53 protein-coding genes and 4 pseudogenes are annotated in these 53,283 nt (G+C 70.2%); 29 read left to right on the top strand and 28 right to left on the bottom strand.

Annotated elements, in window-relative coordinates; translation table 11 throughout:
* Positions 1–114: 114 nt before the first annotated feature.
* The 8 genes from ACIBTS_RS22180 to ACIBTS_RS22145 form a co-directional block, all read right to left on the bottom strand.
* Positions 115–315 carry a hypothetical protein gene (locus ACIBTS_RS22180; RefSeq protein ID WP_399321493.1) on the bottom strand — a complete coding sequence of 67 codons (201 nt, stop codon included), beginning with the start codon at positions 313–315 and terminating at the stop codon, positions 115–117.
* 227 nt (positions 316–542) lie between these two features.
* Positions 543–1,520 (bottom strand): glycosyl hydrolase, encoded by a 978-nt coding sequence (locus ACIBTS_RS22175; protein ID WP_399321491.1) that lies wholly within the window; start codon positions 1,518–1,520, stop codon positions 543–545.
* Positions 1,521–1,572: 52 nt separating this feature from the next.
* The gene (locus ACIBTS_RS22170; RefSeq protein ID WP_399321490.1) at positions 1,573–2,574 is read right to left on the bottom strand and encodes a LacI family DNA-binding transcriptional regulator; all 1,002 of its coding nucleotides are present in this window, start codon (positions 2,572–2,574) and stop codon (positions 1,573–1,575) included.
* Positions 2,568–5,015, bottom strand: coding sequence for an alpha-L-arabinofuranosidase C-terminal domain-containing protein (locus ACIBTS_RS22165; RefSeq protein WP_399321488.1), 2,448 nt, complete (start codon positions 5,013–5,015; stop codon positions 2,568–2,570). Before ACIBTS_RS22165 ends, ACIBTS_RS22170 begins: the two co-directional genes overlap by 7 nt.
* 81 nt (positions 5,016–5,096) lie before the next feature.
* The gene (locus ACIBTS_RS22160; RefSeq protein WP_399321486.1) at positions 5,097–5,840 is read right to left on the bottom strand and encodes a hypothetical protein; all 744 of its coding nucleotides are present in this window, start codon (positions 5,838–5,840) and stop codon (positions 5,097–5,099) included.
* Between the two features lie 118 nt (positions 5,841–5,958).
* Positions 5,959–8,784, bottom strand: coding sequence for a glycoside hydrolase family 2 TIM barrel-domain containing protein (locus ACIBTS_RS22155; protein WP_399321484.1), 2,826 nt, complete (start codon positions 8,782–8,784; stop codon positions 5,959–5,961).
* Positions 8,785–8,938: 154 nt separating this feature from the next.
* On the bottom strand, positions 8,939–10,477 hold the full coding sequence (locus ACIBTS_RS22150) for a glycosyl hydrolase family 28 protein (protein WP_399321482.1): 1,539 nt from the start codon (positions 10,475–10,477) through the stop codon (positions 8,939–8,941).
* A 110-nt stretch (positions 10,478–10,587) separates the two neighbouring features.
* The gene (locus tag ACIBTS_RS22145) at positions 10,588–12,105 is read right to left on the bottom strand and encodes an alpha-N-arabinofuranosidase (RefSeq protein WP_399321481.1); all 1,518 of its coding nucleotides are present in this window, start codon (positions 12,103–12,105) and stop codon (positions 10,588–10,590) included.
* A gap of 545 nt (positions 12,106–12,650) precedes the next feature.
* Here ACIBTS_RS22145 and ACIBTS_RS22140 point away from each other — a divergent pair.
* The 7 genes from ACIBTS_RS22140 (at position 12,651) to ACIBTS_RS22110 (ending at position 20,400) form a co-directional block, all read left to right on the top strand.
* Positions 12,651–14,003, top strand: coding sequence for an extracellular solute-binding protein (locus tag ACIBTS_RS22140; protein WP_399321479.1), 1,353 nt, complete (start codon positions 12,651–12,653; stop codon positions 14,001–14,003).
* Entirely contained in the window at positions 14,000–15,028 is a 1,029-nt protein-coding gene (locus ACIBTS_RS22135; RefSeq protein ID WP_399321478.1) for a carbohydrate ABC transporter permease, read from the top strand. The genes ACIBTS_RS22140 and ACIBTS_RS22135 overlap by 4 nt, the downstream gene beginning before the upstream one ends.
* Positions 15,028–15,849 carry a carbohydrate ABC transporter permease gene (locus ACIBTS_RS22130; protein ID WP_399321477.1) on the top strand — a complete coding sequence of 274 codons (822 nt, stop codon included), beginning with the start codon at positions 15,028–15,030 and terminating at the stop codon, positions 15,847–15,849. The genes ACIBTS_RS22135 and ACIBTS_RS22130 overlap by 1 nt, the downstream gene beginning before the upstream one ends.
* A gap of 28 nt (positions 15,850–15,877) precedes the next feature.
* Positions 15,878–17,884: a beta-galactosidase gene (locus ACIBTS_RS22125; protein ID WP_399321475.1), complete on the top strand. Its 2,007-nt coding sequence runs from the start codon at positions 15,878–15,880 to the stop codon at positions 17,882–17,884.
* 248 nt (positions 17,885–18,132) lie between these two features.
* The gene (locus ACIBTS_RS22120) at positions 18,133–18,357 is read left to right on the top strand and encodes a universal stress protein (protein ID WP_399321473.1); all 225 of its coding nucleotides are present in this window, start codon (positions 18,133–18,135) and stop codon (positions 18,355–18,357) included.
* A gap of 123 nt (positions 18,358–18,480) precedes the next feature.
* Positions 18,481–18,918, top strand: a complete 438-nt coding sequence (locus ACIBTS_RS22115) for an archease (protein ID WP_399321472.1) — start codon at positions 18,481–18,483, stop codon at positions 18,916–18,918.
* Positions 18,919–18,972: 54 nt separating this feature from the next.
* Complete coding sequence (locus ACIBTS_RS22110; protein ID WP_399321470.1) at positions 18,973–20,400, top strand: RtcB family protein; 1,428 nt, start codon at positions 18,973–18,975, stop codon at positions 20,398–20,400.
* On the opposite strand, the gene ACIBTS_RS22105 is transcribed toward ACIBTS_RS22110, so the two are convergent.
* From ACIBTS_RS22105 to ACIBTS_RS22095, 3 genes are all read right to left on the bottom strand, one after another.
* A complete protein-coding gene (locus tag ACIBTS_RS22105) occupies positions 20,390–20,536 on the bottom strand; it encodes a hypothetical protein (protein WP_399321469.1) in 147 nt (48 codons plus the stop codon). The genes ACIBTS_RS22110 and ACIBTS_RS22105 overlap by 11 nt on opposite strands.
* Before the next feature lie 123 nt (positions 20,537–20,659).
* The gene (locus tag ACIBTS_RS22100) at positions 20,660–20,788 is read right to left on the bottom strand and encodes a hypothetical protein (protein WP_399321467.1); all 129 of its coding nucleotides are present in this window, start codon (positions 20,786–20,788) and stop codon (positions 20,660–20,662) included.
* A 31-nt stretch (positions 20,789–20,819) separates the two neighbouring features.
* Complete coding sequence (locus tag ACIBTS_RS22095) at positions 20,820–21,299, bottom strand: Hsp20/alpha crystallin family protein (RefSeq protein WP_399321465.1); 480 nt, start codon at positions 21,297–21,299, stop codon at positions 20,820–20,822.
* Between the two features lie 305 nt (positions 21,300–21,604).
* Between ACIBTS_RS22095 and ACIBTS_RS22090 the strand changes: the two are divergent.
* Positions 21,605–22,241, top strand: a pseudogene (locus ACIBTS_RS22090) (ATP-binding cassette domain-containing protein); the annotation flags it as partial.
* 156 nt (positions 22,242–22,397) lie between these two features.
* Here ACIBTS_RS22090 and pyrH read toward each other — a convergent pair.
* The gene (pyrH, locus tag ACIBTS_RS22085; protein WP_399321463.1) at positions 22,398–23,117 is read right to left on the bottom strand and encodes a UMP kinase; all 720 of its coding nucleotides are present in this window, start codon (positions 23,115–23,117) and stop codon (positions 22,398–22,400) included.
* 423 nt (positions 23,118–23,540) lie between these two features.
* Between pyrH and ACIBTS_RS22080 the strand changes: the two genes are divergently transcribed.
* On the top strand, positions 23,541–23,972 hold the full coding sequence (locus tag ACIBTS_RS22080) for a DUF2267 domain-containing protein (protein WP_399321462.1): 432 nt from the start codon (positions 23,541–23,543) through the stop codon (positions 23,970–23,972).
* A 73-nt stretch (positions 23,973–24,045) separates the two neighbouring features.
* Positions 24,046–24,234 carry a hypothetical protein gene (locus ACIBTS_RS22075; RefSeq protein WP_399321460.1) on the top strand — a complete coding sequence of 63 codons (189 nt, stop codon included), beginning with the start codon at positions 24,046–24,048 and terminating at the stop codon, positions 24,232–24,234.
* Positions 24,235–24,295: 61 nt separating this feature from the next.
* Here the strand turns inward: ACIBTS_RS22075 and ACIBTS_RS22070 are convergent, their stop codons facing one another.
* Positions 24,296–24,967 (bottom strand): ribose-phosphate pyrophosphokinase-like domain-containing protein, encoded by a 672-nt coding sequence (locus ACIBTS_RS22070; RefSeq protein WP_399321458.1) that lies wholly within the window; start codon positions 24,965–24,967, stop codon positions 24,296–24,298.
* A 279-nt stretch (positions 24,968–25,246) separates the two neighbouring features.
* On the opposite strand from ACIBTS_RS22070, the gene ACIBTS_RS22065 reads away from it, so the two are divergent.
* From ACIBTS_RS22065 to ACIBTS_RS22055, 3 genes are all read left to right on the top strand, one after another.
* The gene (locus ACIBTS_RS22065; RefSeq protein WP_399321457.1) at positions 25,247–25,471 is read left to right on the top strand and encodes a hypothetical protein; all 225 of its coding nucleotides are present in this window, start codon (positions 25,247–25,249) and stop codon (positions 25,469–25,471) included.
* A 64-nt stretch (positions 25,472–25,535) separates the two neighbouring features.
* A complete protein-coding gene (locus ACIBTS_RS22060) occupies positions 25,536–25,745 on the top strand; it encodes a hypothetical protein (protein WP_399321456.1) in 210 nt (69 codons plus the stop codon).
* Between the two features lie 104 nt (positions 25,746–25,849).
* Positions 25,850–26,734 (top strand): universal stress protein, encoded by an 885-nt coding sequence (locus tag ACIBTS_RS22055; RefSeq protein ID WP_399321454.1) that lies wholly within the window; start codon positions 25,850–25,852, stop codon positions 26,732–26,734.
* A gap of 8 nt (positions 26,735–26,742) precedes the next feature.
* Here ACIBTS_RS22055 and ACIBTS_RS22050 read toward each other — a convergent pair whose 3' ends face one another.
* Complete coding sequence (locus ACIBTS_RS22050) at positions 26,743–27,309, bottom strand: DnaJ C-terminal domain-containing protein (protein WP_399321452.1); 567 nt, start codon at positions 27,307–27,309, stop codon at positions 26,743–26,745.
* Between the two features lie 100 nt (positions 27,310–27,409).
* Here ACIBTS_RS22050 and ACIBTS_RS22045 point away from each other — a divergent pair.
* A pseudogene (locus ACIBTS_RS22045) lies at positions 27,410–27,558 on the top strand (phosphoribosyltransferase); the annotation flags it as partial.
* Positions 27,559–28,124: 566 nt separating this feature from the next.
* Here the strand turns inward: ACIBTS_RS22045 and ACIBTS_RS22040 are convergent.
* The 7 genes from ACIBTS_RS22040 to ACIBTS_RS22010 form a co-directional block, all read right to left on the bottom strand.
* Entirely contained in the window at positions 28,125–28,415 is a 291-nt protein-coding gene (locus tag ACIBTS_RS22040) for an RNA 3'-terminal phosphate cyclase (protein ID WP_399321450.1), read from the bottom strand.
* Between the two features lie 167 nt (positions 28,416–28,582).
* Positions 28,583–29,590: a sigma-70 family RNA polymerase sigma factor gene (locus ACIBTS_RS22035; protein WP_399321448.1), complete on the bottom strand. Its 1,008-nt coding sequence runs from the start codon at positions 29,588–29,590 to the stop codon at positions 28,583–28,585.
* Positions 29,577–30,905, bottom strand: coding sequence for a phosphoribosyltransferase family protein (locus tag ACIBTS_RS22030; protein WP_399321447.1), 1,329 nt, complete (start codon positions 30,903–30,905; stop codon positions 29,577–29,579). The genes ACIBTS_RS22035 and ACIBTS_RS22030 overlap by 14 nt, the downstream gene beginning before the upstream one ends.
* Positions 30,906–31,163: 258 nt before the next feature.
* Positions 31,164–32,057, bottom strand: coding sequence for a universal stress protein (locus ACIBTS_RS22025; protein ID WP_399321446.1), 894 nt, complete (start codon positions 32,055–32,057; stop codon positions 31,164–31,166).
* 537 nt (positions 32,058–32,594) lie between these two features.
* On the bottom strand, positions 32,595–33,206 hold the full coding sequence (locus ACIBTS_RS22020; RefSeq protein WP_399321444.1) for a protein-L-isoaspartate(D-aspartate) O-methyltransferase: 612 nt from the start codon (positions 33,204–33,206) through the stop codon (positions 32,595–32,597).
* 171 nt (positions 33,207–33,377) lie between these two features.
* Positions 33,378–34,520: a site-2 protease family protein gene (locus tag ACIBTS_RS22015; RefSeq protein WP_399321443.1), complete on the bottom strand. Its 1,143-nt coding sequence runs from the start codon at positions 34,518–34,520 to the stop codon at positions 33,378–33,380.
* 291 nt (positions 34,521–34,811) lie between these two features.
* The gene (locus ACIBTS_RS22010) at positions 34,812–35,633 is read right to left on the bottom strand and encodes a universal stress protein (protein WP_399321441.1); all 822 of its coding nucleotides are present in this window, start codon (positions 35,631–35,633) and stop codon (positions 34,812–34,814) included.
* 279 nt (positions 35,634–35,912) lie between these two features.
* On the opposite strand from ACIBTS_RS22010, the gene polX reads away from it, so the two are divergent.
* The 6 genes from polX (at position 35,913) to ACIBTS_RS21980 (ending at position 40,497) form a co-directional block, all read left to right on the top strand.
* Positions 35,913–37,640 carry a DNA polymerase/3'-5' exonuclease PolX gene (gene polX / locus ACIBTS_RS22005; protein ID WP_399321439.1) on the top strand — a complete coding sequence of 576 codons (1,728 nt, stop codon included), beginning with the start codon at positions 35,913–35,915 and terminating at the stop codon, positions 37,638–37,640.
* A 405-nt stretch (positions 37,641–38,045) separates the two neighbouring features.
* Positions 38,046–38,309, top strand: coding sequence for an SHOCT domain-containing protein (locus ACIBTS_RS22000; RefSeq protein ID WP_399321438.1), 264 nt, complete (start codon positions 38,046–38,048; stop codon positions 38,307–38,309).
* A 43-nt stretch (positions 38,310–38,352) separates the two neighbouring features.
* Positions 38,353–38,607, top strand: coding sequence for a hypothetical protein (locus ACIBTS_RS21995; RefSeq protein WP_399321436.1), 255 nt, complete (start codon positions 38,353–38,355; stop codon positions 38,605–38,607).
* Between the two features lie 31 nt (positions 38,608–38,638).
* Positions 38,639–38,920, top strand: coding sequence for a hypothetical protein (locus tag ACIBTS_RS21990; protein WP_399321434.1), 282 nt, complete (start codon positions 38,639–38,641; stop codon positions 38,918–38,920).
* Entirely contained in the window at positions 38,913–39,644 is a 732-nt protein-coding gene (locus tag ACIBTS_RS21985; RefSeq protein ID WP_399321433.1) for a methyltransferase family protein, read from the top strand. The genes ACIBTS_RS21990 and ACIBTS_RS21985 overlap by 8 nt, the downstream gene beginning before the upstream one ends.
* A gap of 556 nt (positions 39,645–40,200) precedes the next feature.
* On the top strand, positions 40,201–40,497 hold the full coding sequence (locus tag ACIBTS_RS21980; RefSeq protein WP_399321431.1) for a hypothetical protein: 297 nt from the start codon (positions 40,201–40,203) through the stop codon (positions 40,495–40,497).
* A 51-nt stretch (positions 40,498–40,548) separates the two neighbouring features.
* Here ACIBTS_RS21980 and ACIBTS_RS21975 read toward each other — a convergent pair whose 3' ends face one another.
* Positions 40,549–41,652 (bottom strand): hypothetical protein, encoded by a 1,104-nt coding sequence (locus ACIBTS_RS21975; protein WP_399321430.1) that lies wholly within the window; start codon positions 41,650–41,652, stop codon positions 40,549–40,551.
* Between the two features lie 267 nt (positions 41,653–41,919).
* Here ACIBTS_RS21975 and ACIBTS_RS21970 point away from each other — a divergent pair, with 267 nt between their 5' ends.
* The 4 genes from ACIBTS_RS21970 (at position 41,920) to ACIBTS_RS21955 (ending at position 45,077) form a co-directional block, all read left to right on the top strand.
* Positions 41,920–42,147: a DUF1918 domain-containing protein gene (locus tag ACIBTS_RS21970; protein ID WP_399321428.1), complete on the top strand. Its 228-nt coding sequence runs from the start codon at positions 41,920–41,922 to the stop codon at positions 42,145–42,147.
* A gap of 581 nt (positions 42,148–42,728) precedes the next feature.
* Complete coding sequence (locus ACIBTS_RS21965) at positions 42,729–43,394, top strand: CBS domain-containing protein (RefSeq protein WP_399321426.1); 666 nt, start codon at positions 42,729–42,731, stop codon at positions 43,392–43,394.
* Between the two features lie 14 nt (positions 43,395–43,408).
* Entirely contained in the window at positions 43,409–44,182 is a 774-nt protein-coding gene (locus ACIBTS_RS21960) for an HAD-IC family P-type ATPase (RefSeq protein WP_399321424.1), read from the top strand.
* Between the two features lie 34 nt (positions 44,183–44,216).
* The gene (locus ACIBTS_RS21955) at positions 44,217–45,077 is read left to right on the top strand and encodes a CBS domain-containing protein (RefSeq protein WP_399321423.1); all 861 of its coding nucleotides are present in this window, start codon (positions 44,217–44,219) and stop codon (positions 45,075–45,077) included.
* 18 nt (positions 45,078–45,095) lie between these two features.
* On the opposite strand, the gene ACIBTS_RS21950 is transcribed toward ACIBTS_RS21955, so the two are convergent.
* The 6 genes and pseudogenes from ACIBTS_RS21950 to ACIBTS_RS21925 form a co-directional block, all read right to left on the bottom strand.
* Entirely contained in the window at positions 45,096–45,341 is a 246-nt protein-coding gene (locus ACIBTS_RS21950) for an acyl carrier protein (protein WP_399321421.1), read from the bottom strand.
* A gap of 2 nt (positions 45,342–45,343) precedes the next feature.
* Positions 45,344–46,330, bottom strand: coding sequence for a 2-oxo acid dehydrogenase subunit E2 (locus tag ACIBTS_RS21945; protein WP_399321718.1), 987 nt, complete (start codon positions 46,328–46,330; stop codon positions 45,344–45,346).
* Between the two features lie 165 nt (positions 46,331–46,495).
* Positions 46,496–47,322: pseudogene (locus ACIBTS_RS21940) on the bottom strand (alcohol dehydrogenase catalytic domain-containing protein); the annotation flags it as partial.
* Between the two features lie 169 nt (positions 47,323–47,491).
* Entirely contained in the window at positions 47,492–47,659 is a 168-nt protein-coding gene (locus ACIBTS_RS21935; protein WP_399321745.1) for a hypothetical protein, read from the bottom strand.
* A 26-nt stretch (positions 47,660–47,685) separates the two neighbouring features.
* Positions 47,686–48,191, bottom strand: a pseudogene (locus tag ACIBTS_RS21930) (gluconate kinase); the annotation flags it as partial.
* 14 nt (positions 48,192–48,205) lie between these two features.
* Complete coding sequence (locus ACIBTS_RS21925; protein ID WP_399321420.1) at positions 48,206–49,075, bottom strand: universal stress protein; 870 nt, start codon at positions 49,073–49,075, stop codon at positions 48,206–48,208.
* A 213-nt stretch (positions 49,076–49,288) separates the two neighbouring features.
* Between ACIBTS_RS21925 and ACIBTS_RS21920 the strand changes: the two genes are divergently transcribed.
* The 5 genes from ACIBTS_RS21920 (at position 49,289) to ACIBTS_RS21900 (ending at position 53,131) form a co-directional block, all read left to right on the top strand.
* Positions 49,289–50,110 (top strand): universal stress protein, encoded by an 822-nt coding sequence (locus tag ACIBTS_RS21920; RefSeq protein WP_399321419.1) that lies wholly within the window; start codon positions 49,289–49,291, stop codon positions 50,108–50,110.
* A gap of 211 nt (positions 50,111–50,321) precedes the next feature.
* Entirely contained in the window at positions 50,322–50,870 is a 549-nt protein-coding gene (locus ACIBTS_RS21915; RefSeq protein WP_399321417.1) for a hypothetical protein, read from the top strand.
* A gap of 39 nt (positions 50,871–50,909) precedes the next feature.
* On the top strand, positions 50,910–52,301 hold the full coding sequence (locus ACIBTS_RS21910; RefSeq protein WP_399321415.1) for a nicotinate phosphoribosyltransferase: 1,392 nt from the start codon (positions 50,910–50,912) through the stop codon (positions 52,299–52,301).
* 11 nt (positions 52,302–52,312) lie between these two features.
* Positions 52,313–52,600 (top strand): DUF1876 domain-containing protein, encoded by a 288-nt coding sequence (locus ACIBTS_RS21905; protein WP_399321413.1) that lies wholly within the window; start codon positions 52,313–52,315, stop codon positions 52,598–52,600.
* Between the two features lie 84 nt (positions 52,601–52,684).
* Positions 52,685–53,131 carry an Hsp20/alpha crystallin family protein gene (locus ACIBTS_RS21900; protein ID WP_399321412.1) on the top strand — a complete coding sequence of 149 codons (447 nt, stop codon included), beginning with the start codon at positions 52,685–52,687 and terminating at the stop codon, positions 53,129–53,131.
* Positions 53,132–53,283: the final 152 nt, after the last annotated feature.

The raw sequence follows: 53,283 nt of genomic DNA, 5'->3' as shown, positions 1-53,283 counted from the left end.
CGCCCCCCCCCCCGCCCCCCCCGGCCGCGGGCCCCCGCCCGCCCCCCCCCCCCCCCCCCCCCCCCCCCCCCCCCCCCCCCCCCCCCCCCCCCCCCCGCTCCTCGCATCCCCAGGTCAGCGGTGCCGCTGCCCCAGGGGCTGAGCGGAGTCCGCCGCCTGGGCCTTCTCGGCGGGCTCGGCCGGGCGGCCGTACTGTTCCGTGCCCGCGGCCTTCGCCGCCCCCGCTGCGTCCTGCTGGGGACGGCGCAGGAGGGCGACCGCGCACGCGGCCGCGATCAGCACCAGCACCGCCGACACGATGAGACACAGGCGCATGCCGTCGATGAGGGAGTCGCCCAGGGCGCCGTAGACCTTGTTGGCGCTCCCGCCCCGACCGGGTCGGGCCCCTGGCGAACTCCCTGTCCACGGACGCCTGGTTCACACGACACCCGCATGACAGTCGAGCCCGCTGCAGCGACTGGTCCGGGCGCGCGTTCTGGAACGACATCAAGGGTGTCACCTACGGCTCCGGCACCCGGGCTGGTGGCTGCAACGCCTTGGTCTCACAGGTCGGCGTCGAGGACGTCGGCAGCGCCGAAGTGCGGCTGCTCACCGAGCAGATCGAGCCGTACGGGCTCGTCGCGGTCGCAGCGCAGGGTGCCGTCGACGACCCGTGCGGCGGCGACCTGGAGGGAGGAACGGCGGGTGGCGAAGGTGCCGTCGTCGTCGGTGACAGGGGCGACGCGCCCCGGGTGGGTGAAGTAGAAGACGTACGCCGTCTCGCCCTGGACGACCACGTCGGCGTGGAGGCCGATGGTCCCGTCGTCGGGGCGGCTGCCGGGCTTGTCGAGGATCAGTCCCCGGTGTTCCCAGGTGATCAGGTCGTCGGACCTCAGCACGCCCTGGCCGCGCCATTCGTCGACGAGCATCCAGTAGGACCCGCAGAGCTCGAAGACGTTGGGGCCCTCGTGCGGGCGATGGCCGACGGCGAGGCCGGTGGGCCGCCAGTGGTACAGGTCGGGGCTGTCGGCGGCGCAGGTGAGCGAGCCGTGGGTGTCGTCCTTGAACCACATGCGCCAGCCGCCGTCCGGCAGCGGGAACACGCAGGCGTCGATGACCCGGTCGGAGCCGAGGTCCAGGGCCCCGTGATGGGTCCAGCCGATCAAGTCGGGGCTGGTGTAGTGGCGGATGGAGGCGGCGCCGTTCCAGTCGTCGCGGATGCCGCGGATGTAGCTGACGTACATGTGGTACAGCCCGTCGTGCCAGACGATCTCCGGGGCCCAGAAGGTGTTGCGGCCCCATTCGGTCTCCAGGCCGGGGAGGGTTCCCCGGTAGGTCCAGGTTCGGCCGCCGTCCGCGGATGCGGCCACGCCCAGGTCGGTGCCGTAGACCCAGGAGACGCCTGGGCCGGGGGCGGTGGCACGGCGGTTGGTGTAGACGAGCCACCATTCGCCGGTCTCGCGGTTCCAGATGGCTGTGGGGTCGGCGGCGCCGTCGTATATCGGGTCGCGGAAGAGTGGCGCGTCTGCCACGGGGTTCACAGGGCTCTCCCTTGTTCGTGCTCGTGGTTCGTGCTCGTGCGGCGCGGCGGGTTCAGCCTCCCGTCGACTCCCGGGCCACCAGGGCGAAGTCGCCGACGAAGTCCTGGTGCCGCCTCAAGGGCCCGGTCTGCTCGATGCGCCGAACCAGGAGGTCGATCGCGCGCTCGGCCATGCCGTCGTGGTCCGGGTCCACGGTGGAGAGGGAGGGGATGAAGTACTCGCTCTCCGACACGTTGTCGAAGCCGATCACCTTCACCTGGTCGGGCACCCGGATCCCGACGTCGGTCAGGCCCCGCAGCACGCCCATGGCCAGGGAGTCGGTCACACAGAACACTCCGTCGAAGTCGAGCCCGCTCTCCGCCATCTCCCGGGCGCGCTGCGCGCCTTCGCGCATCCCGAGCCTGCCCACCTGCTGGATCAGGGCGCGGTCCACGGGAAGGCCCGCACCCTCGAGCGCCTGCCGGTAGCCGGTGAGGCGGAAGCTGGAGGTGTCGACCTCCTCCAGCGCCCCGCACAGGAACGCGATGCGCTGGCAGCCCCGCTCGATCAGATGGCCGGTGGCCGCCCGGGCCGCTTCCAGGTTGGGCATGGCGACGTGATCCACGGGACCGCCGAAGATCCGGTCGCCGAGGACAACCACCGGGTGCTCCACCTTGAGCCGCTCGGCGTCGGCCTGGCTCATGCCGGCGGCGGTGAGGATGAGTCCGTCGTACAGGTGGTTGCGGGACAGGGAGAGCGCGTCCAGCTCGTTCTCCCGGGAAGCGGTCTGCTCGATACTGACCCGGAGGCCGCGCCGCTCGGCAGCGGCGATGATGCCGGCCGCGAGCCGTCCGTAGTAGGGACTGTTGACCTCGGGGACGGCGAGACCGATGATCCCGGTGCGGCCCTTGCGCAGGTTGCGGGCGGCGACGTTGACCCGGTAGTCGAGCCGGGCCATCGCCTCCAGGACCTTCTCGCGTGTCGACGGGCGGACGTTCGGATGGTCGTTGATGACGTTCGAGACGGTCATCGGCGAGACTCCGGCCGCCTTCGCCACGTCCTGGATCGTTACCACGCTCGCCCCTGGTCTGCGGTCTCGGCACCCAGTCGCATGTTAACCCGCGTGTCCGTACGCAGAACGGTGAAGGAGTGCCCCGCCACGGCGCAGACCGGGCCGGTCAGCCGGTCGTGCACGGGGGTGGCCGGGGCGGGCCCGTATCGGCTGGTGGCGTCCGGGGAGACGGTGAGGGTGGTGCGGTCGTAGCCGGTGGTGCCCTCCGCGCCGGACAGGCGGAGCCGGACCGTGACAGGTCCGGGTGTGGTGTTGACGATCTTGATGATCACCGCTCCAGCGGCGCTGTCGCGGACGGCAGAGACGGCGAACACCTCCGGGTCCGGCCGGACGTCCTCCACGTCGTGGAGCAGCTCGCCGTCGCGGAAGCAGCGCACACGCAGGCCGTCCACCTCCACCCGCAGGTCGTACCAACGGCCGCTCTCCACACCTTCGAGCTCACGCTCGCCGAGGTCGTCCTCCACGCCGTCGTCCACCCGCTGGAGCCAGGTCGCCCGGTTGTCCCAGCCTCCGAGCCGCCACCGGTACCGGCGCTCGGACGTCATCCCGGCGAAGCACAGGACGAACCCCTCGGCGCCGCCCGTCTTCCTCGCCCGCACCGAGAAGGCGTACGACGTTCCCCGCACCGCGTCCGTGAGCAGCGGACCGGCGCCCGACCCGGCCGCGGTTGCACCGTTGATCCCCCAAGTGCCCGCCTGCGTATCCCAGTTGTGGAAGTCTGGGGCCGGTACGAGCTCGCCGCCGACCGGGCCGCAGAGGACGTCGGTGAATTCGGCGCGAGTGTCGGATCCGGTACCGATGCGGATGTCGTGCCGGTCGCTCACCTGGACAGCCGGTGCTTCGGGCGCTCCGGTGACCGTGACGGGCAGCGCGCTGTCGCCCGAGTTCAGCGAGTGCATCTGCTGGACGTGGTAGTTGAGAGTGGTCCAGACGTTGGTGTTGTCGAAGTAGATCAGGTCGGGCAGCCACTGGGTGCGGTCGCGTTTGGCGAGGAGCGGAGCGTAGGAGGCCATCCGGACGACATCGCCGTTGCGCTCCATGGCGATCATGTAGAGGGCCTCGGCGAGCGCGCCACGGCCGTCGTTGCGCCAGCTGCCGTACTCGCCGATGTACAGGTGCGGGCCCTCGCGGTCCAGGCGATCGAAGCGGCGGGAGTTCTCCAGGAGCCAGCGCGGCGATTTGTAGGAGTGCTCGTCGACGACGGGGAGGTTCCGCTCACGGGCGAACGCCCAGCCCTTCTCCCAGTCCTCGCCGAAGGTCGCCGGGCCGAGAGTGCCGATGACCGTGATCTCGGGATGGTGCTCGCGAAGGGCGTCATGGATGCGGGAGAAGCGGTCGCGGAAGGTGTCGGTGATGGCGTCCTCATTGCCGACGCCCAGGTATTCGAGGCCGAACGGCTCGGAGTGCCCGGCGGCGGCGCGCAGGGCGCCCCAGGGCGAGTCGGCAGGGCCGTTGGCCCACTCCACCAGCGCCAGCACCTCGGCGATGTAGGCGTCCATCTCCTCATCGGGGAGGCCGGCTTGGCCGGTCGCCTCGCTGTTCTGGCAGCAGACCCCGGCCGGGACTATGGGCACCGGCTTGGCGCCGATGTCCTCGCAGAACTGGAAGTACTCGTAGTAGCCGAGGCCCATCGACTGGTGGTAATGCCAGATGTTGAACTGCTGCCGGCGCTCGTGCAGCGGTCCGACGGTCTCGGACCAGCGGTACATGTTGCCGAGTCCTTGTCCGTGGGCGAGGCAACCGCCGGGGAAGCGCAGGAACTTGGGCTTCAGGTCGGCGATGACCTGCGCCAGGTCGGCGCGCAGGCCGTTCCGGCGGCCCTTGAACGTGTTCTGCGGGAAGAGTGAGACCAGGTCCAGGTGGACGGTGCCGGGGCCGGTCGCCGTGAGGGTGAGGCGGGCGTCGGGGTCGGTGACTTCGGAGGTGATGACCGCTGTGCGGCGCCTCCAGGAGCCGTCGAGCGGCCCCAACTCCGCCTGTCCGTGGACGCGTTCGCCGTCCCGGCTCTCGATCCGCGCGACCAGCCGGCCGACGGTGCCCTCGGCCAGGCGGGCGAAGAGACTGACGTCGTACGCCTCACCTTCCCGGACCGGGATGCCGTCGAACCCCTCGTTGCGCAGGCCCGCACCCTCGATGGTGGTGCTGGTGAGTACCGCGTAGTGCGGGTTGGCGGGGTGCAGCGGGTCGTCGGTGGCGACCGTGAGTGATCCGGCGGCGCCGTCCCGCTCCAGCAGCTCCCAGGAGGTGAGGGAGTGCCACTCGGGCCGGTCGGCCGGGCCGTACTCGAAGGACCTGTTCTGCACCAGCTCGGCGTACAGGCCGCCGTCCGCGGCGTAGTTGAGGTCCTCGAAGAACGCCCCGAAAAGGTCGGTCGAGATGGCCGTGCCCGGGGCGCGGGTGTCCACCTCCACGACCGTCTCGGCAGGGCGGTTGGCGTCGGGCACGGAGATACTCCTGCGTGGGTGTGGCGTTGCGTGAACGGTGTGACGGGGCGGCCCCGCGGGGGAGCGCGGGGCCGCCCGGGACTACTTGGCGTACATCAGGGTGCCGAAGCCGAGGTGGTCGTAGCCGCCGCTGGTGGAGCCGTAGTCACCGCCGCCGCCCTCGATTCCGACGAAGTCGTAGTACATGGACGAGAGGTACTCGTCGCTCCAGCCCATGCGTCCCTTGTAGTGGAAGTGGAGCATCGCCCACACCGGACGGATCTGCCCGCGGCCGGATTCGGCGATCACGGTCTGCTCGTTGTACGCGCAGTTCTGGCCGCTGCCCCAGCTGTAGGTGGTGAACGGCACGTCCTGGCCGATGTTGTACTTGGCGACGTACTGGGCCCCTTGGAAGAACCTCCTGCTGTCGTAGCTGTACAGGTCGACGCCCTGCAGTGCGTTCTGGTAGGCGGCGGCGATGTCGTTGTAGAGGATCGGGTAGTTGTTCGAGGTCCCGCTTCCCCGGTAGATGATGGACTGGGGGTTGGCCGTCCAGGTGGACGCGGAGTGGGAGTTGTCGACCAGGCGCTGCCAGCCCGAGTACCACGGGTCGGTACCCGCGGCCACTCTGACCTTGGCGCGGTTGATGTCGCCCGCGTTGTGCAGCCCGCCGGGGTGGGCCCAGACGGACGGCGCGGCGATGGCGGCCCGCATCGCGGCGGCGCCGAGCGCGCCGGCGAGAGCGACTCCGCCGGCGGCGCGCAGGATGCCTCGTCGGCTCAGCAGCTCGGTACGGAGGGGTTGGGGTGTGTCATGGCCATGTGGGGGGCGATCGTTGCGGCTCATGGGATGTGCGACTCCAATCGGACGGGCCCGAACGGCTCTGATCGGGGTGAGGTCGATTCGGTCGGACTGTGGGGGGGTGCCTGAGGGGGTGAGCCGGCCGGTGGACGCGGCTCGGTGATCACCTGCCGGGGATCTCCGACAAGGTGACGCTGAGGGTGGCGGACCGGGCGGTCAGCTGGTGGTTCGGCAGGACGCGGGGGCCGCACGCGGCGGACCCCAGTCCGTGCTGGGCGAGGTCGATGTTGACGTATACGGCGTCGCCGGGGCGGAGTTCGTCGGTGTGCCGGGCGGTGTCGAGGTCCTCGCTGGTCCAGCGGCGGGCGGTCAGGTGGTAGGTCGGAGCACCGGTGACGCGTAGTCCGCCGTGCGGGCCGGTGAGCTCCGCCCAGCGGACGTCGGCCCGGCTGCCGTTCTCCTGGGGGAAGACGTACGGAGTCTGCAGCGCGTCGACCGTGCCGCTGTGCCGGCCCAGGCGCGCGGCGCGGCGACTGTCCGGATACGCCTCCCCGGGGCCCAGCCCGTACCAGGTCACGTGGTCGATCCAGGCGGGCAGGGCCATCCGCAGTCCGAGCCTGGGCAGCGGGATGTCCTGCCAGCCTTCGCCCGGTTCGATCTCGGTGGTGAGGCGCAGTCCCTCGCCGGTGTCCTGCCAGCGGTAGGTGGCGTACATGCCGAGGTCGGTGGCGGCGGGGGCGACCCGGGTGCGTACGACCACCGTGTCGGCCTCGGTGTCCATGCCGAGCAGGCGGTGGTGCAGACGGTCCAGGCCGACGCGCCGCCAGGTGTCCGCCACCGGATCGTGGCCGAGCCGGTCGTTGTCGATCGGCGCCCGCCACAGGTCGAGTCGTGGGCCGGTGACGGGCAGGTTGCCGAGCCGGGTCAGCCGGCCGGTGCGGGTGTCGAACAGGCCGGGGTCCGGCCTGGACCCGCGGGTCGGCCGGCGCGCGGGAATCTGCTCGGGGATGCGTTGGGCCCAGGCGACCTCGTGGCCGGCCGGGGCCCAGGGCTCGTCCTCGGCGAGGAGGGCGCTGACGGTGAGTATGCCGGTGGTGTCCGCCGTGGGGTACGGCAGCCGGACCGGAGGGCTGCCCGCGGGAACCGCCGGAAGCGGCAGGTCGCCGGAGGCGGTCTTCTCGCCGTCGTGTTCCAACCACCAGGTCAGGACCAGATGGGAGAGGTCTCGGAAATCGTGGAGGTTGGCGATCTCGATGCCGTCCGGTGCCATGGTGATGCGGACCGGTTCCACGACCTTCTTGTACTCGGCCAGGCTCGGCGAGGGGGTGCGGTCGGGGAACACCAGGCCGTCGCAGACGAAGTTGCCGTCGTGCAGTTCCTCCCCGAAGTCGCCGCCGTAGGCGAAGTGACCGTCCTGGCGCAGGCCGTGGTCGATCCACTCCCACACGAAGCCGCCCATGCACCGTTCGTACTTCTCGAACAGGCGCTGGTATTCGGTGAGTCCGCCGGGACCGTTGCCCATGGCGTGGGCGTACTCGACGACGACGGCCGGCATCTGGCGCCGGCGCGCGTCGGCGACCGGGTCGGCAAGCGGCTCCTCCGCGCGCCGGCCGATGGCATCGAGCTCCTCGTGGGAGGTGTACATACGGCTGTACACGTCGGTGTAGCGACTGCCCCAGTCGTGCTCGTAGTGCAGCGGCCGGTCCGGGTCGCGCCGCTTGGCCCGCTCCGCCATGGCCTGGAGATTGCAGCCGTCACCGGCCTCGTTGCCCAGCGACCACATGACGACACTGGGGTGGTTCTTGTCCCGCTCGACGGTCCGCTCCATGCGGTCCACGTACGCCTCGCGCCAGCGCGGGTCGTCACTGGGATTGCCGCGCCAGTCGCCCATCAGGGAGAAGCCGTGCGTCTCCAGGTCGCACTCGAGCATCACCCACAGGCCCAACTCGTCGCAGAGTTCCAGGAACCGGCTGTCCGGTGGGTAGTGGCTGGTGCGGACCGCGTTGATGTTGTGGCGCTTCATCAGCACGATGTCCTCGCGCATGGTCGCCTCATCGAGAACGCGCCCGTGGTCGGGGTGGAATTCGTGCCGGTTGACACCCCGCAGCAGGACGGGCCGGCCGTTGACCTTCAGCAGCCCGTCCTCGACGGCGACGGTGCGGAAGCCGAAGCGCAGGGGGACCGTCTCTCCCCCGGCCCGCAGCTCACCTGCGTACAGCCGGGGAATCTCGGCCGTCCAGGGCTCGACCGCCGCGAGGTCGTACGGCCCCTGGGCGGGGACGTCCCGCAGGCCGAGCTCCTCGACGGTCAGCCGGGCGGGTGCGGAGGTGTCGACGCGCAGGGTGCCGCTACCTGTGGTGTGGTCGAAGTCGGCGTGCACGAAGAAGTCGTCGAGCGCTCCCAGCGGACGGGCCAGAAGCGTGACCGAGCGGAAGATGCCGGAGAGCCACCACATGTCCTGGTCTTCCAGGTAGCTGCCCGGAGACCACTGGTGGACGCGGACCGCGAGGACGTTGCGGCCCGGACGGGCGATCCCGGTGACGTCGAACTCGGTGGGCAGCCGACTGCCGGTGGACCACCCCAGTTCCTGCCCGTTGAGCCAGGCGGTGAAGCAGGAGTCCACCCCGTCGAAGCGCAGGACCGCTCCGAGATCGCTCCACTCGTCGGGAAGGTCGAAGGCTCGGCGGTAGTCACCGGTGGGGTTGTCGTCCGGGACGTACGGGGGATCGAGGGGGAAGGGATAGGAGATGTTCGTGTAGATCGGGGCACCGTGACCGTGCAACTGCCAGTGGGCGGGGACGGGCAGCTCGTCCCATCCGGAGTCGTCGAAGTCCGGCCGTTCGATGCCCGCCGGCGCCTCGGCGGTGGACGGCGACAGCCGGAACCTCCAGTCGCCGTCCAGGATCAGCCGGGGGGCGTCCGAGCGGAACGCGGCCCTCGGGGGTCTGCGGCCCTCACCCGGGCCGAAGGTCGTCAGCGGGTCGGTCATAGGGGTTCCGGCTCCTCTTGGCATGGTGGTGGGCTTGGGCCCGCTCACGTACGACCCGCCGCGTGCCGGGTGGTCGGGACGGAGCAGGCCGAACACCGGCGGTTGCGGCCTGCTCTCCGCACAGGGGGCGTGGGCCCAGGGCCCGCGAGGGCGATCAGGAGGCGGCGATGGCCGCGGCCTCGGCGGTGGTGAGGAACTTGAGGTTGATCACGTGCTCGTTGGCGTACCACTGCACCATGTCGGTGGTCTTGAACCAGCGCGGCTTGCGCATCGAGTCGGCGATGACCAGCCCGTTGACCACGAGGTTCTCGAAGGTGACGTTCTTGATGGCGTGGTCGGCGTCGTAGCCCAGGAGCAGCGACGAGTTGGCGTGGGTGCCGGTGTAGGTGAGGTTCTTGATGTAGACGTCCTCGATGCCGCGGCCGGCCGAGGTGTTGTACTTCGTGTTGAACATGACCCGCATGTTGACCAGCTGGCCCCAGCGGAAGTCCTCGACGCGGACGTCCTCGACCTGGACGTTCTTGATGAGGTTGGAATCGCCGGCGTTGAGGGAGATGCAGCCCTGGTAGTCCATCTGGGGCTCGCGGTGGTCGAGGATGTCGACGTTCTTGATGACGAGGTTCTCGATCATCTCCGGTGTGTCGCTGTTGCCGTGCGTGCCGACCTGGATCGGGTGCGCGACGTCCGCCCAGATGGTGGTGTTCTGGATGGTGACGTCGCTGGTGCCGCCGTACCACTGGTCGCGGTGGGCGTAGATGGAGAAGCTGTCGTCGGAGCTGCGCACGAAGCAGCCTTCGAAGGTGACGTTCTTCGAGCAGTAGACGGGGAAGCCGTCGCCCCACTGCCCCCAGGTGAACACCCGGGCCTTCTTGATCATGGTGTTCTCGGACATCCCATGGCCCAGGCCACACCCGAGCAGGATGACGCCCTCGACGCGGATGTTCTTGCTGTGGTGGATGTGGACGCTGCCGATATCCCTGCTCACGGGCTGCACCACGCCGGAGCCCCGGAGAGAGGCCTTCTCGACTTCGGTGAAGTCGACCTGCGCGTTGAGGACGGCGCCGCCCGCCAGGTAGACGGTCTTGCCGCTGGGGACGTTGAGGATGCCGCCGTCGACCGTGTGCAGGCCGAGGCCGAAGTAGATGACGTCCGGGTCGTCGGCGGCCGGCGGGTTCGGGTCGATGTGGTTGGTGATGACGTGCAGGCAGTCGAAGACCTCGTCGTTGATCTGGACGACGACGTCCTTCGGCTCGTCGAGGGTGAACCGCAGGGTGTCGCCGAGGAGTTCGGGCGTGATGCCGAGGGAGTCCGGCCGTACCCGCGCCTTGGTGGTGCCGCCCTTGAGGTAGGTGACCTCCAGCTCCACGGAGCCCTGGAAGTCGAAGTACACCATCGACGAAGGGAAGACCGGACCGGAGCCGGTGGTGGCGTTGATCTGCTTCGCCCGCGCCAGGTAGATGTCGAGGGTCTGCCACTCGCCGTCGGGGGCGGTGCGCACCCGCACCTTGAAGCTGGTGTTGGTCGCCACGAGGGCCGGCCGCGGGTAGGTGACCAGCCGGGGCGCGGAGTTGTCCGCGCCGGCCGCCGTGTCCTCGGCGCGGGCGGCCCCGGCGGTCATGGAGTAGAGGCCGGCGGCGAGGGCGGCGGCTCCGGCGGCCTGGAGGGTTCTGCGTCGGGTCAGGTTCGTGCTCATGTGCTGCGGCTCCTTGTCAGGGTGGTGCGGGGTGGGAACAGACCGCTGGAGGTCGGGGGGCACGGTGCACGGCCGACCCGGCCAACCGGCGGGGAACAGTGAGGGTCGGGTCAGCCCAGCGGGGCCCGGACGGTGACGAACGAGTGGGGCGGCAGCGTCAGGGCGAGCCCCCGGTCGGTCTTCTTGAGGTCGTCGAAGGGGCGTGGGCTGACGGCTTCCGGGGTGCTGGGGGTGTTGTGGTCCTGGAGGCGGTCGGCCGTCAGGATGCGGGCGGTCGGCTCGCCGATGGAGCGGCCCCGCAGGTCGAGCGTCACCTCGGCGCTCTCCTCGGCGTCGAGGTTGGACAGCGAGATGAGCACCGTCCCGTCCTTGACGCTGGCGGAGGCGGACAGGGTCTCCAGCTCCGTGTCGCCGACGGTGCGTCGGGCGTCGTCTCCGCTCAGGTGGACGGTGAGCGAGGTGGCGTCCTGGTGGCCCTTGTTCATCTCGAAGACGTGGTAGGTCGGGGTCAGTACGAGTGAGTCGCCGTCGGTGAGGAGCATCGCCTGAAGGACGTTGACGGTCTGGGCGATGTTGGCCATGTGCAGGCGTGCGGCGTGCTTGTGGAAGATGTCGAAGTGAGTGGAGGCGACCAGCGCGTCGCGCAGCGAGTTCTGCTGGAACAGGAACCCGGGGTTGGTGCCCGGCTCGACGTCCCACCAGGTGCCCCACTCGTCAAGGACCAGGCCGACCGTACGGCCACGGTCGTAGATGTCCATGACGGTTGAGTGGCCGGTGAGGATGGTGTCGATGCGGCGGGCGGCGACCATGGTCCGGTAGTAGTCGTCGGTGTCGAAGTCGGTGGCGTTGCCCTTGCTCTCCCAGGGGCCGGCGATCGTGTAGTAGTGCACGGACAGGCCCTGGAAGAAGTTCTTCGGGGTGGCCTCGCAGCCGAAGCAGCTGATCTGCTGCATCAGCGTCTCGGTCCACTTGTAGTCGTCGTCGGAGGCGCCCGAGGCGATGCGGTAGAGCTTGTTGTCGCCGTGGTCACGGCAGTACGTGGCGTACTGGCGGGCCAGGTCGGCGGAGTACTCGGCGCGCATGTTGCCGCCGCAGCCCCAGGTCTCGTTGCCGATGCCCCAGAACTTCACCCGCCACGGCTCGTCGCGGCCGTTGGCCCGGCGCAGCCTGGCCATGGGGCTGTCGCCGTCACGGGTGAGGTACTCGACCCACTCGCTCATCTCCTGGACGGTGCCGGAGCCGACGTTGCCGCTGATGTAGGGCTCGGCGCCGAGGAGTTCGCACAGGGCCATGAACTCGTGGGTGCCGAAGTGGTTGTTCTCCTCGACGTCGCCCCAGTGGGTGTTGACCATACGGGGCCGCCGGTCGCGGGGCCCGATGCCGTCCTTCCAGTGGTACTCGTCGGCGAAACAGCCGCCCGGCCAGCGCAGGTTGGGGATGTTCAGGGCCCGCAGCGCCTGGACGACGTCGAGCCGGATGCCTCCTTCGTTGGGTATCGGCGAGTCCTCCCCGACCCAGAAGCCGCCGTAGACGCAGCGGCCGAGATGCTCGGCGAAGTGGCCGTAGAGATGGCGGCTGATCGTCGGGCCCTCGATGTCGAGGTTGATGACCGCGGTGGCGTGGGGCACAGGGGTACTCCTGCTGGATCTGGATGAGGTGGGCCTGAGCGGGCGTTCTGACGCGGGGCGCGAGCAGGGGTGCTGCGGCATCACCCGCCCGTGGCGGTTTCGTTCGAGGCGTGGCAAACGTGTAGCAACCGGTTTCTTGTAGCGTTACAAAAACCTGCCACCGCCCCGCCTGGGGAGTCAAGAGGGCTGCATCAAGCCCTTTGCGACGACGACGTCGTCCTACGGTCGGACCTTTGGATACGGGGCGTTCCAACCTCTTGACACTGCCCAGGAGCCCGCCCTAGCGTTCGCCGAAGTTTTCTGTAACCGGTTTCTACACGTGGGTGTTTCGGGGCGTGACACCGCACGGCCGAAGTACCGGACCCTCAACGCTCGCCACCCACCGTGCGGGCGGTGCCGCCCGCGTTCCTGCCCGAAAGCCGTCCACCACGGCCGGGTGCACACCAGGCTCCTTTTCCCTGCCCGCCCCTTGCGCCTTCCTGCGCGGCCGCACCCCTCTCCCGCACATCCCCGCATCCACCCCGTACGAGAAAGGCTTCGCCGTCATGCCCGTTTCATCCAGAGGCTCCCTCGACCGGCGCCGCTTCCTGGCCGCCTCCGCCGGCGCCGCTCTCTCCGCCGCCGTCCTGCCCGGTTGTGCCGCCTCCGTCGACTCCGGGAACGGCGCCAAGGGCGCCAAGGACACGCTCACCGTCATGGACACCCCCTGGACCAAGAAGGACAAGCAGAATGCCGAGCGGGTCCTCGGCATGAACCTCGAGATCGTCACGTACGACGTCACCAAGCTCAACGCCATGCTGGCCAGCAAGAACCCGCCGGACGTGGTCCGCGGCGTCGGCGCGACGGACGTGCCCTACTTCGCCGCGCGCGGGCTGATGGCCGACCTGGATTCGTACTTCGCCAAGAGCGACGCGCTCAAGCCCTCCGACCTCGCCCCGGCCAACGACGTGTGGCGCTACGACCGCACGACAAAGAAGCAGGGCACCGGCCCCCGCTACGGCATGGCCAAGGACTACTCGCAGGACTGCATGTTCTGGTACCGCACCGACATGTTCGAGGCGGCCAAGCTGGAACTCCCCAGCGACACCGAACCGTTGTCCTGCGACGAGTGGCTGGACCTCGGCAAGCGCCTGGTCAAGCGCCGGCTCGGCAAGGTGAAGGTGTACGGCCTCAGTGGCACACCTCTGGGCGGCCCCCTCACCCAGGTCATGTGGATGGCCGCGTCGGCCGGCGGGAGCCTGTTCGCCGAGGACCTGGCGACGGTGGACTTCTCCTCACCCGAAGCGCTCAAGGCACTGCAGTGGTACCTGGACTACGCGAAGGCCGACATCGGCCCGAGCGTCGTCAACCCCAACCCGGACGGCTGGGACTGGCCCACCTACCAGGCCAACCGTATGGCGATGGCCAACGACGGCTACTGGTTCGGCGGGACGATCGGCGGCGACGCCAAGATCGCCGAGGTCTCGCGCTTCGCCCCCGCACCACAGCTCGGCAGCCACCGCATCAGCCCCTGCTTCAGCGGCACCGGCTACTGGATCCCCAAGGAGGCCAAGAACAAGGACGCCGCCTGGAAGTACTTCGAGTGGTACTTCGGCAGCAAGAGCGCCCAGGACCGCGCGACCACCGGCTGGGGCATCCCCTCCCTGAACTCGCTGCGCTCGAAGATGCCACAGGACACCGCGTTCCACAAGCAGTCCTACGCGGTCCAGCAACGGGAGCTGGCCTACTTCTCGGTGCTGCCCGTCAGCCCTTACGCCCAGGTGGACGCCCTCAACGCGGTGCTCACCAAGGTGTTGCCGGACGCGATCAAGGCCGGCGCATCGGCCGGGAAGATCGCCGACACGCTCAACTCCCGGGTCAACGAACAGCTCGCGCGGGGCAAGGAGCTGGTGGGGTGAGCACCGATCAGCTCGCCGGACCGGAGGCGCGTTCGCCGATGCGGGCGGCCTTCGCCCGGCCCGGCTCGACGCGAGCGCGCCGTCCCCGCTCACTGCGGGCCCGCCGGGCCGGGGCGTTCTACGTGTTCGCCGGCCCCTGGTTGCTGGGTTTCCTCGGTATGACGGTCTTCCCGCTGGGCTACGCGCTGTGGCTGAGCTTCACGAACTCCGACGGCCTGTCCCCGAACGCCCGCTTCGTCGGACTGGCCAACTACCGGGAGGTCTTCTCCGACCCGGACACACTGGCGTCGCTGGCCCGCACCGGTGTGTTCGCCGCGATCACGGTGCCGCTGACGATCGCGGCGGGACTGCTCCTCGCGGTGCTGCTCAACCAGCCGATCCGCGCCCGGGGCGTGTTCCGCACGCTGGTCTATCTGCCGGCTGTGGTGCCACCGGTCGGGGCCGCCCTCACCTTCAAGCTGATCTTCGACCGTGACTCGGGTTCGGCCAACGGCCTGCTGGACATCCTCGACGTCAACGGGCTCGCCTGGCTGCAGGATCCGTACGCCCGCTGGGTGCTGATCACGCTGACCGTGTGGGGCTGCGGGAACGTCATGATCATCTCGTTGGCGGGACTCCAGGACATCCCCGCGGAGCTGCTCGACGCCGCGCGGGTGGACGGGGCGAGCTGGTGGCAGTCCTTCACCCGGATCACCCTGCCCCTCCTGTCCCCCGTGCTGTTCTTCCAGCTGGTCACCCAGATCATCGCCACGCTGCAGAGTTTCCTGCCGCTCCTCATCGCGGTCGATCCTTCACCCAAGGGGGTGACGGCCGTACCCCAGAGCAACCAGCTGATCATGATCAACGTCTTCACGCAGTACTTCTCCAACGGCCGCTACGGCTACGCCTCCGCGCTGCTGTGGGTGCTCTTCGCGTTCGTCATGGCCGTCACCTTCCTCGTCTTCAAGGTGAGCAGGAGCGTGGTCTTCTACTCCGTGGATCCCGAGCAGACACAGACCAAGCCCCGGACGATCGGAGACAACTGATGGTCCTGGCCCGACGCAAAGTCGTCTACATGCTCCTGGTCGCGATCCTGGTGCTCATGCTCAGCCCCTTCGGCTGGCTCCTGATCAGCGCGTTCAAGGACCCCTCCGAACTCCGCGCGGTGCCCATCCACTGGTGGCCGCACCACCCGACCCTGGAGAACTTCCACCTGGCCCTGACCCTCTTCGACTTCTTCGGCTACGCCCGCAACTCGCTGACGATCGCCGGCATCTACTCGGTGCTGATCACCCTGGCCTCTGCCTGGGCCGGCTACGGCTTCGCCCGGCTGAGCGGGCCCGGCAAACGGATCGTCTTCGGGCTCATGCTGTCCACGATGATGACTCCGCAGATCATCACCCTCATCCCGACCTACCTGCTGTTCGCCAAAGCCGGCCTGGTCAACACCTATGTGCCGTGGGTGCTGTGGGGGCTGTGCGGAGCACCGTACCTGATCTTCCTCTTCCGGCAGTTCTTCACCAACATGCCCAAGGAACTGGAGGAGGCGGCGATCATCGACGGCTGCGGACAGATCCGCATCTTCTGGCGGATCTTCCTCCCGCAGTCCTGGCCCGTCATCGCCACCAGCCTGGTCCTCTCCTTCGGCTGGAGCTGGGGCGACTACATCTCCCCCGCCCTGCTGCTGGACGACGACCGCACCACGCTCGCGGTGAAGATGGCCACCGGTTACGTCAACGAGCACGGAACCGGGCTCTACACCGTCGTCGGAGCGGGCGCCATCCTGTACATCGTGCCCTCGCTGGTCCTGTTCCTGATCCTGCAGCGCGGCTTCATCACCAGCACCGCCACATCCGGACTCAAGTGACCAACTCTGCCCATCCCGGAGCCGCACAGTGACCACGCACCCCGTCCTCTCCGTCCCCGGCATCGCCTATGGCGCCGACTACAACCCCGAACAGTGGCCCGAGGATGTGTGGGCCGAGGACATGCGCCTCATGCGCGAGGCCGGCGTCAACTTCGTCAGCGTCGGCATCTTCTCCTGGGCCCTGCTGGAGCCCTCGGAGGGCACGTACGACTTCTCCCTGCTGGACCGGATCCTCGGGCTGCTGCACGAGAACGGCATCGCCGCCGACCTCGCCACGCCGACCGCGGCACCCCCGGCATGGCTCTACCGCGCCCACCCGGAGGCGCTGCCGGTCGACAAGGACGGCCGCCGGCTGTCGTACGGCAGCCGCCAGACGTTCTGCCCGTCGAGCCCCGCCTACCGCGAGGCCGCCCTGCGCATCACGGGCGCGCTCGCCGCGCGGTACGCCGACCACCCGGCGCTGGCGATGTGGCACATCCACAACGAGTACGGCTGCCACAACAGCGCCTGCTACTGCGACACCAGCGCGGCGGCGTTCCGGGCCTGGCTGCGTACGAAGTATGCCGATGACCTGGCGGCGCTGAACGACGCCTGGGGCACCACCTTCTGGGGCCAGTGGTACTACGACTGGGACGAGATCCTGCCCCCGCGGGCGAGCGGCGCCGGCCCCAACCCGTCCCATCTCCTGGACTGGCGCCGCTTCAGCTCGGACGAACTACTGTCGCTCTACAAGGCGGAGCGTGACGTGGTGCGGGAGGCGACGCCCGCCACTCCCGTCACCACCAACTTCATGGCGATCACCGACGCGCTGGACTACTGGCGCTGGGCCCCTGAGCTGGACGTGGTGGCGAACGACCACTACACGATGTCCACCGACCCCGAGCCGGAGATCGAGATCGCGCTGAGCAGCGATCTGATGCGGTCGCTGGCGGGCGGCCCCTGGTTCCTGATGGAGCACTCCACCGGCGCGCTGAACTGGCACACTGTCAACCGACCAAAACGGCCCGGGGAGTTGCGACGCAACGCCCTCGCACACGTGGCCCACGGCGCGGACGGCATCGCCTTCTTCCAGTGGCGGGCGTCGAAGGCCGGCGCCGAACAGTGGCACTCGGCGATGGTTCCGCACGCGGGTACCGACAGCCAGATCTGGCGGGACGTGGTCCGGCTGGGCACCGACCTCGGGGCGCTGGCCGAGGTGCGCGGAAGTACGGGCCCGGCCGAGGTCGCCATCGCCTGGGACTGGAACGCCCGTTGGGCCCTGGAGTTCCCCGCCCAGCCCAACAGCGAACTGCGCTATGTGGACCTGGTGCGCTCCTGGTACGAGCCTCTGTGGCGGGCGAGCGTCGCCGTGGACTTCGTACGCCCGGACGCGGACCTGTCGCCGTACCGTCTGATCCTGGTTCCGGGCCTGTACCTGGTCGACGACGAGGGCGCGGCGAACCTGGCGGGTTTCACGGAGCGGGGCGGCACGCTCGCGGTCGGCTTCCACAGCGGAGCCGTCGACCAGAACTGCCATGTCCGGCTGGGGGGTTACCCCGGAGCGTTCCGCGAGGTGCTGGGCGTCAGTTCGGACGAGTACTTCCCGCTCCAGCCCAGTGAGACGATCGGACTCAGCGGGGGCGGTACGGGCACACTGTGGTCGGAACGCCTGCGCCTGGCGGGAGCGGAGGCGGTGACGACGTACACCGACGGGGTGATGGCGGGCATACCCGCCGCGACCCGGAACGCGTACGGCGAGGGCACGGCCTGGTACCTGGCCACGCACCCGGACCCGGCCACCCTCGCATCCCTCCTCACCACGGTGTACACCGAGGCCGGAGTGGAACCGGTCCGCACGGCGCCTGAGGGCGTCGAGGTGGTGCGCCGCCGATCCCCGTCCGCGGACTACCTGTTCCTCATCGACCACGGGGGCCACGGCGCGGCGGTACCCGTCGCCGAGGACGCGGTCGAACTTCTCACCGGCAAGGCGGCGCCGGGTTCGGTGACGCTGGCACCGGGAGAGATCGCCGTGGTACGCGAGCCACGGCGCGGCTGACGAGAGGGTCCCGGTGCCAGGCCGCCCAGAACCCCCGAGCCCGCGCAGGGCAGTCGGACGCCCTCGACGTCGGCCCGGCCCTGCACCACCGCGAAGTTGAAAACCCTCGACACGCCGGCCAGGCGAAGCTGACGGGCGCGGAGCTGCATCCGGTGCACGCCTGGCGGCTGCCGGCCACCTACGGCATGCCCGTGGGCTGATCCGACGCCGACTTCGAGGGGCAGGCCCGCCAGGACCTGCAGCGGACCGTGGCGGAGGTCCTGGGTGAGTGCCCCGGCATCCGGGGCACCCCGCAGATCGTGGCGGGCCGCCCCGAGCCGACGCTGATCGAGGCGGCCCGCGACGCCGACCTCCTGGTCGTCGGCAGCCACGGGCACGGCGCCTTCGCCGGGATGCTCCTCGGCTCGGTCAGCCAGCACTGGGTCCACCACGCCACCTGCCCCGTGGTCGTCATTCGCACCGCCGACCACTGACACCCCTGGGCACCGCACCCAAGAGCGCCGCTTGTCGTGCCCTGTCTCCGGCGCGCGCCTCGGAGGGAATGCCGCTACAACGGACGTGTCCGCGCAACCGACCACGCTTGGGAGGTACCCCTGGTGACCGGTGCCGAGCCCAGGCCGTCCCCGCGCGGTCATCGGAGCCTGCCGCACACCGGCGACCTGCGCCTCGAGGCGTGGGCGCCGACGCGGGAGGAGTGCATCGCCGAGGCGGTGCGGGGCATGGTCGGCAGCTTCGCCGACCTGTCGGCGGCCGCTTCTGGTGCCGCCCGGGAGTGCGTGGTGACCGCCGAGGACGACGGACGCATCGTCGCCGCCGTGCTCGAGGAGGTCATCTACCGCATGGACGCCGCGGGCGAACTGCCCGCCGACGTCACCGTCACACCGGCGCCGCGCGGGGTGCGCGTGTGTTTCACGATGGTCGACAGTCGGGCGGTGACGCAGACCGGGGCCGTGCCCAAGGCGGTCGCGCTGCACGGGCTGGAGCTGGCCCGGGGGTCGCACGGATGGGCCTGCCGGGTGACGCTGGATGTGTGACGCCCGTCCCGGCGTCCGGTGCCGGGACGCCTCGGTCGAGGAGGTGACACCGGGATGGACATCGAACTGGTGGCGGACGGACCTTGGCGGTTCCGGATTCAGCGGACCGGTGCCATGCGGGTCCCGGGCGTCGTCTTCGCCCCGCGCGAGCTGCTGCCGGACGAGCCCGGCGACCAGGCCCTGCAGCAGGTCGCCAATGTGGCCACGCTCCCGGGCATCGTCCGCGCCTCCTACGCCATGCCCGACATCCACTGGGGCTACGGCTTCCCGATCGGCGGCGTGGCCGCCACCGACGTCGCCCGCAGAGGGGTCATCTCGCCGGGCGGGGTGGGCTTCGACATCTCCTGCGGGGTGCGCCTGCTCACCGCGCACGTGGACCGTGACGCCCTGGCGCTGAAGCTGCCCGTGCTGATGGACCGGCTGGACGGGCTGATCCCGCGCGGGCTCGGGCGCGGCGGCCTGTGGCACCTGGCGGGCCGGGCGCAGCTGCACGAGATCCTGCGCGGCGGCGCCCGGTACGCGGTCGAACAGGGCCACGGGGATGTGCCGCGAGACCTGGAACGGTGCGAGGACGGCGGAGCCGTGGACAACGCCGACATCACCCAGGTCAGCGAACGCGCGCTGGACCGAGGTGCCGGGCAGGTCGGCAGCCTGGGCTCGGCCAACCACTTCCTGGAGGTCCAGGCCGTCGACGCGGTCTACGACGAGACATGCGCGCGGGCGTTCGGCCTGCGGCCCGGCCTGGTGTGCGTCATGATCCACTGCGGATCGCGCGGCCTGGGCCACCAAATCTGTACCGACCATGTCCGCACGATGGACACGGTGATGCGCCGCTACGGCATCGAGGTGCCCGATCGGCAGCTGGCCTGCGTGCCCGTCGACTCACCCGAGGGCCACGCCTACCTGGGCGCCATGGCCGCGGCCGCGAACTTCGCCCGCGCCAACCGCCAGCTGCTGGCCGACGCTGCCCGCAACGCATTCCGCGACGCCACGGGCGCGGGCCTGGACCTGCTCTACGACGTCTCGCACAACCTCGCCAAACTGGAACGCCACACCGAAGACGGCGCCGCCCGGCAACTGTGCGTGCACCGCAAGGGCGCCACCCGGGCCCTGCCGCCGGGCCACCCCGACCTGCCGGACGCCCTGCGCCTGTACGGCCAGCCGGTGTTCGTGCCCGGCACCATGGGCACCGCCTCCTACGTGATGACCGGCGTCACTGGCAACGAGGCGTTCGACTCCTGCTGCCACGGCGCGGGCCGCGTCTGGAGCCGGCACCGCGCCCTGCGTGAGATCACCGCCCAGCATCTGCGCAGGGAGCTGGTCGGCGCGGGCGTGGCGGTGCGGCCGACGTCCTGGCGCAGCGTCACCGAGGAGGCCCCGGAGGCGTACAAGGACGTCGACGCCGTCGTCGCCGCAGCCGAGCACGACAACCTGGGCCGTCTGGTCGCCCGCCTCGTACCGCTGGGTGTGCTCAAGGGCTGAGGGACGGCCGAAGCCGCCGCCCCTGAATCGCGTCCTTGATGGCATGCCGGGGCTGCGCGGACCGGTCCTGACCGGACAGGCTCTCGGGCAGGTCGTCGCTGCTCACCTCGATGTCGCGGTGCAGGGCCGAGACCACGCCGGTGCTGACCGAGCATGTCGGTGCCGGGCTGCCGCAGTGGGGGTGGGTTCGGGCGCGACGACTGTGGTGGGGCCGAGCAGACCGACTCGGCCCCACCAACGGACAACAGACGAACGGACGTCAGGTCCGACGCTTGGCCCGCAGCCCCAAAACCCCTGTGGTGACGGCGAAGACGACGGCGAGGCCGCCGACCACCGCGTTGCTGACGATCACGGAGGCCGGCTGCGAGTCCCGGGCACCGGACACCACCCAGGGACACCGCCGCGCCGGTGGGGCGGCTTCAGGCTTGGGTGATCTCGATGTGCTTGGGCTTGGCCGCCTGGGTCTTGGGGACGGTGACGGTCAGCACTCCGTCGGTCAGCGTCGCGGTGATCTCCTCGGCCTTGACGTCGGCGGGCAGCAGGGCCCGGTACTCGCAGCGGCCCGTGCGCCGGGTACTGCGCCGCAGGACGCCCTCGCGTGCGTGTTCCTTGTACTCTGCGGCGATGCACAGTTCCCGCTCGCTGATCTCGACGTCGATGTCCTCGCGCTTGACCCCGGGCAGTTCGGTCTCGACCACGTAGGCGTCGTCCGTCTCGCGCAGTTCGGCCAGGGGCGAGAAGGCCATGGCGGCGGGCGCGGTGCCGGCGGCGGCCTCCAGGAAGCGGTTCATCCGCTCGAAGAGGTCGTCGAACTCGGCGCTGATCGGCTCACCCCAGCCCAGGGCGGGGAAGGGTCGTTCCAGGAGTCGGCCGTGCCGGTGGTGTACGGGCAGAGTCATCGCGGTTCACCTCCGCGAAGCGACGGCAATCGGGTCAATTCCCATGCTGCGCGCCCCCACCCCACCTGGCGAATCGGGCGATGAGTCACCGTCCTGACGTCCTCCAGGCGGAATTTCGCCTGGAGGACACGGACAGCCCCGGCGCGCAGCCGTCATACGGTCGCCCGGTGATGGTTGCCGACGAGCCCACACCACAAGCCAAGCCAAGGCCGCAAGGCCCCGCTGAGGCTCCGGGCATCAGCTCGCACTCTTCGTCGACGGAGCGAATCTCACACCAGGCAGGCGGCAGGCCGGGGCTGGCGGCAGTCCCCGTCGAGAACCTGTCGTTCACGCTGCCGCGCGGCGGCATCGTCGGGATCCTCGGCCCCAACGGCGTCGGCAAGACGACCCTGTTCCGGTGATCGTCGGACAGGAGCAGCCCGACGCCGGCCGGCTGCGCGTCGGCGAGAGTGTGCGGATCGCGTACGTCGACCAGGCGCGCGCGGGCCTGCGTCCGGACCGGACTGTGTGGGAGACGGTGTCGGACGGGCTGGACCACATCCGCGTCACGGACGGCGATATTCCCTCGCGCGCCTACGTGGTGACGTTCGGCTTCAAAGGACCCGACCAGCAAAAGCCGGTCGGCGTGCTGTCGGGCGGCGAGCAGAGCCGGCTCAACCTCGCCCTGACCCTCAAGCAGGGCGGAAACCTGCTCCTGCTCGACGAGCCGACCAATGACCTCGACGTGGAGAGCCTGGCCTCGCTGGAGAACGCGCTGCTCGACTTCCCCGGTTGCGTCATGGTCACCGCTCACGACCGCTGGTTCCTGGACCGCACCGCCACCCACATCCTGGCCTGGGAAGGGAAGGGGGCGCCGACTGGTTCTGGTACGAGGGCAACTTCGCCGACTACGAGGCCGACAAGACCAGCCGTCTGGGAGCCGAAGCAGCGCGCCCGCACCGCACGCATCACCCACCGCCGCCTCGCACGCCGCTGAACCCGCGCCACCGTACCCGCCGACCGGGGCTCCGCCCACGCCGGGACGACATCGGCAAACGCGGGCGATGCGGCGGCGCCCACGCGCCGATGCCGAACGAACCGAACGAGTGCTGCCGCATGTCAATCGGGTGTTATGCGCGTGCCGATGTCGCGCCCTTCGCAGATCGCCGCCATGGCACCCGCCGCCGCGACATCGAAGACATGCATGAGCAGCCCCTGCTCCTCGGCCAGGACAAAGGCAGATGTGTCCATCACCCTCACCCTCCGTTCCAACGCCTCCCGGTAGGTGAGATGCACGTACCGCTTCGCGTCCGGATGCGTCTTCGGATCGCTGTCGTACACGCCGTCGACGCCACGCTTGGCGACCAGCAGCGCATCGGCCGACAGCTCCAGGGACCTCTGCACCGCGGCGTAGTCGGCGGTGACATACGGCTGACCGGTGCCCCCGGCCAGCAGCACGATCCGGCCGCGCCGCAGGTGCCGGTCCGCGCGCAGCCGGACGAACGGCTCGGCGATGCTCTGCATCGGGACGGCCGTCATCACCCGCACGTCCGGTTCCCCGCGGGCGGTCAGCGCACCCCGCAGCATCAGGGCGTTCATCACCGTGCCGAGCATGCCGATGTCAGACGCCTCGGCCCGTCCGATCCCCCAGCTCCCGGCCAGCCGCCCCCGGAAGAGGTTGCCTCCTCCGACGACCACCGCGGTCTGCACACCCAGGTCATGCACCGCGGCGACCTCGTCCGCCAGCCCAGCCAGGCAGGCCGGATCGGTCCCCGCCCCGGCCGACCCGGCGAACGCCTCCCCACTGATCTTGACCACGACACGCGCATAGCGGCCCACGGCTCTCCCTCCCTGCACCGCAGGGCGACCCCACCGCGTGATTCGGGTCCCGTGCCCGAGGCATCGCGTGATCGCCCGGCCGTACGGACAGGCACAAGACCATGCTCGGGCGGCTCCTCCGGCGGCGCACCTTGCCGCGACGGACCCGACGGCCTCAGCATGCGGCCCCGGCGATGTCGTGGAGTGGTGCGGCTGCCAACCTCTTCCGTCCGCCCTAGCATGGAGCCGATAGGTCAGGGCCTGAGAAGCCACCACGTGCACCCTTGTGCTGCGCCTGTGGCACGCCTTCGGGCCAGTGCCGCCCGCGCCCTCACCACTTCTGCATGAGCTGTCCGTTCTCAGAGCTGACACACCACCCGCGCGAAGGCGCGGCAGTCCCGCTAGCGCACGGGTGCCACGGACGGATCGGAAAGGGGAAAACCTGTGCCCCCGACACACCCACACGACTTCGAACACGCCATCCACACCGCGAACATCTGGCTGAAAGCGGTGTCGGAGGCCCTGGAAACCGAGGACCGCCACCTCGCCCACCGGGTCCTGCGCACCTGGCTGCACACGTTCCGCGACCGGCTCACCGTCGACGTGGCCGCCCACTTCGCCGCCCAACTTCCCGATCTGCTGCGGGGCGCCTACTACGACGGCTGGGACCCCAGCGTCGTACCGGTCAAGTACGACCGCGAGGGCTACGTCAACCGCTTCGTCCAGGAAGCGAAGGTCACCGCCGAGGAAGTGCCCCGGATCGCTCCCGCGGTCACCGCCGTCGTACGTGAGCACGTCTCGCCCGGACACCTGGAGGCGGCACTGGAACAAATCCCGCACGACATCCGCGCCCTCCTCCTCCAGCCGACGGCCTGATCAGGCTCTCGGGCTCCACGGCCTCGGTACGTGCCGACAGCGTCAACCGCCCGATCAGACAACACCACTCCACATGCCCATGGTGAACGAGCTGCCGGTGTGCGTGCTCGCCCGCGCCCGGCTGGGCATCGTGCACTCGCAGGTGTTTGGCGAGTTCTCCGGCGCGGCTCTGGCGGGCCTGTCCCTCGAAATCCGGTGTCGGAGTAGTCCACGGGCATGCCTCGTGACGGCGCCGGAGGCGGGCATCCCTTCGCTCGAGTGATCGGTGGCCGACCAAGGGTGCTCCTGCCTGTCCGCGGGAACTGCGGCGTTCTGCTGCAGATTCAGGAGCGCATCAGCAGAGCGTCCAGGGGCTCGCTGTTGTGCAGGCGGTTGATGGCGTCGGCGAGCAGCGGGGCCACGGACCGTACCTGGAGCGGCAGCGCCTGCGTCTGCCCTGTGGCGAGCGTGTCGGTGACGAGCACGCGGCGGAGCGGGAGCTGTGCGAGCCGGTCCCGGGCGTCTCCCGCCAGGAGGCCGTGGGTCGCGGCAACGGTGATGTCCGGAGCGGCCCCGCAGGAGAGCAGGACGCGCACCGCCGCTTCCACCGTCGCTCCCGTACTGATCATGTCGTCCACGATGACCGTGGGCCGGCCTGCGACATCACCGACCAGTTCCTCGGCCTGCACACGCGTGCCCGACTCCGGCTGGCCTGCCCGTGTGCGGCGGTCCTGCCGGGCATAGCCGAAGTACGGCACGACGGCGGTGAGTCGGTCGGCACCACCTCGGTGGCAGGCATCGAGCAGCAGGAGCAACTCGATCAGGTGCTCGTTCACCGCAGGCCCCGTGGGCTGAACGACATACACGTCCTCGCCTCGCACCTGGCCGACATCGGGCCGCAGTTCACCATCCGGGAACCGCTCCAGCTCGCAGGACACCGGCGCAGTGCCCAGCGCCGCCGCGACAGCCTCGGCAAGTGCTCGATGAGCCGTACCCGCCACAACACCCGCGCTCATCAACGCCTCCTCGCCCCGCCAGAGCCCGCCAGGATCACGGGCATCGCAGCCCGCTCACGGCGATCCCAGGTCGCCCCATCCCAGCGCCAGGCCCTCGTGCGTGATCCCAGGCTAAGCGGTCAGGGCACCGCCGTCCTGCGGTCGCGCCACCCGGCAGGCCCGGCGATACGCCCAAGGTCCTGTTCGCTGCGGGCATCGGTAAGCCGTTGTTTACTGGCTATGAGCAGTGACCGGCAGGGCACGCGCTGCCGGGGCCGACCGGAGCGGTGGTGCTTGCCCATGGCTGATCAGGCTCCTTACGGGACGTGGCGTTCTTCACTGACCGTCGGAGATATCGCTTGGATCACTCATGCTCTGGAGGCGGAACTCTCCTTCTACAGCCAGGTACTCGGCTTCCACCCGCAGCACACCCCACACCTGCGCATGCACGGGCTGAGCGACGAGGAGCACCCGGCATCGAGCGACACCTCTTCGCGACCGGAAGAGGTCAGCACGCGTGGATGACCGGCCGCCATCGTCCCCTCCGAGCAACGGCCCGGCCCGTCACCGCCTCGAAAGGAAGCACGACATGGCTCAGAACCAACCAGGCGAACCCAACGCCACGCTCGGACCGGAAGCCCGGCTGAGCCGACTGGAGGCACAGGTCGCGACCCTGGCCGAGGCCGTACGGGTACTCGCCCGTGGCCTGGAGAACATACCCTCCGAGGACGTTCCGCCCGAGGAAGCGGCACCCGGCGCACGATTCGCCCACGAACTCCTGCTCTCCCAGGGCCTGTAGACGCCCCGTAGCGCCGGAAGAGACGGAGTCGACCGCGGTGGCCACACCTGCGCCGGCCGCTATCGGGGCCGCGTACCGGTCGAAGAAACCACCGGGAGTCCGCAATGACGCATGCACAAGGACGTAAATCGATCGTGGCCGGCGTCGACCCCGATCCTGGAAAACGCACGGCGCTCGCCTGGGCCGCCGACGAGGCGGACCGTCGGCGCCTGCCCCTGCTGCTGGTCCTCGCACAGAACGTACCGACCCCCGGGTACCGGCCGACCGGCGGTCGGCCGTCCTGGGAAGAGCGGAACGAGGCCCTGCACGCGATGGGGGATCGCGTGCTGGAGGAGGCGGTGGCCTTCGTCGAGTCCCGGCATCCGCGGGTGCGGGTGTCCGGGCTGCTGGCGGAGGGACATCCCGCGTGGGTGCTGCGTGAGCAGGCGCAGCACGCCACCATGGTCGTGATCGGTTCCTGGCACCTGAGTGCTCTCCACGAGCTGTTCACCTCCGCCGCCGTCGCCCTGCCGCTCATCGCCCACGCCCCCTGCCCCGTGGTGGTCGTACCCGAGGCGGAGCACATCACCCAGCAGCCGCCATACTTCGTGGTCGGGGTCGACGGCAGCCCACACTCCGCAGCCGCCGTCGACTTCGCTTTCGAGGCGGCCGCCCTGCGCGGCGCGGTCCTGCGGGCCCTGTATGTGTGGCACCCGCCGCTGCTCGGTGTCCTGGACGAGGAGGCGGCCGTCCAGGAGTGCCGCCGGCTGCTGTCGGAGACCGTTGCCGGGCGTACCGCCGCCCATCCGGAGGTGGCCCTGCACCATGAGGTCGTGCAGGGCCACCCGGTACAGGTCCTGACCAAGGCGTCCGAACACGCCCTCGGCCTGGTCGTGGGCACACGCGGGCACGGCGGCTTCACCGGCATGCTGCTGGGCTCCGTCAGTCAGGGCGTACTGCACCACGCACGCTGCCCGGTCATCACCGTCCCGCACACGCAGAACCCGTAGCCCGCAACTCACCGAGCCTCGTACCGTCCTTGAAGGTTCTCGTGATGGCGCCCACCACGAACACGAAGACAAGCCGCTGCCACAGACATCCATGAAGGGCCCGGTGAAGGCGCTGGCGGCTGAGTAGCTCGCGCGTGCCCCGGTCTTGGCCGAGCGTGACAGGTGCAGGAGAGAGCCGCTGCAACCGGCCTGGCCTCCGGCTGCGCGTCGAGCGTGGGAATGGTCCGGGTGATCCCGAGCACGGCGTCGGGCACGGTGACTACTTCACGCCGCCACAGGTCGGCGCCGCTGCGGGAGAAGCGGGGATCGGCGGCGGTGTGGACGACCACGTAGGCGTCTCCGGGGACGTCGTCCAGGGCGGGGCCGGGCAGGCCGCGTCCCGGGATGCGCAGTGCGATGTCCCCCTCGATCCCGGGCGGGATGCGTACCGTGACCACGTCGCGGCGGGCGCCCCTTCCTCGTCCGCCGCAGTCGGGGCGGGTCGTCCCACCCCCGTATCCGAGGTAAGGCGAGAGCGCATCCCGCAGCGGTGCGCATCCGTTCGCCGCAAGGGCGAGGATGGAGGCTCTGGGCATCGCGCTGCCCGCCGTGTTCCTCCGGAATGAGGAGGTCGGATCGTGTTCTTCGCGGATCGTCGTGATGCCGGCCGACGGCTGGCCGTCCGGCTGGAGCAGACTGGCCGTCGGATACTTCGGCGCGAGCACCGGCGCGGCCGCCGCGTTGTGGGCGGCCGCCGAGCCAAAGGCGCGGATCGCCGCGGTCGTCTCCCGGGGTGGGCGGCCCGACCTGGCTGGGCCCCGCTGCCGGCGGTGACGGCGCCCACGCCAGTCAGGCCCGCGCGAAGGCTCCCAGGGCAAAAAACAGTCCCCGGTAGTGCTGCGCGTGTCCTGAAGCCTCAGTCGTCACTGCTGCCTCGGTGTCGCGCCGGCTTGCCGGGGGCCTGAACCACATCCTGTCCAAGTCACTCCGCCGACTAGACGTCCTCATCGACTTTATGGCTCTTTCGGTGTTGTGGTCTAGTGACTAGCCTGCACCATATACGTCCCGAGTCAATAGGTTTTGGGGAGATTTTTCAGCGCCCGGGGGGCTGAAAAGTCTCGCGGTGCAGAGCATCCCTTGCCCTCGCAGGACCGGCGTGGGCGCCTTGGCGCGGAGAAAGTCGAGCCCACCGGGCTGCGGTCGGACGCTGTGAACCGGGCCAGGGCCGATAGCCCGAAAGACCAGCGAGAGGCTGCGGCGACTTGCCAAGAATGATCCAAGTCCGCCTGGAAGGCGGGATCACCGGCCCGGCCCGCTGCGGGTAGCCCAGCCGCGTCCGGAACACCCTCCGGAGCAGCGCCTCGTCCACGCCGGTCGCAGAGGAGCCGACCAGATCTGTAAGCCAGCGGGATCACCGCGGAGATGCGGCCGAGCCCACATCGAACGCGTACCGCCCTCGCGGCGCCTCGCCACCAGGGCGGAATGTGAACTCTTGCGAGCCCAGCGACGCCCCCTCGAGCTCCCCCACTCTCGACTTCGCTCGAGCGGGGGGACCCCCGTCGCCGACCAGCGTGCGGACCGCCTCGACCGCGCAGAGGTGCTGACGTCGCAGTCCCGGATTCGGTCGGCGCGCCCGGACCTGACGCAGATGAACCGGGGTGCCCGTCACGGCCGCGTAGGCAACCGCCTGGCGCACGATCATGCCGACCCGGAACAGGCAGCTCCGTCGATCTCCAACAGGGCGCTCATCAGGGCGTACTCCACACCTCTCACACGACTTCGTCTTGACCTCTCGGGGCGCCCTGCGGCAGCCCCATGCCCTGGACGTTCACGCGCCTTGCGTGTCTCGGGCGTCCCGCCGCATCCCTGTCAGGCAGCCCACTCGGCCAGCGGCCTGTGACGCTCCGGGGCACGCAACTGTGCCAGGGCCTGCTTCTCCAGTCGGCGCACCCGCGCCGGCGTCAGGCCGACCTGGTCGGCGGTCTGCTGCACGGTCCGCGGCCGGCCGTTGTGGAAGCCGTACCGCAGGGTGAGGACCAGCGCCTCCTCCGCCGGCAACGCGTCCATCGTCGCCTTCAGCTGCTCGGCCAGGGCGCGGTACTCCACGACCTCCGGCGCCTGCAGCACCTCGGTGTCCGCGATCAGGTCACCGACGACAGTCTCGCCCTCCTCGCCCACCGGGGTATCGAGGCTGATCGCCTCCCGGCCCACCTGGCGCAGCCGGGTCACCTTCTCACCGGCAAAGCCACTCTCGGCCGCCACCTCTTCCACGGTCGGCTCGCGGCCCAGCGCCAGTTGCAGCCGGCGCTCCACCCGGCCGAGCTTGCCGAGCTCCTCCACCACATGGAGTGGCAGCCGTACCGTCCTGGCGTGGCGGGCCAGGCCCCGCTCGATCGCCTGCCGGATCCACCACGTCGCATAGGTGGAGAACTTGTACCCCTTGGCGAAGTCGAACTTCTCCACCGCCCTGATCAGCCCCAGGTTCCCCTCCTGGAGAACGTCCAGGAACGGCAGGCCACAACGGCCGTAGCGCTTCCTGGCGATCGCAACGACCAGCCGCAGGTTGGCGCGGATCATATGGTCCTTGGCATGCTGACCGTCGCGGGCCACCGCCTGAAGGTCACGGCGCCTGTCGGCGGGCAGTTCCCGCCCGTCGGCCTCGACCTCGCGCAGCAGATGGTCGGCATACACCCCGGCCTCGATACGTTTGGCCAAGTCCACCTCCTCCGCGGCGCTGAGCAAAGGAGTGGCACCGATCTGGTTCAGGTACTGGCCCAGCAGATCGGAGGAGTCACCCGGCTCCACCGGCTCGGACCGGCGACGCACCTGAGCACCCGTCTGCGACCGGACCACGGGTCCAGCCTCAGGCCGCCGCATGCGGAACCGGGGCCATGTGGTCGGTGAACCAGTCACGGGCCAGATCGGTCACCTTCTCCAGAGCGCCGGGTTCCTCGAAGAGGTGGGTGGCGCCAGGGACCACCGCGAGCCGGTTCTCGCAACGCAGCCGGGCCTGTGCGTCGCGGTTGAGTTCAAGGACCAGCTCGTCGTGGCCCCCGACGATCAGCAGCGTGGGCGCCGTCACCGCTGGCAGCCGTGGCCCGGCCAGGTCGGGCCGCCCACCCCGGGAGACGACCGCGGCGATCCGCGCCCCCGGCTCGCCGGCCGCCCACAACGCGGCGGCCGCGCCGGTGCTGGCGCCGAAGTACCCGACCGCGAGCCCTTCGGTCTCGGGCTGCCCGCGCAGCCAGCCGGTGGCGTCCGCCAGGCGCCGGGCCAGCAGGCCGGTGTCGAACACGTTGGCCCGGTCGATCTCCTCCTCCTCGGTGAGCAGATCGAACAGCAGGGTGCCCAGCCCTGCCCGGTTCAGCCCGGCGGCGACGAACCGGTTGCGCGGGCTGTGCCGGCTGCTGCCGCTGCCGTGCGCGAACAGCACCACCCCGGCCGCGCCCTCGGGCACCGTCAACTGCCCACGCAGCACCACCGCACCGGCCTGCACGTCCACCTCCCGATCCTCGGGCACGGTGTGACGCGGCTCGGTCCGGCGGGTGCTCACCGAGTGGGCGGCCGCCTCTTCCAGACAGGCGACGACCTCATCGTCGTCGGTCTGCGAGAAGTCGGCGTAGAACTGGCCGATCGCGAAGAACTCCCGTGGAGTATGCGGGCACACCAGTTCGTCGGCGTCCCCGCCCAGCCGGGCGGTCCAGTCGTGCGGGGCCACGGGGACCGCCAGCACGATCCGTGCCGCTCCCCGGGCACGGGCGATCCGGCACGCCGCGCGCGCCGTCGACCCCGTGGCCACCCCGTCGTCGACCACCACCACCGTGCGGCCCTGGAGCCCGACCGGTTCCCGCCCGACCCGGTAGCGCCGGGCACGGCTCTGAAGCACCTCCCGCTCACGGGCCTCGACCTCGGCCAGCTCCTCGGGGGTGACATGCGCGATGCGCACCACCTCGTCGTTGATCACACGCACCCCACCCTCGCCGATCGCCCCCATCCCCAGCTCCGGCTGGAACGGCACGCCCAGCTTCCGCACCAGGCACACATCCAGCGTCGCGCCCAGGGCTTCGGCAACCTCTGCGGCGACCGGAACCCCTCCGCGGGGCAGGCCCAGCACCACCACCTCAGCGCCCTTGAGATGCTCCAGCCGACGAGCCAGCTGCCGGCCGCCATCACGACGATCGATGAAGTACACGATCCGACCTCCTCGTCCCGGAGGAACACGGCGGGCAACGTGTGCGCCCCGTACCTCCATCCTCACCCCCCGGAGAACGGATGCGCACCGCTGCGAGACGCGCTCGCGCGGGTTGCCTCGGAGACGGGGTGGGGCGACCCGCGTGCGGGAGGATGGAGTGCAGGCTCAGGGCATCAGGAGGCGATCACTCTCCCCTGTCCGGTCTGCCCGGAGGGCTGACGTGCGCGAGGCACCGACAGCTTTGGCATCGCGGTGTGCTCAGGCGGCCTTGCCCCCGGCAGGGTGCGGCACGATGACGACCGGGCAGGGTGCATGGTGCATGAGGCCCTGGCTGACCGAGCCGAGCAGCAGTCCGGAGAACCCGCCCAGCCCGCGGCTGCCCGCCACCAGCAGCACCGCCCACTGGGCCGCGTCGCTGAGCACCCGTACCGGGTGGCCGCGGACCACCGCGTGGCGGAGGTCGACCTGGGGGTACTTCTCCTGCCAGCCTGCCGTGGACTCCGCCAGTACCCGCCGCACCTCGTCCTCCGCATCCTCCAAAGCCAAGTCGCGGAGGTGGAGCGGCTGCCAGGCCGAGACCGCGATCAGACGGGCCTCGCGGAAGGCAGCCTCCTCGAAGGCGAACCGCACCGCCTCCGCCGACAGGGCCGAACCGTCCACACCCACCACGACATGGGGCGGAGCCTGCCTCACGGGCTCCGGCTCGCGCACCACGACGACCGGGCACGGTGCGTGCGTGACCAGCGGCTGCCCCACCGATTCGCGGCTCAGTAGATCCCGCACGATGCCGTGGTGCCGCGAGCCGATCACCACCATGGCGCTGCCCGGTGCCCGGGCCCGCAAGACGTCCGCCGCAGGGCCATCGGCGAGCTCGGCGACCAGGGTGAGCCCCGGATGCCGTCCAACGGCGAAGTCCCGCGCCTCCTCCAGCACCGACGCGTAGACGGTACGGACCGCCGGGCCCCACGACGCCCACAACGAGGGCAGCTCGACAGAGCCGCCCTCCAGCCCGGGCGCGTCGACGGCGAGCACTACATGCAGCGGCAGACGCCGAAGCGCCGCCTCGTCCGCCGCCCAGGCCAGAGCCAGCCTGGCGCCCGGCGCGGCATCCACCCCGACGACAACCGCCCCCCGCGCTTGCGACGTGCTCATGCTTCCGTTCCTCTCTCAGCCCGATGCACTGCCGTTCGGACATCCGTCCACGTGGTCAGACACCCGAAGTTGCGACACCCGCAGCGGAGGGCGCGCGCCCTCACCAGCGCGGCGACGAGCGGCTTCACGACGTACTCCCGCAGAGGGTGCCGAAGCCGGTTCGGGACGGGTCGGATCGGGGAAGACAGTCGCGGGAGACGAGCAGTCCATGCTATGGCGGACGGCAGCCGACTGCAGCGGCACCAGCGCTCGACGTCGCGGGCAGGGCCGAATCGGGATGCGAAAACGTTCACTACGCTCGCACTGATACGCGTCGCGGACCAATAGCCACCCGTCAGCCCGGACGCCGTACGCCGTACTCAGGCGCGAGACGTTGGTCTGGGCTCAGCCGGCACCGGCACGCCGCCGCCGTAGCGGCCGCGCTTGCCGATGTCGCGTCGGCGTAGGCGCGACCCCAGCTGCGGCGTGCTGACCATGGCCCTCCTCGTGGTGCGCGGATCACCGGAAATGCGGGCGGTCCGACGTGGTCGGCAGGGCTCAGGAGGGGAAGCCGTACTGTCCTCGCAGCCGGACGAAACGCGCGGGCGTGAGTGTCCGCCGGCGCTCGAGCCCCGTCGCGGTGCGCAGGAAGGACACGACCCGTTCTCGGCCGCCCGGCCCGATGGGCTGTACGAGGCGGCCGCCGAGGCGCAGTTGCTCGGTCAGCGGCGTCGGCACCTCCGGGAACGCGGCGGACACGATGATCGCGTCGTACGGAGCACGGTCCGGCACGCCGCCGCTGCCGTCCCCGACACGCAGGTCAACATTCCGAATGCCTTGACGAGCGAGGTTGTGCCTTGCCTGCCGGGCGATGTCCGGCCACATCTCGATGGTCACGACATCGGCGGCCAACCGGGCGAGCAGGGCGGTCTGGAAGCCGAGGCCGGTACCGATTTCGAGGACGTGCTCGTCTCCGTCCAGGTCGAGGCCCTCGATCATCATGGCCGAGAGCGAGGGCTGCGTGGTCACCTGTGCGTGCCCGATCGGAATGGGCACGTCGTGGTAGGCGTGCGTTTGGTGGCCGGTGGGGACGAATGCCGCTCGGGGCGTCGCTCGTATGGCCTGGAGCAGGCGCTCGTCACTGACGCCGACCGCTCGAACGGCACGCACGAGATCCTCGGGCGGAGGGGCGGCTTCCGTCATATCCACTGCACTGCTTTCCGCGCGATAGCCGGAATTGACGGCCTCCGACCGCGGCCGCACACCCCACGGCAGCGTCCGGAAACGGGGTGACCGGATCCGGGTACCCGCCGTGGCCCGCTCGATGGTGCCGGGCCACGGTCACGCACCGCCGCGCCGCCCCGGGGCGGTGTTCATCAGCCAGGTCACCGTGCGGCTGACGTCCGAGAGCGAGACGATTCCGACGAGCCTGCCGTCATCCACGACCAGGACCCGGTGCTCGGCTCCCGGCTCCATGCGGGGCAGCAGATCCGCCAGTGGGCTGTCCGGCTCGACCACGGTGGTCTGCGACAGCGGCACCATGACGTCCCTCACCGTCACGGCGTGGGCCTCGGCCTGCGGCACCTTTCTGGCGCTGTCGAGGGTCACCAGCCCGACCGGGGCCCCGTCGTCGGTCACCGGGAACGCCGAGTGCCGGTAGCGGTAGCGCGCGTCGGTGAGGAAGCCCGCGACCGTGGTGTCCGCGGGAATCGTGAGAGGTTGGGGCGTCATGGCGTCCCGCACCGGGACACCGGCGAGCACGCCGCGCAGCTGGGCCTGCCGTCCCTCGGCGGTGGCGGCCGTGATGAGGAACCAGCCGATCAGTGCCAGCCACAGACCGCCGAACGCGCCGGTCCTCATGAACGCGACCAGCCCGAGGACGACCAGCAGCCACCCGAAGACCCGCCCCGCCGCGGTGGCGCCGGCGGTCGCCCGCAGCCGGTCTCCCGTGCGCCACCACAGGAACGCGCGCAGCAGCCTGCCTCCGTCGAGCGGGGCGGCGGGCAGCGCGTTGAAGACGGCGAGCAGCACATTGATGCCCGCGAGCCAGGCGGCCATCTCCACTACGATCCCGGAGACGGATGCCAGGTCGAGCAGCCAGGTGGCGAGTGTGAACAGCCCGCCCAGCAGGAGGCTGACGAGGGGGCCGACACCGGCGATCCGCAGCTCCCTGCCGGGGCTGGACGCCTCGGACTTGAGCCGGGCCGCTCCGCCCAGCAGCCACAGGACGATGTCGTCCACCTCGACCCCGTTGCGCCGGGCCACGACGGCGTGCGCCAGCTCATGTGCGAGGAGGGAAGCGAAGAAGACCACGGCGGTGCACAGGCCGGCCGCCCAGTACACCGCCCAGGCACGCCCTGGATACGTCTCCGGAAGGCGGCCCTGTGACAGGCCGAGCGCGATGATGCCGAAGATGAACAGGACGCTCCAGTGCACGCCGACCCGGACCCCCACGATCCGTCCCAGAACGAACGTCGCCCGCACAGCCCTCTCCTCTGCTCAAACCGTCACCTGACAGACAGCCGTCCCGCTGGGACCACGGCCCCCGCTTCACCACCGCCTCGCCTCGTACCGTCGGACGACCTCCAGGTCACGGGCCTGGGCCGGCCTCTCGGGAGTGAGTGATGTGCGGTGTGCGCACCACGTCGCCGTTGATCACGCGCTCGCCTCGGACCTCTCGCCGCGCGGATCCTCCTGACCTCCAGTACACAGCAGCCCACAGGACGGCTTTGGCGGAGCTGTCGTCAGCGCCGCCTTGCGTACCCGAGAGGGGGGTCACGACGGGGCCGGATGCCTGCGCGGACGGATGACCGCAATGGGACACATGGCGTACTGGAGAAGGTGATGGCTGACCGAGCCCAAGGCCAGCCCGCGGAAGCCGCCGCGACCGCGGGAGCCGACGACCAGAAGGTCGGATCGGTCGGAGGCACGGGCCAGGGCGAGAACCGGGGATTCGTGTGCCAACTCCTCCACGACCTCCACATCCGGATACTCCTGGCGCAGCGGAGCAAGGCACTCCTCCAGTACGCGCCGGTGTTCCACGTCCGCCGCGTCCTGCGCAGCACTGACCGGCGCGGCGCCCCCGGGGGGACTCCAGGCGTACAGCGCCTGCAGCTGTGCACCGCGCAAGGACGCCTCCTTGAAGGCGTACTCCAGAGCGGCTTGGGAGTGGGCCGAACCATCGACACCGACAGTGACGCGGCCCTGGTCGAGAGGGACGTGGTTGACGACGACCACCGGGCTCGCGGCGTGTCCGACGACCTGCAGGGCGACCGACCCGAGCATCACGGTCCCGAAGCCTCCTCTGCCCTTGGCGCCCAGAGCCACGGTGTGCGCCCGGTCGGACTCGGCGAGGAACGTGGCCGCCGGCGTGCCTTCGACCTCGGCAGAGATCACCTCCAGCTCGGGGTGGGCCTGCTTGGCAATCGCGGTGGCCTCACTCACGATCCGGGAATCCGTCACGGGACCGGGCTCGAAGGACAGCACGTGGATGATGCGCAGCGGGCAGTGGTGCAGTGATGCCTCTTGCGCAGCCCACAGCAGAGCCCGCAGGCTGCGCCCGGAGCCGTCGACCCCGACCACGATCGGATCAGTCATTGCCTCTCCCGGGGATTCACGCCGAATGCCTTGGGTACCGCCGGACCGGTGCAGCTCGCCAGAATCGCGGCCGATCCTGGTGATGCCCTTTTCCGGCCGCCGCACGTGGCCCGCCAGGCTCCCTTCCGCTCCCTTCCACCGTCGCGCATGCGCACTGCGTGGGCATCCCGACGGGCCCGAGCGGAGCGATGCCGAACCGCACTGACTCATCAGCCGTAGTGCCATCGGGCACATGCCGTCAGCTGGCATGTCGGAAAGGTCGGTTCCTAGACTGGAGAGGTGGTCCGGCCCAACGAGGAGGTCGAGGCACTCCTTCAGGAGTACGCGGACCTCATCGCCATCACTGGAGGCGACCCGTTCAAGGCGCGCGCCTACGAGAAGGCCGCCCGCGCCATCGGCGGCTATCCCGCCGATGTCTCTCACCTCGACATCAAGGGACTCAAGGAAATCCCGGGCGTGGGCAAGTCGATCGCCGAGAAGGTCATCGAGTACCTCCGCACCGGCCACGTCACGGTCGTAGAGGAGAGACGGGCCAAGATCCCCGCAGGGGTACGGCAGCTCATCACCATCCCCACCCTCGGCCCCAGGAAGGCGATGGCGCTCTACGAGGACCTGCACATCTCCTCGGTGGGCGAGCTGGCCGACGCCATCAAGGCGGAGAAGCTGCGCGACCTGAAGGGCTTCGGCGAGAAGACCGAGGAGAACATCCTGCACGGCATCGCCCTCATGCAGCAGGCAGGAGAGCGGATCCCGCTGAGCACCGCCATGGAGGCGGCCGAGGACATCGTCACGGAGCTCTCCCGAATCACCGGCTGTGAGAACTGCGCGTACGCCGGATCGCTGCGCCGCATGAAGGAAACCGTCGGCGACATCGACATTCTCGTCGCCGCCGCCCGGTCGGCGCCCTTCATGAGCGCCCTCACCGAACTGCCCTCCACCGCCGAAGTCATCGCACACGGCGAGAAGAAGACCTCGATCCGGACCGTCAAGGGCGTCCAGGTCGACCTGCGCGTGGTGCGACCTGACGCGTGGGGCACCGGGATGCAGTACTTCACCGGCTCCAAGGCGCACAACATCCGCACCCGCACGATCGCCGTCCACCTGGGGCTGAAGCTCTCCGAGTACGGCCTGTTCGAAACCGATGGCGGCAAGCGGGTCGCCTCCCGCTCCGAGGACGAGGTGTACACCAGGCTCGGCCTGCCCTGGATCCCGCCCACGCTGCGCGAGGACCGCGGGGAGATCGAAGCCGGCCTACGCGGCGAACTGCCCGAGGTCGTGAGGGAGGCCGACATCAACGGTGACCTGCATACCCACACCGACCTCACCGACGGCCTCGCCCCCATGGAGGAGATGGTGGCAGCGGCCGCCGAGCGCGGATACGCCTACTACGCGGTCACCGACCACGCACCGAACCTGTACATGCAGCGCATGACCGACGAGAAAATCCTCGCCCAGCGCGAGCACGTGCGGTCGCTGGACGGCAAACACCACGGGATGCGCCTGCTGCACGGCACCGAGCTCAACATCGGCCCCGACGGGGAGGTGGACTGGCCCGACGAGTTCCTGCAGGGCTTCGACATCTGCGTGGCCTCGGTGCACTCCCACTTCAACCTCGGCCGCACGGCGATGACCCGGCGGATCGTACGTGCCTGCAACAACCCCCACGTCAACGTCCTCGGCCACCCCACCACCCGCCTGATTGGCAAACGGCCGGGCATCGACGCGGACCTCGACGAGGTGTTCGCCGCCTGTGCCCGCACCGGCACCGCCCTGGAGATCAACGCCCAGCCCGACCGTCTCGACCTGGGCGACGAGAACATCCTCCGCGCCAGGAGCCACGGGGCGAAGTTCGCCATCGACACCGACGCCCACTCGATCCCCCAACTCGCATACCTCCGCTACGGAGTCGGCACGGCACAACGCGGATGGCTCACCCCGGACGACGTGATCAACACCTGGCCGCTGCGGCGGCTGCGCCGGTTTCTGCGCAAGGACCGGGCGGACTGAGGCCGCACGCGTCCCGACAGCGTGGTGGACGAGAACGGCGAGCACCGCCATCAGCGCGATGACGGCGGCGCGTGTCCACAGGAGCGCTGCACCGTGAGTGGCGCCTCCTCGGTGAGCGGCTGTCGTCATGGCTTCCGTCCGTGTCTGAACTGAAACGGCCGTTGTCGTCAGACCAGCTCCACCGGCGTGCCCTGGCGAACCTTGATCAGGTCGGGGCTGTAGCCGCCCCGCACCGTGACTTCCACCCGCTGCACCCCGCCGGGGCTGAACGGCCCACCACTCCTGGACCGACCGGCCCCAGACCGCCATACCCGGCAGGGGGACGATGCAGGTGAAGGAGTAGGAACGCCTCTCGGGAGCCCATCCGGCCCCCGGTCGCCGACAAGCCGAAGCAGGTGAGTGGCGATGATGTTCTGGGACGCCCACGGCGTGAGCGGGTGGGGCTGGTTCGGGATGTCGGTCGGCATGGTCCTGTTCTGGGCGCTGATCATCACAGCCCTCGTACTGGTCTTCCGTGCCGCCAACCAGCCCCACGAACACACCCACACTCCCGCCGCACCCACACCGCAGCAGATCCTCGGTGAGCGGTTCGCCCGCGGAGAGATCGACGAAGAGGAGTACCGGCGCCGCCTGACCGGTCTGCACGCCGGCCCTCTCCCCAAAACCTGAGACCCGGGCCGCTCGGTCTTCGGGGCGCAGAAGGAGGCCCGTGATGAGCGACAAGCGCAACTACGGCATGTACGCCCTCGCCGCCGCGATCGTCATCGTCGGCGTCCTGATCGTCGGTGCGTCGCTGGAGAGCCTGGTCTGGCTCGCCCTCGTCGCGGCCTGCCCGCTGATGATGTTCTTCATGATGCGGAGCATGCACGGCCAGGACATGCACGGCGGTCACAAGCAGCACGGCGACGACCGGGACGAAGAACCGCTGCGCAAGCGCGACCACCACACCGGGCCCGGTCGGTTCTGACCGCCCGCGCCCGGGTCGGGGGTGAGTTGTCATGGCGGCTGTGATCGCTGCGCTGGCCGGGGCGCTGATCCTGGCGGGCATCGTTTACGACATCGCCCGCCTGATCACCCCCGACGAGCCCCGCCGTCCGTCGCTTGCTCGCCTGCGCGGACGGCGAGCCGCGCTGGAGGAGGCGGAGCGGTGGCTGGTGGGCCTGCGCCTTCACGACCGCATCGACGCGGCCACCTACCAGCGGCGCATGAGCACCCTCGCCCGTGGACAGCGCCGCACCCCCACCGGACCTACCAATGCCGTGGGAGGACGTCATGGCTGACGCGGCATACGGCCTGTGGCCGCTGGTGGTCCTCAACACCCTGCTCTTCGCGGTGTTCGCCGCCGGCTTCTTCCACCCGAAGACCAGGCGGGACTGGCGCGCGATGGGCGCCTACAGCGCGTTCCTGGTCGCCCTGTTCACCGAGATGTACGGCACCCCGCTGACCATCTACCTGCTGGGCAGTTGGCTCGGCAACCAGTTCCCGCTGCTGAAGGACACCCACGCCGGCGGCCACTTGTGGAACGACCTGATCGGCTGGTCCGGCGATCCGCACCTGAGCCCCTTCCACCTGGCCAGCTACGTCGCCATCGGTGGCGGCTTCTGGCTGATCGCCACGGCCTGGAAGACCCTGCACGCCGCCGCCCAGCGCGACGAACTGGCCACCACGGGCGCCTACTCCTGGGTGCGCCACCCGCAGTACGACGGCTTCCTGCTCATCATGATCGGCTTCCTGCTCCAATGGCCCACCATCCCGACCCTGATCATGTTCCCGGTCCTGGTGTACGTGTATATGCGCCTGGCTCGCAGCGAGGAACGCGAGGTCGCCAAGGAGTTCAGCGAGCAATGGGACGCCTACGCCGCCCGCACTCCGGCGTTCTTGCCACGCCACCGCCCTGTCCGCAGCACCACGCCCCCGCCGGGCCCCCACGCCGCACCCGGGCAGCAGCCGCAGCCGCCGCGTACGGCCGACTCCCACGACTCCCACACCGGGAGGAGCCGTTGACCGGTGCTTCCCGCCGGGCACTGAACCTTCGACGAACCCACCTCACCCGGCGCCCGTTCGGCCGTCGCCCGTGAGCCTGGCGGCCGACGGCACCTCTGCCAGAGACCCTTGGCAAGAGCAATGACATCCCGGATCCGGCCCGCCGAAGGGAGCAGCCCCGATGCGGCCAGAGGGTGCGCCCGGTCCGGTCGGCCCTCAATGACGGGACGGATGGCCCGGACTCTGCCGCAGGTCGGATGGGCATCATGAAATCCAGAGGCTCAAGGAGGTGAGTCGCGTGGCGACCGTCGGAGTCGCGATTATTCGTCAATAACGTGTTTCGGATCGGAAAGTTGTGCAATGTGCGCGCCCCAGGCATCCGGTTCATGATTCCCCTGGTGGAAGACAAGGGCCGGAAACACCGCCGCACGTCTGCCGGAACCGGGCACGCCACAGGAACCAGAGGCAGGCGGCAGCTCCGTCAGGGTCTGAGCCGGGTGGTCAGTGTGACGCCCGGGAGCCGCGCTGCCGGGAGAATAAAAGGGGGGCCCGCATTCACGAAGGAAGGCTGATCAGCATGGTCCAGACATCATGGACGACGAAAGGCGTCTTCGCCGGGCACGGCGGCGCCCGTACCGACGAGGCTGGGATCGTCACCGGCGACCTGACCGTGCACACCACCTGGGACGGCAGGCAGGCCGATGTGGCGGTCCAGTACAGCGGCACTTCCCAGTGGTTCACCCTGTCCGGAAGCCCGGTGCCCTGCCCTTCCCGGGAGGACAGCCGGCGCCTGCACCAGGCGGCGGTGGAAGCCGTGCGGGCGGGCGGAGGCGCGACCGCTCCGCAGTCCCACCCGCTCGGGGGATATGCGTAAGGACCGGCGTTCAGCGAGTACCCAGAGTTCCGCCGCTCCCCGGAAGCCAGTTCACGCACGGGACGCGGGGTCGGCGTAGCGCAGCAGTACGCCCACGCCTTCAATCAGCCGCATCTGCTGCTCGGGTACCACGACGAGTTCGCCCCGTGTGCCGACCAGGGCGCGGGCCAGTGCCGCGTCGGCCCGCTCCTTGCGTACATCCCGGGCGCCGTAGGAGCGCAATTCCTCTTCGCTGAGGGCGAGTTGGCCGGGTTCCGGGCCGACCCAGAGGTGGAGCGTCGACTCGGGGTGGTCGTTGAGGAAGAGGACCTTGACCCGGCCGCGTTGGAGGGCTGATACAGCGGCGGAAATGCCCTCGGCCGTTGCTCCGTCCCGGGCCCGCTGTGCAAGGAAGGTATCCAGCAGCGCCCGGTCGTGCGCGGCCATGCGGCCGCTGAAGAAGCTTTCGAGTCGCTGCTCCAGCAGCGCCCGTCCCGGCACGGACTCGCCGACGCCTCCCACCGTGGAGACCTGCCCGAGCAGGGAAGCGGGAAGCCGCCGGACGAGGATGCCGCGGGCCCATACGTCTCCCGCGACGACCACCGCCTCGACGTCGATGCGCCGTGCGTGACCCTCCAGCTCCCGGCCGATCTCCCCGGCGGCGTTCAGCCAGTCGGTCGCCGGGATCTCCTCGTGGACGCGGTGCCCCGGCGTGACCCTGGTCAACGGCCAGGTGCCGACCTCGGCGTCGATGCGCACGATGTCGGTGGCGTCCGTGGAGTGGCGGCCGCTGTAGTGCACGTGCACCGCAAGGTAGGGGATCCCGGGCGCGTGCTGGACGATCAGCGGCATGGTGTCAGGCAGGGTTCCGAAGTGCGCCGTGTCCCGGGTGGGCGGGGCGGGCAGCTCGTCCAGCAGAGCAAGTCGTCCGTGGGCGGTGAACACGGCCTGACCGTGGATGCCGGGGACGTCCGCATCGCTGCCCACGGTGCCCGCCACCGCGGTGATGGAATCCCGGTCCGCCCCCTCGGCCGCCAGGGCGTCCCGAAGATGCCGCCAGCGCAGTTCCATGGCGGTATCGGGGTCGTCGATGGCGGCGTCGCGGGACGTGTCCAGGTAGACGGACGCGAAGGGGCCGGGCTGCTTGTACAGAGGTTCGAGGAAGGAAAGTCTCATGGTCACTCCCGAGTGCGCTGTCGGCGCCACGGTGCCGCTGGAGCAAGACACGTTCGGGTTGGCGTGCCGCAGGCTCGTCCAACTCCAGGATGCGCCTGTCTGACGAGCCGTGCCCGCCTGCGGCACGACCTGCGCGACGCCTGACGCCGATCTGATCGCGGGGCCCCAGACCCCCGGAGGTGCCCGAACGGCCCTTCCGCGCGAGCCGACCGCCGGAGTCATCCTGAACGAAGACAGGAAAAACGGCAGGGAACGAGGTGAGCGACGATGCGGGCACATGAGGGTGACGTGCTGCGGTTCACCGGCAGAACCGCGGGAACGCCCGAACACCATGCCACCGTCGTAAAAGTGCTCGGCCCGAACGGCGAACCGCCCTATCGGGTGCGCTACGACGACAGTCACGAGACGGAGATCTTTCCCGGCCCTGGATGCGTGAACGAGACCCATCCGCCACAGGATGCCGCATTCGGACGTCCGCACGAGGAGAGGCGGTGACCGGGTTCGCCGGAGGCGGGAACCGGTCCACGCGATCTGTGTGCGGGGCCAGGCTGCCGCGGCGCCGGGCACCGCGAGGCGCGGCCGCGGTGGCGAGCGGCAGGGGGCTCGAGAACGGCCGCGAGTGGTTGCTGCTGCCACAGTCCGGCTGGAGGCGCGTATACACGATACGGGTGCGCCATCTGTTCGGCTGACAGGGCCGACCGCCACGGCCGCAGGCACGGCGGCTCCGTTGCGGCGGCTCGCGCTGAAAGGAGGATCACCCGCATCCGGCGGGTTCCAGTTACGCGGTGAATGGCTTTCAGCCGCTTCCCTCGCGCCTCAGATCCTCCATTTACGAGAACGCTTACTGAGGACCATGAATTCCTCAGATGATTCCGGGCCGACGATCGCCGAAAACTGCCCGAGGCGGACTTGGCCATTGCGTTGGGTCGGCGTTGCGCCCTCCGAATTCCCGGGATGCCTTCGACATTCGGGACCATCGGCCCGGAAGCAGCCGGACGCGGAAGGAGCACAGTGGAAGACAGGGGGACGAGAACCGGCGTCCACGCGACGCGCACACGCGGGAAGGAGCCGCGACGATGAGCGCCCAGCACATCACCGTCAGCGAAGTGATGACACGCGATGTCGTCACCGTCCGCCCGGACACCCCGTTCAAAGAGATCACCTCCGTCCTGTCCACCCACGGCCTCAGCGCCGTGCCCGTGGCCGACGAGCGTGGTGCGCCGATGGGGCTGGTGTCCGAGACCGACCTGCTGCGCAAGCAGGCCGAGCAGCCCGACAAGTACGGCAAGCAGGCAACTCCTCCCGGATGGCCGCACGAGAGGGCCAAGGCACGTGCGGAGAACGCCGCCGGGCTGATGACCACCCCCGTCGTCACCGCCCACGCCGACTGGCCGGTCGCCCAGGCGGCCCGGACGATGGACCGCCACCGAGTCAGGCGACTGCTGGTCGTGGACGACAAGGACCGCATCATCGGCATCGTCAGCCGCTCGGACCTGCTCAGCGTCTTCCTGCGCCCCGACGAGGAGATCCGCGAGGAAATACGCAACGACGTACTCAAAGGGATGCTGCGGCTGGGCGGAACGGAGGTGCAGGTCCAGGTTCACGACGGTGTCGTCACCCTGCGCGGCGAAGTCGACAACCGCAGCACCGCCCAGATCGCCGAACGGCTCGCCAAGGGCGTGGACGGCGTCGTCACCGTCAGGCCAATGATCGACTACACCGTCGACGACATGGTCGCGTAGGGGCGGACAGCGGTGTGAACCGAGTCCGGCCCGAGAACGGACGTACGGACACCCGCGTGGAGGGCTCGGCCGCACGGCAGACCGCTCCGGCGATCGGCGCCCTGATGTTCGCCGTACGGCTGCCCACCGGGGAATCGGCGGTGACCGTGTTCGTGTTCGCGCTCGGGGTGATGGTGGCGCTGGTGCCGGAGGGCCTGCCCGCGACGCTCTCGGTGTCGCTGGCGATCGGGGTGCGGCGGATGGCGCGCCGCCACGCCCTGATCAAACAGCTGCTGGCGGTGGAGGCGCTCGGGTCGACCACGGTGGTGTGCACCGACAAGACCGGGACGCTGACCCAGGCCGAGATGACCGTCACCCAGGTCTGGGCGGGAGGCGTGCCGCACCCGGTGAGCGGTGTGGGGTACGCCCCGAGCGGCGAAGTCGCCGACGCGGAGCCGGTGCGTGAACTGCTGCGGGTGGCGGCCCTGTGCTGCGACGCCCGGCTGGTTCCGCCCGACGGCCCCCGGGAACACTGGCGCGTGCTCGGCGACACCACCGAGGGGGCGCTGCTCGCCGTCGCGGCCAAGGCCGGGCTCGACCCGGGCGCGGAGGAGGCGGCGGCCCCGCGGGTGACGGAGTTCCCCTTCGACTCGACCCGCAAGCTGAGGACCACGGTGCACAAGAGCGGCGCCGGCTACCAGGCGTGCGTCAAGGGGGCGCCCGTGGAACTGCTGGCGCGGTGCACCACCCGTCCCGTGGGCGGGGCTGTTCGGCCCGGAGGTCCCACCCGCGGACCGATGCGAAACTGAGCGCGTAGGTGGACTGCGTCCCCGGGAGGCAGCCGTGAGCGACTTCGAGCACAGGTCCGCGGAGAAGGAAGCCCGCCGCGACACGCCAGGCCGCCCCTGGACACCCCGGGAAGAAGCGCGCCAGAACGTGCTGCACCGCTATCTCGCGGCGGTCGCCGCCGCCGCGTCGGCGAGGAGCGCCGAGGAGCCGGAGCACGCTCCCGGCGGAGAGAAGACCGAGCCCCCCGCCACTGCCGTACCCGAGCCGCCCACCCAGGGACCGGCCGTACTCCGGGTGCGGGACGTCATGCAGGTGCCGGCGGTCTCCGTCCCGGGCGACATGCCGTTCCTGGACGTGGCCCACACGCTCGCCCGCGAGCAGGTGGGCGCCGTACCGGTGGTCGATGCGGGCGACCATGTGATCGGAGTCGTCTCGGAGTCCGATCTGCTGGCCAAGGCCGCCGTCATGGCGGAACCGCGTCGGCACGGACCTGTCGGCAGGTTGCGGCAGCACCGCCTGTACGAGAAGAGCCACGGCGACACGGCGGCCACGTTGATGACTTTCCCTCCGGTCACAGTCCACCCGGCGCAGCGTGTGGCGGATGCGGCGTGGACCGCCGCTCACGCGCGGCTGAAGCGGCTTCCCGTGACCGACTATCAGGGCCGGCTCGTCGGTGTGGTGAGCCGCCGCGACCTGCTTGGGGCCCTGATCCGTGACGACGCCGAGATCCGGGCCGAGGTCGAGTCGCTGGTCGGCCGGTACCTGCTGGATCCGCGTGGTGTCCAAGTCGCCGTGGAGAACGGCGTGGTGACGATGAGGGGGAAACAGGACAAGGCTCTTGTCCCCGAACTGCTCGCATCGGTACGGGACATCGACGATGTCGTCGGCGTCGTCGACGACATCGAAGCGGTCTGAGCGTTCATCCGACGCCTCTCACTCCGTGTGGGCGATGAGGAAGTCGGCGCTGCCGGACAGCGTGGTGAGGTGGGGCGTGTCCTCGTCCTCGATGCGCACGCCTGACCGCTCGCTGAGGACCTCGACGAAACTCAGGAAGTCCAGCGAGTCCATCTCCAGCACGTCGCGGAACGCGTCGCCGGGGCCCAGGGCGGCGACGTCCGCGTCGGGGATGACGGTGGAGATCGAATCCCTGACCATGTCCAGTGCATCGGTTCGGTTCATCTTCACAGCTGCTCCGGGTTCTGCAGGAGGCGGTTGACCGCCGTGAGGTAGCGGGCGCCGACGGCACCGTCCGTCGCCCGGTGGTCCGCCGAGAGGGTCGCCGTGACCACCGGCCGTACGCCCAGCAGGCCGTCGACGGCGCACGGCCGGTCGACCACCCGCCCGAAGCCGACCAGGGCCACTTGGGGCGGGTAGATCACGCCGAAGACGGTTTCTACGCCCTGGTCACCGAGATTGGTGACTGTGATCGTCGCGTCGGACACCTCGGAACCGCGCAGCCTGCCCGTGCGGGCCCGGGCGACCACGTCCTTCAGGCCGGCCATCAGCTGCGCGAGTGCCAGGGTGTCGGCGTGGTGCAGCGCGGGAGCGATGAGTCCTCCGCCACGCAGGGACACGGCCACGCCGAGGTGGACGCTCTCGCCTGCGGTGAAGTGGTCGTCGGTCCAGAAGCCGTTGAGTTCGGGTACTTCCCGGGCCGCCAGGGCCGCCGCCTTGAGCAACAGGGCCGCGGGGAGCAGCCGTTCACCGACGGGACTTCGCCGGTTGTGCTCGTGCAGCCAGTCCATCGCGGCCGCCATGTCCACGACCGTGGACAGGTAGTAGTGGGGGATGTCCCGGTTGGCGCGGCTCATCAGGCTGGCGATCACCCGGCGCATGGCCGCCGCCCGGTCTTCGGAAGGGCGCGCGGCAGGACGTACGACCTTGGCACCCCCGGGCGGGCCCGGGGCCGACGGGCCGGGGGCGGCCCGGCGTACGTCCGCGGCACGCACGGCCGACCCTCGGCCCGTCCCCGTCACCGTGGCCAGGTCGACGCCCAGTTCGGCGGCGAGCCGCCGGGCGAAGGGGGTGGCCCGCACGCGCGGTGGCCAAGGAGCGGCTCGGGCGGCCGCCACCTGTTCGACATCGGTCCGGGTGACGCGCCCTCCGGGGCCCGAGCCGTGCAGGGTCTCGAGGTCGATGCCGCTGTGCTCCGCGAGATGCCGGACCAAGGGGCCGGCCTCGATATGGCCGAGCGGCGGACGGTGCCGACACCGGTACTGGGACCGGGGCGGGTTCGGGTGGAGAGGGGGAGATGTCGGTGCCGGGCCTGCGGATCGCGGCGTGGTCCAGGCCCACGGGGTCGGTGGGCGGGAGGAGTTCGCCGGAAACGTAAGCAGGGATTCGAGATGCAATGTGACCGGTTTGCCGTGCGCGCCGATGTTGGCGATGTGCCCCCCCTGTGCGGACGGCACGGGTGCACAGGACGAAGCCGTCCGGTTCACCCGATGCCTCAATGACCACGTCGGCACCGGGTCCCTCGTACAGTTCGGCGATCATCTTCCCCGGCAGCTCGGCGGCACCGGCCCCCACATGGAGCGCGGCCTCCAGCCGGGCAGCGGCCAGGTCCACCACGATGATCCGGCGGGGCGAGTACAGCCGCGCGATGATCACCGCAGCGAGGCCGACGTGGACCCGCTCCCACCACCACGACGGTGTCTCCCGGGCACACGTGTCCGTTCCGCACTCCGACCTCATAGGCGGTCGGGAGGACCTCGGCGAGCAGGACCGCGTCATCGAGCGGGAGGTCCCACGGCCGTCGGCGGGTGGAGTAGTCGGCGAAGGGCACTCGCACGAACTCGGCCTGGGTTCCGTTGATCAGATTCCCCAGGATCCATCCACCGCCCCCGCGGCACTGTCCTGGCGTGGTGTCGCGGCATGCCCTGCAGTGGCCGCAGGCCGAGACGGACGAGACGATCACCTGGTCCCCGCGGCGCAGGTCGTGGACTTCGCCGCCGACCTCCATGACCTCGCCGACGGCCTCGTGGCCGAGGATCGTCCCCGGCTTCACCTCGGGGAGGTCTCCCCGCAGGATGTGCAGATCACTGCCGCAGACGGTGGTGGCCTCGACGCGCACGATCGCGTCGGTCGCCTCCTCGATCGCGGGATCCGGGACGGTGTCCCAGGAGGTCTGTTCCGGGCCGTGGTAGAGGAGCGCTCGCACAGTATTCACTCCCTCGCTCCCTCACCTCCACGGTCCCCCCCCCGCAGGACTCCCGGGCAACACAGGCCGCCCCTGCTTCTCCCGGCGGACGACGAGCCGGCGACGGGGCGCTGCCGCGTCGTGGTGTCGCTCGCTCTCCCTGCCGGGGTCCACGCACCTCGGTCCCGCTTCATGCGGGGGCACCTCGGTCCGGTTTCATGTAAGGGCGGCGGAAGACCGGGGCCTGGCCGGTGCCCCTCGGGCGTACGGCTGCCAGTGCCTGGGCAACCGCGGACTCCAGCGGGCCGCTGGTGTCGACCGCGACGGCCTCGGGCCAGGGCGGTTCCCTGGCCGCCATGGCGGTGGCGATGCCGGGGCCGGCGTCCCCTGCTCAATACGCGTGTCGAACAACCGCTTGCGGCTGGCGAGATAGCGGCGCGCCAGCCGCTCCACCTCCGCCACCCCGTCGGGCACGAAGCCGTCGTCGGCCAATGCACGGACCTGCGTGAGGCCGGCCTCCCAACGCGAGGACAGCGCGTCTCGCGTGCCTTGTTCGTCCACGTCGCGGCTGCGGGGCGCCTCTGCGTGCCACGTGGCGAGCTGCCGGGCGACGGCCCGCAGGACGTCGTCGACGGCGGCGCCTTCTCGTAGCAGTAGGGAGAGGCGGCGGTCCGCCGGCATGCGGGCGCATCACCACGAGAGGTTCGGGTGCCTCCGTGTCGGGGCTGCGGATCTCGCCCAGGCCCAGGTAGACGTCAGGGGCGAAGCGGCGGTTGAGAGCGACTTGGCGTTCGCAGGCGGCCCGGCGGGCTGTGAGCGTGGTTGTAGTCCAGGAATCCCAGATCCACCGGCTTCTTGAGCTTTTTCCCGCGGAGGCCGGGCTCAGTCATGAGGAGCGACGTGCTCAGTCGTGAGGAACGACGGCGACGGGGCAGCGCCCGTGATGGATGGCGGCCTGCGCCACGGGACCCAGGTGGGGTGCCAGACCGGGACGGTGCTTGCGTCGGCCGACGACCAACAGCGCGGCGCCTTCGGCGGCCTGTACGACGGCCTTGGCGGGGGATGCGAGGCGGATGCTGTCGGCCACGTTCACTTGCGGGTACTTCTCGCACCAGGGGCGCAGCGCCTTGCTCAGCTGCTTCTGCGCGTCCTGTGTGATCTCTTCGGTGATGTCGTGGTCCACGCCCCAGGGCACGCGTGCGTGGAGCGGCACGCTTCGGCCGTGGACGGCCAGGAGTGGAGCACGCCTGGCGGCGGCGGTGTGGAAGGCGAAGTCGAGCAGGTCGTCGGAGGATCCGTGCAGTTTCAGAGCCACGACCACGCTGCTCGCGGGTGCCGGGGGTGGCTCTTCCTCCCGGGTTTCGGCGCGGACCAGTACGACCGGCCGCTCGGCCCGTGCCACGACGGGCATGCTGACGTCGCCCAGGAAGTAGCTCTCGACGGGCGCCAGCCCCCGGGAACCGAGCACGATCATCTCCGACTCCGACGCCGCCTGGATGAGGGCGTTCTGGGCGTCGTCGGCGACCAGGTTCCCGACGATGGACAGGCTCGGGTGACGTGCCTGGAGTTCGGACCGCGCGGTGTGGACGAGACGCTTCGCCCAGTAGTTCTGATCGACTTCCGAGGGGACGCGGGTCGGCTCCGGCGCCAGCAGCGGCCACGCGTGCAGCAGGCGCAAGGTGAGCTTGCGCTTCTCGGCCTCGTCGGCGGCCCAGCGGGCGGCGGCGAGACTCTCGGGTGAGCCGTCGAGGCCCACGGTGACGACTGGTTGCATGGCGGCGGCCTCCGTCTCGTAAGAAGCTGGAAAGGACGGTGGATGACGGTGACCGAGTCCGATGGCGTGGATGGTCCGGACTGGACGTCGCCTACAAGCCGAGCGTGGTGCGTTCTCTCCTTCGAGGAGTACCCCAATCCCCTCCGCTGCGCATGTGGACCTGTGGAGGAGGGGGCCGGAGACATGGATCCGGCACGAGAGGAGACAGGGACGGTGACGATTCCCCTGATGGTCGGCGTCGACGGGTCCGAGGCGAGCCTGGAGGCGGTGGACTGGGCCGCCGACGAGGCGGTCCGGCACGCGGTGCCGCTCCACCTTCTGCACGCGGCGGCGAGGGACCACGAAGCGTCCGAAGTGATCGGCGCCGCCTCGGAACGTGGCAGGCGGTGCGCTCCCTCGGTGCGGCTGTCGAGCGAGGTGCTGCATCAGGACGCGGCCTCCGCCCTGGTCGGCAAGGGTCGCAACGCCTTCGCGCTGGTGCTCGGATCCAGAGGGCTCGGAGACCTCGCCGGGATGCTCCTGGGCTCGGTCAGCCTGGCCGTGGCGGCACGAGCGGACTGCCCGATCGTCGTGGTACGCGGGGTGGCGGAACACCGGGATGCCCGGTTCGGGAGCGTCGTGGTCGGTGTCGAGGAGGGCGAGGGCAGCGGCACGGCCGTGCAGTTCGCGTTCCGCGAGGCCCATGTGCGGCGTTGCCAACTCGTGGCGGTGCACGCCTGGAGCGCACCCTTCGGTGCCTTCACCACGCCTCAAGCCCCGTCGTGGTACGCCCTGGAGGCCCACCGGCGCCCGCCGGCGCAGGTGCTCGACGACGCCCTGCGTGGCCCGGCTGAACAGTACGACGACGCCCCGGTGAGCCGACGGGTGATCGAGGGACCGACCCGCAAGGCACTGCTGGAAGCCGCAGCGGGGGCGGACCTGCTGGTCGTCGGCGCCCGCAAGCGACATGGGTACCTGGGCCTGCAACTGGGCCTGACCAATCACGCGGTACTGCATCACGCGCCGTGTCCGGTCGTGCTCGTTCCCCAGATATGACCGTGCCCGGCGACGGACCACGCCGACGGGCAGCCTTGTGAGGCCGGACGTCGGCCTCGCAGGGACTTTCGGCCCTGTGACCGAACTCCTCTGCCGTTCGATGGTGGGAGCAAGCGGTGGGGGAACGGACCAGCAACCTGCTGGAGGCCGACTCATGAGCGCACAAGGTTCGCCGTACACATCCGGTCCACCCCCGCAGCGCCAAGAGCACGTGTCAAAGCGGGCGAACCCCCTGAGACGTCCGTCCGACAGGTTCGAATCCTGGTTCCGCGGCTTCCTGCTACTCGTCCTCGTCCTCGGACTGCCGGTGGCCGCGCTCAGCGCGGGGCTGACGGCGTACGAGTCGTCGATGCGCACCGTGCACGCCCAGGCGGCGCAGCGACAGGAGATCACCGCTCGAGTGACGTCCAAGGTCAAGGGCGACACCGAAGTGGCGAAGCAGTTGGCGCAGGTCCGCTGGACCGACGGGAAAGGCACGGTGCGGACGGGAACCGCCCGCGTGACGTCGGGAACGCCCGACGGCGCCACCGTGCGGGTGTGGGTGGACCGGGACGGAAGCCTCGCCAGTCCGCCGATGAACGCCTTCAACGCGAGGACCACTGGCTGGTTCGTGGGCAGCATGACGGCGGTCGGCGTAGCCGCCGGGTTCTTCGCGGTGCGGGCAGGCGTGCTCCTGGTGCTGGACCGGAGAAGGTACGCGCAGTGGGATGCCGAGTGGGACCTGGTGGAGCCCCTGTGGTCCGCGCGCTTCCGCCGGTGACGGACGGGCGTCCGGGCGAAAGCCGAGGAGGTGACTCCCATGTCCGATGCGACGACCATCGATCTGTACGAAGTGACGATGGCCATGTCCTATCTGCGGGAGGGCATGACCGGCCCGGCGACCTTCAGCCTCTTCGTCCGCGATCTGCCTCCCGAGCGGGGCTTCCTGGTCGCTGCGGGGCTGGAGTCGGCCCTGGATTACCTGTCCGGCCTGCATGTCGGCCCCGAGGACGTCGACGCCTTCGCCTCCGCGCTGCACCGGCCGCCACGAGATCTGGAGCCTCTGCTCGGCCTGGAGTTCACCGGCAGCGTGCGGGCGGTGCCGGAGGGGCGGATCGTGCTCGCGGGAGAGCCCCTGCTGGAGGTGACCGCGCCTCTCCCGCAGGCGCAGTTGGCCGAAACGTACGTGCTCAACCAGCTCAGCCACCAGACCACGATCGCCTCGAAGGCCGCGCGCTGCGTGCTCGCCGCGGCCGGGCATCCGGTCGTGGACTTCTCGCTGCGGCGCACCCACGGCCCGCAGTCCGGGTTCCAGGCGGCCCGTCTCGGTGCGGTGGTCGGCTTCGCCGGGACCAGCAACGTGGCTGCGGCGACCGCCGTGGGCATCCCTGCCGTCGGCACAATGGCCCACTCCTTCGTGGAGGCGTTCGCCACGGAGGAAGACGCGTTCCGCGCGTTCGCACGCTGTCACCCCGGCCCGGTGACATTCCTGGTGGACACCTACGACACCGAGGAGGGCGTCCGCGTCGCGGCGCGCGTCCTGCGGGACCTGGATCGCGGTCCCGGCTGTGCCGTACGACTGGACAGCGGCGACCTCGGGGCCCTGGCGGTGCGAGCACGGGCCATCCTCGACAGCGCGGGCCTGCCGGACGTACGGATCATCGCCAGCGGCGGTCTCGACGAGTACGCCGTGGACGACCTGGTCCGCTCCGGCGCACCGATCGACGTCTACGCCGTCGGCACCCGTGTCGGGGTCTCGGCCGACGCCCCTTTCCTGGACTCCGCGTACAAGATGGTGGAGTACGACGGCCGGGCGGTGATGAAGTTCTCGTCGGCGAAGGTGACGGCACCCGGTCCCAAGCAGGTGTTCCGCCGCCCCGGCTGCGCCGACGTGATCGGTCTCGCCGACGAGCAACCACCTGACGACGGCGTTCCGTTGCTGGAGACGGTGATGCAAGGCGGCCGGCGCACCGGCAGGCGGCCCTCGCTCGACGAGTGCCGGGAGAGGTTCGCCGCGGACCTGGGTGAACTGCCGTCGGCGGCCCGCCGTATCCGAGCGCCGGTGGCGCCTCGCGCGACGGCCTCCGAGCGGCTGGACGCACTCACCGTCCGCGTCCGGCGCCGCATCAAGGAGCAGTTGTCGGCCGGCTCCGCACGGCCCTCGGTCCCAGCACGAACCGCACCCGGACCACATCGGTCCGTGCCGAGGTGAGGAGGACAGCGATGCCGCATACGGTGGATTGGAAGGTTCGTCTTTATCTCTTCGAGGATGACGAGGGAACGACGAAGGCACGCGTGATGCTGGACACCGGCAGCACGGCGCTCACCGGCTATGGGTCGGCGCACTGCCATCCGGCGGACGTGAACGTGCCGGAGATCGGCGACGAACTGGCCGCGGGCAGGGCCATGAACGACCTCGCTCAGCAGCTGCTGAACGCCGCCGAACGCGACATCGAAGGCATGGGCGTGCCCCGGCCGAGCACCCGTCAGGTCGCCGGATGGCCCATGTGACCGACGGCGGCACAGCAAGCCGCACGACCTCCCAAGTGTCCGGTGCCGGGGCGGAAGCCCGGCGAAAGTCAAGGAGGATCATCCATGGCACATCCCGTACGACCCCGAAGGGGCACGCTTCCGGCAGCCTTGCCCGACCTGGAGGACCTCCGGACCCGCATGGACCAGGTCATGCACGCAGCCTTTCCCCGTGGCCGTTTCGCGGCCGAACCGTGGGCGCCGCCGGCTGATGTCGAGGACACCGAGGACGCCTACCTGGTGGAACTGGAGCTTCCCGGTGTGAACAGGGACCAGATCACCGTGGAGGTCGCCGAGGGCGAACTCGATGTCCACGGTGAGGTCAGGCCGAGGGAACACACCGGGGTGGTCCGCCGGCACACCCGTCGCATCGGGCAGTTCGACTACCGCACGACCGTGCCGCCGAACGCCGACACCGAGCACATCAGCGCGGACCTGGCCAACGGAGTCCTCACGGTGAGGGTGCCGAAAATCGAGAAGGGGAAGGTGCAGCGCATCGAGGTCACCAGCTGAGCCGTGGCGGGACCGGCCGCCAGGATCCGTACCTGGTCCGGTAGGCCGGTGCCCGCTCCCCCGTTATGTTTTCCGCGGTCCTGCAAGAGGACCGCTGGCCTCCGGGCCCGGCATGACTGTTCCCCCCTGTCGAACGGATGACCTGGGGGGTG

The organism is Streptomyces sp. NPDC050121, assembly GCF_044460385.1.
GTDB classification, from domain to species: domain Bacteria; phylum Actinomycetota; class Actinomycetes; order Streptomycetales; family Streptomycetaceae; genus Streptomyces; species Streptomyces soliscabiei.
Note: the sequence above shows the minus strand (reverse complement) of the source record. Positions and strands in the feature narration are given on the sequence as shown.

Excerpts from the sequence above, each read along its gene's own strand:
- ACIBTS_RS22140 (WP_399321479.1), top strand. The coding sequence starts at position 12,651 with ATGCCCGTTTCATCCAGAGGCTCCCTCGACCGGCGCCGCTTCCTGGCC.
- ACIBTS_RS22160 (WP_399321486.1), bottom strand. The coding sequence starts at position 5,840 with ATGAGCCGCAACGATCGCCCCCCACATGGCCATGACACACCCCAACCC.
- ACIBTS_RS22050 (WP_399321452.1), bottom strand. The coding sequence starts at position 27,309 with ATGCCCAGAGCCTCCATCCTCGCCCTTGCGGCGAACGGATGCGCACCG.
- ACIBTS_RS21900 (WP_399321412.1), top strand. The coding sequence starts at position 52,685 with ATGGCACATCCCGTACGACCCCGAAGGGGCACGCTTCCGGCAGCCTTG.
- ACIBTS_RS22040 (WP_399321450.1), bottom strand. The coding sequence starts at position 28,415 with ATGATCGTGCGCCAGGCGGTTGCCTACGCGGCCGTGACGGGCACCCCG.
- ACIBTS_RS21935 (WP_399321745.1), bottom strand. The coding sequence starts at position 47,659 with ATGGCGGCCAGGGAACCGCCCTGGCCCGAGGCCGTCGCGGTCGACACC.
- ACIBTS_RS22025 (WP_399321446.1), bottom strand. The coding sequence starts at position 32,057 with ATGAGCACGTCGCAAGCGCGGGGGGCGGTTGTCGTCGGGGTGGATGCC.
- ACIBTS_RS22035 (WP_399321448.1), bottom strand. The coding sequence starts at position 29,590 with ATGCGGCGGCCTGAGGCTGGACCCGTGGTCCGGTCGCAGACGGGTGCT.
- ACIBTS_RS22150 (WP_399321482.1), bottom strand. The coding sequence starts at position 10,477 with ATGAGCACGAACCTGACCCGACGCAGAACCCTCCAGGCCGCCGGAGCC.
- ACIBTS_RS21965 (WP_399321426.1), top strand. The coding sequence starts at position 42,729 with ATGAGCGCCCAGCACATCACCGTCAGCGAAGTGATGACACGCGATGTC.
- ACIBTS_RS22095 (WP_399321465.1), bottom strand. The coding sequence starts at position 21,299 with ATGACTCTGCCCGTACACCACCGGCACGGCCGACTCCTGGAACGACCC.
- ACIBTS_RS22060 (WP_399321456.1), top strand. The coding sequence starts at position 25,536 with ATGGCTCAGAACCAACCAGGCGAACCCAACGCCACGCTCGGACCGGAA.
- ACIBTS_RS22000 (WP_399321438.1), top strand. The coding sequence starts at position 38,046 with ATGATGTTCTGGGACGCCCACGGCGTGAGCGGGTGGGGCTGGTTCGGG.
- ACIBTS_RS21990 (WP_399321434.1), top strand. The coding sequence starts at position 38,639 with ATGGCGGCTGTGATCGCTGCGCTGGCCGGGGCGCTGATCCTGGCGGGC.
- ACIBTS_RS22130 (WP_399321477.1), top strand. The coding sequence starts at position 15,028 with ATGGTCCTGGCCCGACGCAAAGTCGTCTACATGCTCCTGGTCGCGATC.
- ACIBTS_RS21905 (WP_399321413.1), top strand. The coding sequence starts at position 52,313 with ATGCCGCATACGGTGGATTGGAAGGTTCGTCTTTATCTCTTCGAGGAT.
- ACIBTS_RS21950 (WP_399321421.1), bottom strand. The coding sequence starts at position 45,341 with ATGAACCGAACCGATGCACTGGACATGGTCAGGGATTCGATCTCCACC.
- ACIBTS_RS22110 (WP_399321470.1), top strand. The coding sequence starts at position 18,973 with ATGGACATCGAACTGGTGGCGGACGGACCTTGGCGGTTCCGGATTCAG.
- ACIBTS_RS22065 (WP_399321457.1), top strand. The coding sequence starts at position 25,247 with ATGGCTGATCAGGCTCCTTACGGGACGTGGCGTTCTTCACTGACCGTC.
- ACIBTS_RS21995 (WP_399321436.1), top strand. The coding sequence starts at position 38,353 with ATGAGCGACAAGCGCAACTACGGCATGTACGCCCTCGCCGCCGCGATC.
- ACIBTS_RS21910 (WP_399321415.1), top strand. The coding sequence starts at position 50,910 with ATGTCCGATGCGACGACCATCGATCTGTACGAAGTGACGATGGCCATG.
- ACIBTS_RS21975 (WP_399321430.1), bottom strand. The coding sequence starts at position 41,652 with ATGAGACTTTCCTTCCTCGAACCTCTGTACAAGCAGCCCGGCCCCTTC.
- ACIBTS_RS21925 (WP_399321420.1), bottom strand. The coding sequence starts at position 49,075 with ATGCAACCAGTCGTCACCGTGGGCCTCGACGGCTCACCCGAGAGTCTC.
- ACIBTS_RS21970 (WP_399321428.1), top strand. The coding sequence starts at position 41,920 with ATGCGGGCACATGAGGGTGACGTGCTGCGGTTCACCGGCAGAACCGCG.
- ACIBTS_RS22075 (WP_399321460.1), top strand. The coding sequence starts at position 24,046 with ATGCCCATGGTGAACGAGCTGCCGGTGTGCGTGCTCGCCCGCGCCCGG.
- ACIBTS_RS22180 (WP_399321493.1), bottom strand. The coding sequence starts at position 315 with ATGCGCCTGTGTCTCATCGTGTCGGCGGTGCTGGTGCTGATCGCGGCC.
- ACIBTS_RS22070 (WP_399321458.1), bottom strand. The coding sequence starts at position 24,967 with ATGAGCGCGGGTGTTGTGGCGGGTACGGCTCATCGAGCACTTGCCGAG.
- ACIBTS_RS22010 (WP_399321441.1), bottom strand. The coding sequence starts at position 35,633 with ATGACTGATCCGATCGTGGTCGGGGTCGACGGCTCCGGGCGCAGCCTG.
- ACIBTS_RS21985 (WP_399321433.1), top strand. The coding sequence starts at position 38,913 with ATGGCTGACGCGGCATACGGCCTGTGGCCGCTGGTGGTCCTCAACACC.
- ACIBTS_RS22155 (WP_399321484.1), bottom strand. The coding sequence starts at position 8,784 with ATGACCGACCCGCTGACGACCTTCGGCCCGGGTGAGGGCCGCAGACCC.
- ACIBTS_RS22055 (WP_399321454.1), top strand. The coding sequence starts at position 25,850 with ATGACGCATGCACAAGGACGTAAATCGATCGTGGCCGGCGTCGACCCC.
- ACIBTS_RS21980 (WP_399321431.1), top strand. The coding sequence starts at position 40,201 with ATGGTCCAGACATCATGGACGACGAAAGGCGTCTTCGCCGGGCACGGC.